This window comes from Salibaculum halophilum (assembly GCF_002094885.1).
In the GTDB taxonomy this organism is placed as follows: Bacteria; Pseudomonadota; Alphaproteobacteria; order Rhodobacterales; family Rhodobacteraceae; genus Salibaculum; species Salibaculum halophilum.
Map to the genome: position 1 here is coordinate 1 of NZ_MSIT01000003.1, position 55749 is coordinate 55749.

General features: G+C 68.2%; 55 protein-coding genes (1 of these 55 only partly in view). 16 read left to right on the plus strand and 39 right to left on the minus strand.

Annotated features, from left to right (window positions below; genetic code table 11):
- On the plus strand, positions 1-2064 hold a 2064-nt coding region (locus BU124_RS02905), incomplete at its 5' end, for a YbcC family protein (RefSeq protein WP_143529866.1).
- A 35-nt stretch (positions 2065-2099) separates the two neighbouring features.
- Here BU124_RS02905 and BU124_RS02910 read toward each other — a convergent pair.
- A complete protein-coding gene (locus BU124_RS02910; protein WP_084860957.1) occupies positions 2100-4598 on the minus strand; it encodes a GcvT family protein in 2499 nt (832 codons plus the stop codon).
- 335 nt (positions 4599-4933) lie between these two features.
- On the opposite strand from BU124_RS02910, the gene panC reads away from it, so the two are divergent.
- Together panC and panB are read left to right on the plus strand one after the other, a co-directional pair.
- Positions 4934-5785 carry a pantoate--beta-alanine ligase gene (gene panC / locus BU124_RS02915; protein ID WP_084860958.1) on the plus strand — a complete coding sequence of 284 codons (852 nt, stop codon included), beginning with the start codon at positions 4934-4936 and terminating at the stop codon, positions 5783-5785.
- Positions 5782-6594, plus strand: a complete 813-nt coding sequence (gene panB / locus BU124_RS02920) for a 3-methyl-2-oxobutanoate hydroxymethyltransferase (protein ID WP_084860959.1) — start codon at positions 5782-5784, stop codon at positions 6592-6594. The genes panC and panB overlap by 4 nt, the downstream gene beginning before the upstream one ends.
- A 43-nt stretch (positions 6595-6637) precedes the next feature.
- On the opposite strand, the gene BU124_RS02925 is transcribed toward panB, so the two are convergent.
- Both BU124_RS02925 and BU124_RS02930 read right to left on the minus strand, forming a co-directional pair.
- Positions 6638-7225, minus strand: a complete 588-nt coding sequence (locus tag BU124_RS02925) for a hypothetical protein (protein WP_084860960.1) — start codon at positions 7223-7225, stop codon at positions 6638-6640.
- Between the two features lie 112 nt (positions 7226-7337).
- Positions 7338-8324 (minus strand): 2-hydroxyacid dehydrogenase, encoded by a 987-nt coding sequence (locus tag BU124_RS02930; RefSeq protein ID WP_084860961.1) that lies wholly within the window; start codon positions 8322-8324, stop codon positions 7338-7340.
- 110 nt (positions 8325-8434) lie between these two features.
- On the opposite strand from BU124_RS02930, the gene BU124_RS02935 reads away from it, so the two are divergent.
- The 3 genes from BU124_RS02935 to BU124_RS02945 are packed head-to-tail and all read left to right on the plus strand — an operon-like array spanning position 8435 to position 10132.
- A complete protein-coding gene (locus tag BU124_RS02935) occupies positions 8435-8962 on the plus strand; it encodes an SH3 domain-containing protein (RefSeq protein WP_084860962.1) in 528 nt (175 codons plus the stop codon).
- A 10-nt stretch (positions 8963-8972) separates the two neighbouring features.
- Positions 8973-9890, plus strand: coding sequence for a cation diffusion facilitator family transporter (locus tag BU124_RS02940; RefSeq protein ID WP_084860963.1), 918 nt, complete (start codon positions 8973-8975; stop codon positions 9888-9890).
- Positions 9887-10132 (plus strand): hypothetical protein, encoded by a 246-nt coding sequence (locus BU124_RS02945; RefSeq protein ID WP_084860964.1) that lies wholly within the window; start codon positions 9887-9889, stop codon positions 10130-10132. The genes BU124_RS02940 and BU124_RS02945 overlap by 4 nt, the downstream gene beginning before the upstream one ends.
- Here the strand turns inward: BU124_RS02945 and BU124_RS02950 are convergent.
- The 6 genes from BU124_RS02950 to BU124_RS02975 form a co-directional block, all read right to left on the minus strand.
- Positions 10106-12124 (minus strand): M3 family metallopeptidase, encoded by a 2019-nt coding sequence (locus tag BU124_RS02950; protein WP_084860965.1) that lies wholly within the window; start codon positions 12122-12124, stop codon positions 10106-10108. The genes BU124_RS02945 and BU124_RS02950 overlap by 27 nt on opposite strands.
- On the minus strand, positions 12121-13182 hold the full coding sequence (locus tag BU124_RS02955) for a HesA/MoeB/ThiF family protein (protein WP_084860966.1): 1062 nt from the start codon (positions 13180-13182) through the stop codon (positions 12121-12123). The genes BU124_RS02950 and BU124_RS02955 overlap by 4 nt, the downstream gene beginning before the upstream one ends.
- Positions 13179-13631, minus strand: a complete 453-nt coding sequence (gene dut / locus BU124_RS02960; RefSeq protein ID WP_084860967.1) for a dUTP diphosphatase — start codon at positions 13629-13631, stop codon at positions 13179-13181. The genes BU124_RS02955 and dut overlap by 4 nt, the downstream gene beginning before the upstream one ends.
- Positions 13632-13683: 52 nt before the next feature.
- Positions 13684-14877, minus strand: a complete 1194-nt coding sequence (gene coaBC / locus BU124_RS02965; protein ID WP_084860968.1) for a bifunctional phosphopantothenoylcysteine decarboxylase/phosphopantothenate--cysteine ligase CoaBC — start codon at positions 14875-14877, stop codon at positions 13684-13686.
- A gap of 69 nt (positions 14878-14946) precedes the next feature.
- Positions 14947-15738, minus strand: coding sequence for a ChaN family lipoprotein (locus BU124_RS02970; RefSeq protein WP_084860969.1), 792 nt, complete (start codon positions 15736-15738; stop codon positions 14947-14949).
- Positions 15735-16613 carry an RNA polymerase factor sigma-32 gene (locus tag BU124_RS02975; RefSeq protein WP_084860970.1) on the minus strand — a complete coding sequence of 293 codons (879 nt, stop codon included), beginning with the start codon at positions 16611-16613 and terminating at the stop codon, positions 15735-15737. Before BU124_RS02975 ends, BU124_RS02970 begins: the two co-directional genes overlap by 4 nt.
- A gap of 199 nt (positions 16614-16812) precedes the next feature.
- On the opposite strand from BU124_RS02975, the gene BU124_RS02980 reads away from it, so the two are divergent.
- Together BU124_RS02980 and BU124_RS02985 are read left to right on the plus strand one after the other, a co-directional pair.
- Positions 16813-17706, plus strand: a complete 894-nt coding sequence (locus BU124_RS02980) for a glutathione S-transferase (RefSeq protein ID WP_084860971.1) — start codon at positions 16813-16815, stop codon at positions 17704-17706.
- A gap of 31 nt (positions 17707-17737) precedes the next feature.
- Complete coding sequence (locus BU124_RS02985) at positions 17738-19249, plus strand: YifB family Mg chelatase-like AAA ATPase (protein ID WP_084860972.1); 1512 nt, start codon at positions 17738-17740, stop codon at positions 19247-19249.
- Here BU124_RS02985 and BU124_RS02990 read toward each other — a convergent pair.
- The 4 genes from BU124_RS02990 to rsmI form a co-directional block, all read right to left on the minus strand.
- A complete protein-coding gene (locus BU124_RS02990; protein ID WP_084860973.1) occupies positions 19219-20118 on the minus strand; it encodes an alpha/beta hydrolase fold domain-containing protein in 900 nt (299 codons plus the stop codon). The two genes, BU124_RS02985 and BU124_RS02990, sit on opposite strands and share 31 nt — an antisense overlap.
- On the minus strand, positions 20115-21053 hold the full coding sequence (gene gshB, locus BU124_RS02995; RefSeq protein ID WP_084860974.1) for a glutathione synthase: 939 nt from the start codon (positions 21051-21053) through the stop codon (positions 20115-20117). The genes BU124_RS02990 and gshB overlap by 4 nt, the downstream gene beginning before the upstream one ends.
- Positions 21054-21142: 89 nt before the next feature.
- On the minus strand, positions 21143-21496 hold the full coding sequence (locus BU124_RS03000) for a YraN family protein (protein ID WP_084861214.1): 354 nt from the start codon (positions 21494-21496) through the stop codon (positions 21143-21145).
- A gap of 11 nt (positions 21497-21507) precedes the next feature.
- Positions 21508-22368, minus strand: coding sequence for a 16S rRNA (cytidine(1402)-2'-O)-methyltransferase (gene rsmI, locus BU124_RS03005; RefSeq protein WP_084860975.1), 861 nt, complete (start codon positions 22366-22368; stop codon positions 21508-21510).
- Positions 22369-22483: 115 nt separating this feature from the next.
- Between rsmI and BU124_RS03010 the strand changes: the two genes are divergently transcribed.
- The 3 genes from BU124_RS03010 to murJ all read left to right on the plus strand — a co-directional run bounded on the left by BU124_RS03010 (position 22484) and on the right by murJ (position 28175).
- On the plus strand, positions 22484-23686 hold the full coding sequence (locus BU124_RS03010; protein WP_084860976.1) for a penicillin-binding protein activator: 1203 nt from the start codon (positions 22484-22486) through the stop codon (positions 23684-23686).
- On the plus strand, positions 23646-26456 hold the full coding sequence (locus BU124_RS03015; protein ID WP_084860977.1) for a [protein-PII] uridylyltransferase: 2811 nt from the start codon (positions 23646-23648) through the stop codon (positions 26454-26456). Before BU124_RS03010 ends, BU124_RS03015 begins: the two co-directional genes overlap by 41 nt.
- Positions 26457-26633: 177 nt before the next feature.
- Positions 26634-28175 carry a murein biosynthesis integral membrane protein MurJ gene (gene murJ / locus BU124_RS03020; protein WP_084860978.1) on the plus strand — a complete coding sequence of 514 codons (1542 nt, stop codon included), beginning with the start codon at positions 26634-26636 and terminating at the stop codon, positions 28173-28175.
- Here murJ and BU124_RS03025 read toward each other — a convergent pair.
- The gene (locus BU124_RS03025) at positions 28172-28849 is read right to left on the minus strand and encodes a rhomboid family intramembrane serine protease (RefSeq protein WP_084860979.1); all 678 of its coding nucleotides are present in this window, start codon (positions 28847-28849) and stop codon (positions 28172-28174) included. The genes murJ and BU124_RS03025 overlap by 4 nt on opposite strands.
- 95 nt (positions 28850-28944) lie before the next feature.
- On the opposite strand from BU124_RS03025, the gene trpS reads away from it, so the two are divergent.
- Positions 28945-29964, plus strand: coding sequence for a tryptophan--tRNA ligase (trpS, locus tag BU124_RS03030; protein WP_084860980.1), 1020 nt, complete (start codon positions 28945-28947; stop codon positions 29962-29964).
- Here the strand turns inward: trpS and BU124_RS03035 are convergent, their stop codons facing one another.
- Both BU124_RS03035 and BU124_RS03040 read right to left on the minus strand, forming a co-directional pair.
- Positions 29965-30429 carry an MmcB family DNA repair protein gene (locus tag BU124_RS03035; RefSeq protein ID WP_084860981.1) on the minus strand — a complete coding sequence of 155 codons (465 nt, stop codon included), beginning with the start codon at positions 30427-30429 and terminating at the stop codon, positions 29965-29967.
- A 608-nt stretch (positions 30430-31037) separates the two neighbouring features.
- On the minus strand, positions 31038-31361 hold the full coding sequence (locus tag BU124_RS03040; RefSeq protein WP_084860982.1) for a hypothetical protein: 324 nt from the start codon (positions 31359-31361) through the stop codon (positions 31038-31040).
- Between the two features lie 134 nt (positions 31362-31495).
- Here BU124_RS03040 and BU124_RS03045 point away from each other — a divergent pair, with 134 nt between their 5' ends.
- On the plus strand, positions 31496-33031 hold the full coding sequence (locus BU124_RS03045; protein ID WP_084860983.1) for an ATP-dependent DNA helicase: 1536 nt from the start codon (positions 31496-31498) through the stop codon (positions 33029-33031).
- 14 nt (positions 33032-33045) lie between these two features.
- Here the strand turns inward: BU124_RS03045 and BU124_RS03050 are convergent, their stop codons facing one another.
- From BU124_RS03050 to BU124_RS03135, 18 genes are all read right to left on the minus strand, one after another.
- Positions 33046-33801 (minus strand): TIGR02186 family protein, encoded by a 756-nt coding sequence (locus BU124_RS03050; protein ID WP_084860984.1) that lies wholly within the window; start codon positions 33799-33801, stop codon positions 33046-33048.
- A complete protein-coding gene (locus BU124_RS03055; RefSeq protein WP_084860985.1) occupies positions 33801-34721 on the minus strand; it encodes a sulfite exporter TauE/SafE family protein in 921 nt (306 codons plus the stop codon). The genes BU124_RS03050 and BU124_RS03055 overlap by 1 nt, the downstream gene beginning before the upstream one ends.
- 58 nt (positions 34722-34779) lie before the next feature.
- Complete coding sequence (locus BU124_RS03060) at positions 34780-35583, minus strand: purine-nucleoside phosphorylase (protein WP_084860986.1); 804 nt, start codon at positions 35581-35583, stop codon at positions 34780-34782.
- Complete coding sequence (locus BU124_RS03065) at positions 35567-36535, minus strand: ABC transporter permease (RefSeq protein ID WP_084860987.1); 969 nt, start codon at positions 36533-36535, stop codon at positions 35567-35569. The genes BU124_RS03060 and BU124_RS03065 overlap by 17 nt, the downstream gene beginning before the upstream one ends.
- Positions 36535-37635, minus strand: coding sequence for an ABC transporter permease (locus BU124_RS03070; RefSeq protein WP_084860988.1), 1101 nt, complete (start codon positions 37633-37635; stop codon positions 36535-36537). The genes BU124_RS03065 and BU124_RS03070 overlap by 1 nt, the downstream gene beginning before the upstream one ends.
- On the minus strand, positions 37632-39242 hold the full coding sequence (locus BU124_RS03075) for an ABC transporter ATP-binding protein (protein WP_084860989.1): 1611 nt from the start codon (positions 39240-39242) through the stop codon (positions 37632-37634). Before BU124_RS03075 ends, BU124_RS03070 begins: the two co-directional genes overlap by 4 nt.
- A 93-nt stretch (positions 39243-39335) precedes the next feature.
- Positions 39336-40334 carry a BMP family lipoprotein gene (locus tag BU124_RS03080; RefSeq protein WP_084860990.1) on the minus strand — a complete coding sequence of 333 codons (999 nt, stop codon included), beginning with the start codon at positions 40332-40334 and terminating at the stop codon, positions 39336-39338.
- Positions 40335-40492: 158 nt separating this feature from the next.
- Complete coding sequence (locus tag BU124_RS03085) at positions 40493-40903, minus strand: GNAT family N-acetyltransferase (RefSeq protein WP_084860991.1); 411 nt, start codon at positions 40901-40903, stop codon at positions 40493-40495.
- Positions 40900-41481 (minus strand): tRNA (adenosine(37)-N6)-threonylcarbamoyltransferase complex dimerization subunit type 1 TsaB, encoded by a 582-nt coding sequence (gene tsaB, locus BU124_RS03090; protein WP_084860992.1) that lies wholly within the window; start codon positions 41479-41481, stop codon positions 40900-40902. The genes BU124_RS03085 and tsaB overlap by 4 nt, the downstream gene beginning before the upstream one ends.
- A gap of 19 nt (positions 41482-41500) precedes the next feature.
- On the minus strand, positions 41501-42061 hold the full coding sequence (locus BU124_RS03095; RefSeq protein WP_084860993.1) for a NifU family protein: 561 nt from the start codon (positions 42059-42061) through the stop codon (positions 41501-41503).
- 150 nt (positions 42062-42211) lie between these two features.
- Complete coding sequence (locus BU124_RS03100; RefSeq protein ID WP_084860994.1) at positions 42212-42559, minus strand: hypothetical protein; 348 nt, start codon at positions 42557-42559, stop codon at positions 42212-42214.
- Between the two features lie 279 nt (positions 42560-42838).
- Positions 42839-43294, minus strand: a complete 456-nt coding sequence (locus BU124_RS03105; protein WP_084860995.1) for a universal stress protein — start codon at positions 43292-43294, stop codon at positions 42839-42841.
- A gap of 57 nt (positions 43295-43351) precedes the next feature.
- Positions 43352-44212 carry a branched-chain amino acid aminotransferase gene (locus BU124_RS03110; protein ID WP_084860996.1) on the minus strand — a complete coding sequence of 287 codons (861 nt, stop codon included), beginning with the start codon at positions 44210-44212 and terminating at the stop codon, positions 43352-43354.
- A 262-nt stretch (positions 44213-44474) separates the two neighbouring features.
- Positions 44475-44942 (minus strand): transcription antitermination factor NusB, encoded by a 468-nt coding sequence (gene nusB / locus BU124_RS03115; RefSeq protein WP_084860997.1) that lies wholly within the window; start codon positions 44940-44942, stop codon positions 44475-44477.
- 1 nt (position 44943) lies between these two features.
- Entirely contained in the window at positions 44944-45483 is a 540-nt protein-coding gene (locus BU124_RS03120) for a 6,7-dimethyl-8-ribityllumazine synthase (RefSeq protein ID WP_084860998.1), read from the minus strand.
- A complete protein-coding gene (gene ribB / locus BU124_RS03125; RefSeq protein WP_084860999.1) occupies positions 45483-46613 on the minus strand; it encodes a 3,4-dihydroxy-2-butanone-4-phosphate synthase in 1131 nt (376 codons plus the stop codon). Before ribB ends, BU124_RS03120 begins: the two co-directional genes overlap by 1 nt.
- A 144-nt stretch (positions 46614-46757) precedes the next feature.
- Positions 46758-48035: a crotonyl-CoA carboxylase/reductase gene (gene ccrA, locus BU124_RS03130; protein ID WP_084861000.1), complete on the minus strand. Its 1278-nt coding sequence runs from the start codon at positions 48033-48035 to the stop codon at positions 46758-46760.
- Positions 48036-48139: 104 nt separating this feature from the next.
- Positions 48140-49543, minus strand: coding sequence for a 1-acyl-sn-glycerol-3-phosphate acyltransferase (locus BU124_RS03135; protein ID WP_084861001.1), 1404 nt, complete (start codon positions 49541-49543; stop codon positions 48140-48142).
- Between the two features lie 139 nt (positions 49544-49682).
- Here BU124_RS03135 and BU124_RS03140 point away from each other — a divergent pair, with 139 nt between their 5' ends.
- Together BU124_RS03140 and BU124_RS03145 are read left to right on the plus strand one after the other, a co-directional pair.
- Positions 49683-51662 (plus strand): protein meaA, encoded by a 1980-nt coding sequence (locus BU124_RS03140; RefSeq protein WP_084861002.1) that lies wholly within the window; start codon positions 49683-49685, stop codon positions 51660-51662.
- A 121-nt stretch (positions 51663-51783) separates the two neighbouring features.
- A complete protein-coding gene (locus tag BU124_RS03145; RefSeq protein ID WP_084861003.1) occupies positions 51784-52122 on the plus strand; it encodes an H-NS histone family protein in 339 nt (112 codons plus the stop codon).
- A gap of 33 nt (positions 52123-52155) precedes the next feature.
- On the opposite strand, the gene BU124_RS03150 is transcribed toward BU124_RS03145, so the two are convergent.
- Positions 52156-52662 carry a DUF4329 domain-containing protein gene (locus BU124_RS03150; RefSeq protein ID WP_179141856.1) on the minus strand — a complete coding sequence of 169 codons (507 nt, stop codon included), beginning with the start codon at positions 52660-52662 and terminating at the stop codon, positions 52156-52158.
- A 96-nt stretch (positions 52663-52758) separates the two neighbouring features.
- Here BU124_RS03150 and deoD point away from each other — a divergent pair, with 96 nt between their 5' ends.
- A complete protein-coding gene (deoD, locus tag BU124_RS03155) occupies positions 52759-53463 on the plus strand; it encodes a purine-nucleoside phosphorylase (RefSeq protein ID WP_084861005.1) in 705 nt (234 codons plus the stop codon).
- Here the strand turns inward: deoD and BU124_RS03160 are convergent.
- The 4 genes from BU124_RS03160 to BU124_RS03175 form a co-directional block, all read right to left on the minus strand.
- Entirely contained in the window at positions 53460-54299 is an 840-nt protein-coding gene (locus BU124_RS03160; RefSeq protein ID WP_084861215.1) for an urea carboxylase-associated family protein, read from the minus strand. The two genes, deoD and BU124_RS03160, sit on opposite strands and share 4 nt — an antisense overlap.
- Positions 54300-54536: 237 nt before the next feature.
- Positions 54537-55316 (minus strand): succinate dehydrogenase iron-sulfur subunit, encoded by a 780-nt coding sequence (locus BU124_RS03165; RefSeq protein WP_084861006.1) that lies wholly within the window; start codon positions 55314-55316, stop codon positions 54537-54539.
- A 21-nt stretch (positions 55317-55337) separates the two neighbouring features.
- Positions 55338-55655, minus strand: coding sequence for a hypothetical protein (locus tag BU124_RS03170; RefSeq protein ID WP_084861007.1), 318 nt, complete (start codon positions 55653-55655; stop codon positions 55338-55340).
- A gap of 18 nt (positions 55656-55673) precedes the next feature.
- Positions 55674-55749, minus strand: the 3' portion of a protein-coding gene (locus BU124_RS03175; protein ID WP_084861008.1) for a hypothetical protein. 206 nt of this gene lie beyond the right edge of the window; the window shows 76 of its 282 coding nt (coding positions 207-282); its start codon lies off the right edge, out of view — the gene reads right to left on this strand; the stop codon is at positions 55674-55676.

A 55749-nucleotide genomic window follows, 5' to 3' on the forward strand; every position in this document is an offset into this window, starting at 1 on the left:
AAGCCGGAGGATGTCGCGGCCCTGCGCGCGCTGGCCGAGGCAGCCGACGCGCCGCCGCCGGGGCCGCTGCCAACCGTGGCCGACCTGGCCGCGCGCCACACCGGCACCGACTGGCCCGCGGTGATCGACCGGACGGTCGGCCTCTGGGCGGCGGGGCATTTCGACCGGGGCCAGGCGCTCTGGTCGCCGCGGCCGGGGCAGGATGCCTTCACCGCCTGGCGCGAATGGGCCACGAATGACCTGACCCCGGAAATCGCCGGGCTGCCGGGCTTCTGCGCCCATGTCCTGGGCGCGCCGAACAGCGCCGACCGCGCCATCCTGCGCGCCGCAACCGCCCTCGGCCTGACGGGTGCGGCCGCCGAGACGGCCTTTCACCGGCTGTTCATGGACCTGAGCGGCTGGGCCCAGCACGCGCGCTGGCTGCACTGGCGGGCCGAGCAGGCCGGCGGCCACGACGCCACGCCCGCCGCGCTGCTGGCGATCCGGCTGATCTGGGAAGAGGCGCTGCTGGTCCACTTTCCCGGCCTGGCCGGGGCCTGGGCCGAAACCGTGGCCGCCCATGCCGACCCCGTCACCCCGTCGGATGACGATATCGGGCGGGCCATCCTGCAGGACGCCGCCGAACGGGCGCACCAGCGCCGGCTGGCGCAGGCCCTGGACGGCGGCGCGGGGGCGACCGAGGCGCGCCCGGCCCTGCAGGCGGCCTTTTGCATCGACGTGCGCTGCGAGGTCTTCCGGCGCGCGCTGGAAAGTCTCGATGCCGGGATCGAAACCATCGGGTTCGCCGGGTTCTTCGGCCTGCCATTGTCGCACCGCGCGCAGGGCTCCGACCTGGCCGAGGCGCACCTGCCGGTCCTGCTTACCCCGGCCGTCGAGACCACGAGCGCCGCCGACACGGACACGGAACAGGCGGTGCGCATTGCCGCCCGGGCGCGGCGGGCCTGGGGCCGGTTCCGGCAAGCGGCGGTGTCGTCCTTCGCCTTCGTCGAGGCGGCGGGGCCGCTTTACGCGGGCAAGCTGCTGCGCGCGGCCCTGGCCCAGCCGGGCCGGCCCGCCAGCCCCGATCCGGCCCCGCGCGTCGTCGGCGGGTTGAGCGCCGAAGCCAAGGCCGATACCGCCGAAACCGTGCTGCGCGCCATGAGCCTGACCGAGGGCCACGCCCCGATCGTCCTGTTGCTGGGGCACGGCGCGCAGGTCACCAACAACCCGCACGCAAGCGCTTATCACTGCGGTGCCTGCGGCGGCCAGACCGGCGAGGTCTCGGCGCGGATGCTGGCGGCACTGCTCAACGACCCGGAAACGCGCACCGGGCTGGCCGCGCGCGGGCTGCCCCTGCCCGCGGACACCCGCTTCATCGCCGGGCTGCACGACACCACGACCGACCGGGTAACGCTGCACGACGTGGACGCCGGTGCCCCCGACCTGGCCCCGGTCACCGACTGGCTGGCGCAGGCGGGCCGCATCGCGCGGGCCGAACGCGCCCGCACCCTGCCCGGCGCGCGTGCGGCGACATTGTCGCAACGGGCGCTGGACTGGGCCGAGGTGCGCCCCGAATGGGGGCTGGCCGGCTGCGCGGCCTTCGTCGCCGCCCCGCGCGCCGCGACCGCCGGGCGCGACCTTGGCGGGCGCGCCTTTCTGCACAGCTACGACTGGCGGGCCGATGCCGGGTTCGCGACGCTGGAACTAATCCTGACCGCCCCCGTGGTGGTGGCCAGCTGGATCAGCCTGCAATATTATGGGTCTTCCGTGGCTCCCGAGGTCTTCGGCGGCGGCAACAAGCTGATCCACAATGTCACCGGCGGCATCGGCGTCGTCCAAGGTAACGGTGGCCGCCTGCGCCCCGGCCTGCCCTGGCAGGCGGTGCACGACGGCGCGGCCCTGCGCCACGAACCGCTGCGCCTGACCGTGCTCATCGAGGCCCCGCAAGAGGCCATCGCGCAGGTGCTGGAGGCCCACCCGGAGGTTCGGGCGCTTTTCGACAACCACTGGCTGCACCTGCTGGCGCTGGAGGACGGGCGCGTCACCGCCCGCTACCGCCCCGGGCTGAGCTGGCAAGGCACCTGAAGGGGAGAGGCGCGCCCTGCCGGCGCGCCCCCGGTTCAGCCGTCCTTGCGGATCGTCTCGTTGCCGGGATCGTAGGGCGAGTCCACGACGACCTCGGCCCCCCAAAGCTGGTCGAACATCCTGATCTTCAGGCGGGTCCCCGGCTCGGCCAGGTCGGGGCGGACATAACCCATGCCGATGGACTTGCCGAAATGCACCGAATATCCGCCCGAGGTCAGCCGACCGACCCTGTCGTCGCCGTGATAGAGCGCCTCGACCCCCCAGGGATCGGCATCCTCGGGCCCGTCGATCAGTAGGGTGCAGCACTTGGTGCGCACGCCGACCTCCTCCATAGCCGCCTTGCCCTGGAACTCCTTGGACAGGTCCACGAACCGCGGCAGGTCGGCCTCCAGCGGGGTGGCGTCGCGGCCCAGTTCGTGCCCGAAGGCGCGATACGACTTTTCCTGGCGCAGCCAGTTCTGCGCCCGTGCGCCGACCAGCTTCATGCCGTGTTTCTCACCGGCCGCCTCCAGCAGGTCGAACAGGTAGTTCTGCATCTCGATCGGGTGATGCAACTCCCAGCCCAACTCGCCTGTATAGGCCACCCGGATCGCGTTGACCGGGCACATCCCCAACTCGATCTGGCGCGCGGAGAGCCACGGGAAGCGCTTGTTCGACAGCGCGGTTTCGGGTTCGGCGTCCTTGATGACCTCCTTGAGAACATCGCGCGACTTCGGCCCGGCGATGGCAAAGACGCCGTATTGCGTGGTCACGTTCTCGACCGCGATGTATCCGAACTCGCCCGCCTTGTCCTCGGCGCATTTGCGCAGGAAATCACCGTCGTAATCGGTCAGCGCGCCGGACGAGACGAGGTAATACTCATCCTCGGCCAGCCGCACGATGGTGTATTCCGTCCGCGTCGTGCCCTGCGGCGTCAGCGCGTAGGTCAGGTTGATCCGGCCCACCTTTGGCAACTTGTTGCAGGTGAACCAGTCAAGGAACGCGGTCGCCCCCGGCCCCGTGACCCGGTGCTTGGTAAAGGCGCTGGCGTCCAGCAGGCCCACGCCCTCGCGCACCGCCTTGGCCTCGTCGACCGCATAGTCCCACCAGCCGCCGCGGCGGAAAGAGCGCGCGTCATGGTCGAAACTGTCGGGCGCGTCCAGCGGGCCGAAGTAATTGGGCCGCTCGAAGCCGTTGACACAGCCGAACTGCGCGCCGCGCGCCTTGAGCCTGTCGTAGGACGGTGCGGTGCGCAGCGGGCGGCACTTCTCGCGCTCTTCATCCGGGTGGTGCAGGATGTAGACGTGCTCGTAGGCCTCTTCGCTCTTGCGGGCGCTGTACTCGGTGGTGATCCAGCCGCCGAACCGCTTGGGGTCGAGGCTCGCCATGTCGATCTCGGCCTCGCCCTCGACCATCATCTGCGCCAGGTAATACCCGGTGCCACCGGCGGCGGTGATCCCGAAAGAGAAACCCTCGGCCAGCCACATGTTGCGCAGCCCGGGCGCCGGGCCGACCAGCGGGTTGCCGTCGGGCGTATAGCAGATCGGGCCGTTGTAGTCGTCCTTCAGACCCACCTCCTCGGTCGAGGGGATGCGGTGGATCATCGACATGTATTCCTCCTCGATCCGCTCCAGGTCCAGCGGAAAGAGGTCGGCGCGGAAGGTGTCCGGCACGCCGTATTCGAAGCGCGCCGGCGCGTTCAGCTCATACGGCCCGAGGATCCAGCCGCCGCGCTCCTCGCGGACGTACCACTTGGCGTCGGCGTCGCGCAGGACGGGGTGCTCGGGGTTGTCCTTGCGATACGCCACCAGGGCCGGGTCGGCATCGGTGACGATGAACTGGTGCTCCACCGGGATCGCCGCGCTCTTGATCCCCAGAAGGCGCGCAGTGCGCTGCGCGTGGTTGCCGCTGGCGGTGACCACGTGCTCGGCGGAAATGACGACCTGCTCGTCTCCGGGCACGAGGTTGCCGCCCTTCTCGACCATCTTGGTGCAGGTCACGTCCCAGTGGTCGCCCTTCCAGTCGAAGGCGTCGGCCTGCCACTTGCGCTCGATCGTCACGCCGCGCTGGCGCGCCCCCTTGGCCATGGCCATCGTCAGGTCGGCCGGATTTATATAACCGTCCTCGGGGTGGTAGATTGCGCCCTTCAGATCCTCGGTGTTGACCAGCGGCCAGCTCTCCTTGATCTGCGCCGGCGTCATCCATTCGTAATGCACGCCCACGGTCTCGGCGGTCGAGGCATAGACCATGTATTCGTCCATCCGATCCTGCGTGCGGGCCATGCGCAGATTGCCCACCACCGAAAACCCGGCGTTCAACCCGGTCTCGTCTTCCAGCGTCTTGTAGAACTTCACCGAGTAATCGTGGATATGGCTGACCGCGTAGGACATGTTGTAAAGCGGCAACAGGCCGGCGGCATGCCAGGTGCTGCCGCTGGTCAGCTCGTCGCGTTCCAGCAGCATGACATCGTCCCAGCCCGCCCGGGCCAGGTGATAGGCGACCGAGGTGCCGATGGCCCCGCCACCGATGACGAGCGCACGGACATTGGTTTTCATCTTGGCGACTCCCGCTTTCCTTGTTGCCGCCACCATGCCCATTCTGGCCCTGAACCTGCGCCCTGCAGCCGACGCCAGAACCCTCAAAACCGACGCCCGGCTTCTTTGGGTCTCAAATACCGCGGGGGAGTCGGTCGCAGACCGACGGGGGCAGCGCCCCCCGCACCCGCTGCAGCCTGCGGGCCGCCCGGACTGAGGCGATCATGACCCGCTGGCCGAATGAAAGCGTGCGGAGGCACACCGCTTGGCAACCGCGCCGCCGACGACATCGGTTGCCCGCCCGGCCCGGCCCGGTGTAAGCCTGCCGGGCACCACGAGGCCGACCGGGACAGCCCATGCAGATCTGCCGCACCGTTTCCGACATCCGCGCCGCCCTGGCCGGGTTCCGCACCGAAGGGGCGGGTGTCGGCCTCGTCCCGACCATGGGCGCGCTGCACGCCGGGCACATGGCCCTGGTCAGCGCGGCGCGCGCGGCCCACGACCGGGTGGTGGCGACGATCTTCGTCAACCCCACCCAGTTCGGCCAGGCCGCCGACCTCGACACCTACCCGCGGACGGAGGCGCGCGACCTCGAACAACTCGACTCGGCCGGCGTCGACGCGGTGCTGATCCCCGAGGTGGCCGAGATCTACCCTGCGGGCGACGAGACCGTGGTCGAGACCACGCGCCTCGCCAATATCCTGCATGGCGCCGTCCGGCCCGGCCATTTCCGCGGCGTGACCACCGTGGTCGCCAAACTGTTCAACATCTGCCAGCCCGACGCCGCCTATTTCGGCGAAAAGGACTACCAGCAACTGCATGTCATCCGCCGCATGGTGTGCGACCTGCACATGCCCGTGACCATCCGCGGCGTGCCGACCGTGCGCGACACCGACGGGCTGGCCCTGTCGAGCCGCAACGCCCGGCTGAGCCGCGCCGATCGCGCCGCCGCGCCCGTCCTGGCGCGGGCGCTGGATGCGGCACAGGCCAGCGGCGCGGCCACCGCCGAGGCCCTGGACCAGGTCATCCGCGATACGCTCGCCACCGAGCCGCGCGCCACGCTCACGGGGCTGGACATCGTCCGCCTGCCCGCTTTCACCCCCGCCACCGGCCCGTTGACCGGGCCGGTCGGCATCATGATATCCGCCGAATTCGGCCGCGGGGACGACACCGTCCTCCTGATCGACCAGAGGGAGGTCCACCCATGAGCGCCCAGCCCGACACCGTCCGCCGCATTACCGTGCCCGACCTGCGCGCCCGCAAGGGGGGCACGCCGATCGTCTCGCTGACCTCCTACCACGCGCATACCGCGGCGCTGGTCGACAAATACGCCGATTTCATCCTGGTGGGCGACTCCCTGGGCATGGTGATGCACGGGATGGACAGCACCCTCGGCGTGCCGCTCGACCTGATGATCATGCACGGCAAGGCCGTGGTGCGCGGCACCCAGCGGGCGCTGGTCGTCGTCGACATGCCATTTGGCAGCTACGAGGAAAGCCCCGACGTGGCCTTTCGCAACGCCGCGCGGGTCATGAAGGAAACCCAGTGCCAGGCGGTCAAACTGGAAGGCGGCGCGCGCATGGCCGAGACCATCCGTTTCCTGTCCGACCGCGGCATCCCGGTGATGGCGCATGTCGGCCTGACCCCGCAATCGGTGAACACCATGGGCGGCTTCAAGGTGCAAGGCCGCGACGAGGCCGCCTGGGCCGTCCATGTCGACGATGCCCGGGCCGTGGCCGAGGCCGGGGCCTTCGCGGTCGTGGTCGAAGGCGTGGTCGAGGAACTGGCCGACCGCATCACCGAGGCGGTCGACATCCCCACCATCGGCATCGGCGCCTCGCGCAAGTGCGACGGCCAGATCCTGGTGCTCGAGGACATGCTGGGCCTGAACCCCCGGCCGCCGAAATTCGTCAAGGTCTACGGTCGGCTCGGCCCGATGATCGAAGAGGCGGTCAAGTCCTACGCCGACGACGTGACCGCCCGCGCCTTCCCCGGCCCCGACGAGGTCTACAAGTAGCGGCCCCAGGCCGCCGCGCCGACAAAATGCCCGCGCGGGTCGCTTACTCGGACACCATGCGGCCGACTTGGCGCGCCGTGCGCTCGCCGGGCAGGTAGGCCCCCAGCACCGCTTCGCGCGTGTCGCGCGCAAAACGGTCCAGCAGGTCGCGGTAATAGCCCCCGGCGCTGTTGACGGCGGCCCCGGCCAGCGCGCCGCCCCGGGTTTCGCGCGGACTTCCGGCGACGGCCAGAACGGGGTAGCTGGCCAGCAATGCCCCGTCCGTGTCGATGATCCGCACTGTCCCCTGCAACCGGGACTGGTCGCGCCCGAAGGCCGTGGCGGTGCCCGAAGCGACGTTCAGCCGGCTCACCTCGGCCTGCAGGGTCACCCCCTCGGGCGCCAGCCGCTCGGAGAATTCGCGGCGCAGGTATTGCCGCAGATCGGGGCCCAGCGTGCTGGCCCGGTCGGCCGCGCGAGTGTTCTGGAAGGACGCACCCTCGGTGATGACGGTGATGTCGGCCAGCCGCAGCGACCGGCGCAGATCACGCGGCAGCGGGTTGGGCGCACCAAGGGGCGCGCAGGCGACAAGCGTCGCACTCATGCCGGTGGCGATCAGGCTGCGGCGGGTCATCAGGGTGTCGTTTTTCATGTCGCGATCTTTCTTCTTGGCGAACCTTGCAGGCGCAAACCTCTAGCACCCGGCAATCGGCCGGGGAACCAAGGCCGGTTCACGGTTTGCGACAGGGTTGAAACGAAGCCTGCTACAGCATCGCGGGCACGACCTGGTCCGGCGGGCGGTGGCCGTCGTGATAGGTCTTGATGTTCAGCAGCACCTTCTCGCCCATCTCGATGCGGCCCTCGCGGGTGGCCGACCCCATGTGCGGCAACAGCACCACGTTCTTGAGCTCGCGCAGGCGCGGGTTGATCTGGTTGCCGTGCTCGAACACATCCAGCCCCGCCCCGGCCAGCTCGCCCGCGCGCAGCATCCGGGTGAGCGCGTTCTCGTCGATGACCTCGCCGCGCGAGGTGTTCACGATGACGGCGTCCTCTTTCATCAGCTTGAGCCGCCGCGCGTTCATCAGGTGAAATGTCGAGGGCGTGTGCGGGCAGTTGACCGAGATCACGTCCATCCGCGCCACCATCTGGTCCAGGCTTTCCCAGAAGGTCGCGCCCAAGTCGTCCTCGGTCTCAGGGCGCAGGCGGCGGCGATTGTGATAGTGTACCTGCATGCCGAAGGCCGCCGCACGCCGCGCCACGGCCTGGCCGATCCGGCCCATCCCGAGGATTCCCAGCCGCCGCCCGGCGATGCGCCCGCCCAGCATGGCGTTGGGGGCCCAGCCGCTCCATTCGCCCGACTGCATCCGCGCCAGCCCCTCGGGGATGCGGCGCGTCACCGCCAGCATCAGCGCCATGGTCATGTCGGCGGTGTCCTCGGTGGCCACGTCGGGGGTGTTGGAAACAAGGATGCCGCGTTCGCGCGCCGTGCCCACGTCGATATGGTCCACCCCGGCGCCGTAGTTGGCGATCAGCTTGAGCCGCTCGCCCGCCCGGCCGAGCAGACCGGCGTTGATCGTGTCGGTCAGCGTCGGCACCAGCACGTCGCAGCCCCCAACCGCCTCGGCCAGCTCTTCGGGGCGCATGGGGCTGTCGTCGTCGCGCAATTGCACGTCGAAAAGCTCCTTCATCCGGGTCTCGACGACCTCGGGCAACCGTCGCGTGACGACAACACTCAGGCGTTTGCGTGGCATGCGGCATCCTCCGTCGCTTTCCAGCCATCATCCTGTGTGGCAACCTGAACGCTACCGTCGCGGGGCACAAGAACCCCGCGCGGAAGAGGCGCAGATCGGCGGATGGATCCATGACAATCTTGCGGCAGGTTCTGGCCTGTGTCTTCGCTATCTGGGCCGGGTGCGTCCCGGCACAAGACACGGGGCGCGCCGCGGCCACGCCCGCAGAGGCCCGCGGCCCGGTGACCAACCTGCCGCTGCCGCGCTTTGTCTCGCTCAAGGCGAGCGAGGCCAATGTGCGCCGCGGCCCCAGCCTGTCGCACCGGATCGACTGGGTCTTCAAGCGCCGCGACATGCCGCTGCAGGTCACCGCCGAATACGGCCACTGGCGCCGCGTCACCGACCACGAGGGCATGGGCGGCTGGGTGCATTACGCGCTGTTGTCGGGCAACCGCACGGTGATGGTGCAGCGCGACAGGCTGGCGTTGCTGGCCCGCCCGGTCGAGGCGGCCCCGCAGATCGCCATCCTCGAACGCGGCGTCATCGCCGAGCTGGACGAATGCGGCCGCGACTGGTGCCGCCTGATCGCGGGCGGGCATCGCGGCTGGGCGCCCAAGCCGGTGCTCTGGGGTGTGTTCCCGCACGAGATTCGCGAGTAACCTTGCGCCCATGGCGGCACGGCATCACAGACTGAACCTGTCGGCCGGGCTGGCCTCGGTGTCGGTGGCGCTGGTGCTGGTGGCGGCCAAGCTCTGGGCGCTGGCGCAGACGGGCTCGCTGGCCGTGGCCGCGGCGCTGACTGACAGCGCGCTGGACCTGATGATGTCGCTGGGCGGGCTGGCGGCCATCGCCTATGCGGCCAAGCCCGCCGACGCCGACCACGCCTTCGGCCACACCGCGGCCGAGGACCTCGCCGCGCTGGCGCAATCGCTGATCATCATCGCCTCGGCCGGGGTGATCGGCGGCGCGGCAATCCTGCGCCTGGCATCCGGTGACAGCCCCCTGCCCGCGCAGGAAAGCAAGGGGATCGCGGTGATGGGCTTGTCCATCGGGCTGACCGGGGCGCTCGTCTGGTGGCAGCGGCGCGTGGCGCGGCGCACCGGCAACAAGGTCGTGTCCGCCGACAGCCTGCACTACATCGGCGACCTCGTGCCGAACCTGGGCGCGCTGATCGCGCTGGTCGCCTCGGCCCGGTTCGGGCTGGGCCAGGTGGACAGCGTCGTCGCCCTCGGCGCGGCCCTCATGCTGATCGTCGGTGCGCTGCGCATCGCGCGCGGGGCCTGGAACGCGCTGATGGACCGGCAGGCCGATCCGGCGACCCTGGCCCGGATCGAGCGGATCGTCGCGGAGTTTCCCGGCGTTCTGGGCTATCATGACCTCAAGACCCGGCAATCGGGCAGCCGCCTCTTCGTCAACCTGCACATTGAACTGGACGGCACCCAGACGCTGGGCGAGGCTCATGCCATCGGCGCGGCGCTGCGCCGGGCCATCCTGGCCGATTACCCGCAGGCTGACGTGCTGATCCACAAGGACCCGCACGGCGTGACGCCGCACCCCGAGGACCCCCAGAAGGAGGACCCAACGTGACCCCGGACATCCTCGAAGCCCGCCTGATCGCCCAGCGCAAGCTGCTCGCCCGGATCGTCGCCGCCCTGCAGGACCCGGCCATCGACGGCTATTTGGCCGAGCGCAACCACCTCGACCTCGGGGCCGAGGACCCGGGCGCGGTCCCCGACGAGGCGCTGGCCTTTGCCGGGGCCGTGGCCGACGAGCTGCGCGAGATCGAGACGCTGGCCGACCGTCTACGCGGCAAGCCCCCGGCCCCGTAGCAGCGCCGCCGCGTCGGGCAACGCGCCGCGGAAGCGCGTGTAAAGCGTCGCCGCCTCGGCGGCCCCGCCCTGCGAGAGGATATGCGCCTCCAGCGCGCGGGCCATCTCGGCGTCGAACGCCCCGCCAGCCTGCTCGAAGGCCTCGAAGGCGTCGGCATCCATGACCTCGGACCACATGTAACTGTAATAGCCCGAGGAATAGCCGTCACCGGCAAAGACATGGGCGAAATGCGGCGTGGCGTGGCGCATGCGGATCGCGGCCGGCATGCCGATCCCTTCCAGCACCTCGGCCTGTTTCTGCATCGGGTCCGCCGGGGCCGGGCCGTCGTGAAAGGCCAGGTCCACCAGCGCCGAGGCGAGGTATTCCACCGTCTGGAACCCTGCGTCATGCGTGGAGGCGGCCAGCAGCCGCTCAAGCAGGTCGCGCGGCATGGGATCGCCCGTTTCCGCATGGGTGGCGAAGGTCTCCAGCACCTCGGGCACCTCCAGCCAGTGCTCGAACAGCTGGCTGGGCAGTTCCACGAAATCGCGCGCTACCGAGGTGCCGCTGATCGAGGGATGGGTCACGTCCGACAGAATGTGGTGCAAGGCGTGGCCGAACTCGTGAAACAGCGTGCGCGCGTCATCATAGGACAGCAACGCCGGCCGACCCTCGGGCGGTTTGGCAAAATTGCACACGTTGACGACATGGGGCCGTATATCGCCGGCCAGTTTTTGCTGGCTGCGGATGGCACTGCACCAGGCGCCCGAGCGTTTCGATCCGCGCGCGAAGTAATCCCCGATGAAAACGGCCATGTGCTGCCCGTCGCGCGTGACCTCCCAGGCGCCGACGTCCGGGTGATAAAGCGGCGCGTCGATTTCCGCGAAGTCCAGCCCGAACAGGCGGTTGGCGCAGTCGAAGGCCGCCGCGATCATCCGGTCGAGCTGCAGGTAGGGCTTGATCTCTTCTTCATTGAGGGCGTGTTCAGTGGCGCGGCGGCGCTCGCTGTAATAGTGCCAGTCCCAGGGCTGCAGCGGCCCCGCGACCCCGTCGGCCTGCAGCATGTCCTGCAGCACCTGCGCGTCGGCCTCGGCTGCGCGCCTGGCAGGCGCCCAGACCTGCATCAGCAGGTCGCGAACCGCGTCGGGGCTGCCCGCCATCTCGGTTTCCAGCTTGTAGGCGGCAAAGGTGTCATACCCCAGCAGGGCGGCACGGTCTTCGCGCAATTTCAGCACCTCGGCGGCGATGGCGCGGTTGTCGGTCTCGCCGCCCCGTGCCCCGCGCGATGTCCAGGCTTCAAAGGCGCGCTGCCGCAGCGCCCGGTCGGGGCAGAACTGCAGGAAGGGCACGATCAGCGAGCGCGAGGCCGTCACCACCGGCCCGCGGTCGCGCTCAGCCCCCGCCGCGCGGGCGGCCTCCTGCACGAATCCCGGCAGGGCCTGCAGGTCCGCCTCGGACAGGTCCATGCACCAGTCCCGCTCATCAGCCAGCAGGTTCTGGGTGAAGCGCGTGCCCAGTTCAGCCAGCCGCTGTTTGATCTCCTTGAGCCGCTCGGCCTCCGCCCCCTGCAACCGCGCCCCCGCGCGCACGAAGCCGCGCCGGGTCAGCATCAGCACGCGGGCCTGCTCATCGGTCAGCTCCAGCGCGTTGCGGTCCTGCCAGAGCGCCTCGATCCGCGCGAAAAGCGCCGCGTTCGACGTGACCTCGGAGCCGTAGGCGGCCAGTTTCGGCGAAAACGCCCGCATCAGCGCCTGGCGCGCCTCATTATTGTCGGCCCCGGCCTGCGCGTAGAAGGTGCCCAGCACCCGGGCGAGGGTTTCATCGGCCAGCTCCAGCGCCTGAATCGTGTTGGCAAAGCTCGGCGGGTCGGGGTTCTCGGCGATCGCGGCGATATTGGCGCGCGCCGCGTCGAGTGCGGCGTCGACCGCCGGGGCGTAGTCGGCATCCCTGATCCGGTCATAGGGCGGCAGGCCGAAGGGCGTGTCCCAGTCGGCCAGCAATGGGTTGGTCATGGCGTCGGTCCTTCCTGTGCGGTTCCGCAAACGGGGCAATCGGCCCGCGGTGTCATCGCCATCACGCGGGTCTCGGCATAAAGCGCGTCATGGATCAACAAGCGCCCGCGCAGCCCCTCGCCGGCGTCGGTGATCGCCTTGACCGCCTCCAGCGCCATCATCGACCCGATGACGCCCGGCAGCGGCCCGGCGATCCCCGCCTCGGCACAATTGGGAACAAGCCCCGGCGCGGGGCGCTCGGGGAAGATACATTGATAGCAGGGCGTGCCATTGGCCGGGTCATAGAGGCTGATCTGCCCTTCCCACTGCGTCAGGGCGGCAGCAATCAGCGGGATGCCCCGCCGCGCACAGGTGCGGTTGACAAGGTAGCGCGTGTCGAAATTGTCCGACCCGTCGAGCACGAGGTCGTAGTCGTCGAACAGGTCCTCGGCGATGGCCTCGGTCAGGCGGCGCTGGTACGGGCGCACGGTAATGAAGGGGTTGAGCGCGGCCATCGCCTCGGCCGCGGAATGGACCTTGGGCAGGCCGATGCGCGCGTCGGTGTGGATGACCTGGCGTTGCAGGTTGGCGTTGTCGACCACGTCGTCGTCGATCACGCCGATGGTGCCCACCCCGCCCGCGGCGAGGTATTGCAAAACGGGCGCCCCCAGCCCGCCGGCCCCGATCACCAGCACGCGGGCCTCTTTCAGGGCCTTCTGGCCGGGCCCGCCGATCTCGCGCAGGACGATATGGCGGGCGTAGCGGTCCAGCTCGGTTTGCGAGAAACCGCCCGCGGCCGGGGGGGCCTCGGCCCGTTGCCCGCGCTCCGCACGCGCCTTCACGCGACGAAATCCCAGGCTGTAGGCCCAGACCACCAGCCCCAGCCCGATCACCAAGCCCCAGAGGCGCGGATCGCTGCCCGTCGCCTCGCGCAGGGGATGGCCATCGGGCAGGACCAGCTGCACCAGCAGCACCCCGCCCAGCAGAACGCCGATCATCGTGAACCGCGCCGACCGGGGCGCCTTCATCACCGCGCCGATGCCCCAGAGCGTCGCGGCCATGGCAAGGACGACTGTCATGCCGCCCCCGTCGAGCCGAAGCCGCCCGCGCCGCGGTCGGTGTCCTCCAGCGGGCCGACCTCGAAGGTGGCCTGCACCACCGGGGCCACGACCATCTGCGCGATGCGGCTGCCATGGGCCACGGTGAAATCTGCATTACCGGTGTTTTGCAGGATCACGCCCAGCGGGCCACGGTAGTCGCTGTCGATGGTGCCGGGGCTGTTGGGCAGGGTAATCCCGTGAGTCAGCGCCAGCCCCGACCGCGGCCGGACCTGCACCTCGTAGCCCGCCGGGATCGCCAGCCGCAGGCCCGTGGGGATCAGCGCCCGCGCGCCGGGAGCCAGCACCACCTGCCCGCGATCCTCGAAATTCGCGCGCAGGTCGGCCCCCGCCGCCCCGGCGCTTGCGTACTGCGGCAGGCCCAGCGCCCGATCCGCGCCCGCGTCCCATTCGACCCGGATCATAACCATGCCCGCCCTCGCTGCGTTTTCATCTGCGCACGTAAACTCGTTGCCGCCGGTCTCAACCCAGCGCTTCGGCGATCCGCCGGGCCAGCCGGTCGGCAACCGCCTGTTTGCTCATGCGCGGCCAGTCCTCGGCGCCCGTTTCGGTGATCAGGACCACCCGGTTTTCCGTGCCGCCCATGATGCCGGTCTCGGGGCTCACGTCATTGGCCAGCAGCCAGTCACAGCCCTTGCGGGCGCGCTTGGCGGTGGCGGTCTCGACCACGGACTCGGTCTCGGCGGCAAAGCCCACCACCAGGCGCGGCCGCCCGGTGGCGCGCTGGCTGACCGTGGCCAGGATGTCGGGGTTTTCAGCCAGGGCCAGCTCGGGCAGCCCGCCGGCACCCTTCTTGATCTTCTGTTCGCTGGCCGCCCTGACGTGCCAGTCGGCCACGGCGGCGGCGAAGACGGCCGCATCGGCGGGCTCGGCGGCCTCGACCGCCGCCAGCATCTGCCGCGCGGTCTCGACGGGCACCACGTCCACCCCGGTCGGGGCGGGAACGGAGGCCGGCCCTGTGACCAAGGTCACCCGCGCGCCCAGGTCGCGCAGCGCCGCGGCGATGGCCGCGCCCTGCGTGCCCGAGGACCGGTTGGCGATATAGCGCACCGGGTCGACGGGCTCATGCGTCGGCCCCGAGGTGACCAGCACATGCCGGCCCTGCAGCGGCCCCCCGCCCAGCGCCGCCGCGATGGCCGCGCGGATCTCGGCCGGCTCGGCCATGCGCCCCGGCCCGTATTCGCCGCAGGCCATGTCGCCCTCGGTCGGGCCGACGAAGAGGATGCCGTCCTCCCGCAGCGCGTTGGCGTTGCGCCGCGTGGCGGGGTGCTCCCACATGCGCACATTCATCGCCGGGGCGATCAGCACGCGCTTGTCCGTGGCCAGCAGCAGGGTCGTGGCCAGGTCATCGGCCAGCCCGCCGACCATTCTGCCCATAAGGTCGGCCGTTGCCGGGGCCACGACCACCAGGTCGGCGGCGCGGCTCAGCTCGATATGGCCCATCTCCGCCTCGGCTGTCAGGTCGAAAAGCTCGCGATGCACCGTCTCGCCCGCCAGCGCCGCGAGGCTCAGCGGCGTGACAAATTGCGCGCCCCCCTCGGTCAGAACGGGCGTCACCGAAGCCCCCTGCGCGCGCAGCAGGCGGACAAGCTCCAGCGTCTTGAAGGCGGCGATGCCGCCCCCGACGATCAGCAGGATGGATTTGCCCGTCAACATGGCGCGGCCCCTCATGGTATCGGCCGAGCCTATCCCGCGGGCGCCGGCGGGGCAATGCGGCCCGCGCCGCTACTGGAAGGCGGCGCAGGGGTCGGCGCGGTCCACCGGGGGCGACGACACGACAAGGTCGAAATTGCCGGCCGGGGCAGCGCCGCCTTCTGCCTGGCCCAGCGCGAAGATGTCCACCCCGGTTCGGGCGCGCATCAGCATGGCGGGCACGCCCCGGTCCTTGCGGGCATGGCCGTTGCCAGTGATCACCACGACGGGTGACCCGGCTGAGTCGAGCGCGGCCAGCGTGGCGCGGGCCAGTTCGGCGTCGCGCAGCCGCTGCACCGCGACCATTTGCGGCAGCATTTCCTCGGGCAGGGCATCGCAATGCGCCTCGGCCTGCATGGCCTGCCGCTGCGCCTGTTCGGCCGCGGGCAGGGGCACGTCCAGGCCGAAGCGCCCGGCATCGCCGCTGAACTCTGCCACCATGCCGCGCTGCATGGCCGCGCGCGCCCGGGGCCGAGGCACCCGCGCGCCCCAAACACGCGCCTCGGGCGCCGCGGCAAAGATCGGGTAGTACATGGAAAAGTCTGGCAGGCCGCTTGCCTCATCCCAGCCGAGTGCCGCTTTCAGGTCCTGTTCCGTTACGCCCGGCCGATGACGCTTGGCCTGCGCCGGTGTCAGGAATTCGAAAACGAGCGCGGCAGGGTCGAGGGCCGCGACGATCTCGGCCTGACGGGCGTGATGATGCGGGTTGTCATGCGTCTCGCCCAAGATCACCACGTCGGCATCAGCTTGGCCGATGGCGTCTACCGCAGGATCGGCCGCCGCGGGCCCCGCCACGACGGCCAGAATCGCACAAACGCCCCTCATGCGAGGAAGTTGAGCACTTCCCGCGACCGGCCTTCCAGAGATTTGCGCATCTTGCCGAAAGCAGCCGATTCCAGCTGGCGGATACGCTCCTTGGACAGGCCCAACTCGTCGCCCAGGCTTTCCAGCGTGCGGGGATCGTCGCGCAGCTTGCGTTCGCGCACGATGAACTGTTCGCGGTCATTGAGCGCGGACAGCGCTGTCAGCAGCCACTGGCGCAGCGTCTCGTTGTCGTGGTCGGCCTCGACCGTCTCGGCGGCCTGCTCGCCCTCGTCCTCCAGCGCCTCGATCCATTCGCGGCCCTCGTCCTCGGCCGATTGCGTGGCGTTGAGCGAGAAATCCGACCCGGACAGCCGCCCTTCCATCATCTCGACGTCGTGCTCGGGCACGCCAAGTTCCTTGGCGACGGCCGTGCGCAGGTTGTGCGGGTCCAGCGTCTCGCCGCGTGCGCTCGCCTCGCGCTCGAGCCGGGCCTGGATGCGGCGCATGTTGAAGAACAGCGATTTCTGGCTGCTGGTGGAGCCCGTGCGCACCATGGACCAGTTGCGCATCACGTAATCTTGGATGCTGGCCTTGATCCACCAGACCGCGTAGGTTGAGAACCGCACGCCGCGGTCCGGGTCGAACTTGTCGGCGGCCTTCATCAGGCCCAGCGAGGCCTCCTGGATCAGGTCGTTCATGGGCGCGCCATAGCGGCGGAACTTGGACGCCATGGAGATCGCGAGCCTCATGTAGGCGGTGATGAGGCGATGCAGCGCCTCTTCGTCGCGCTGGTCGCGCCAGGCGTAGGCCAGTTTCAGCTCGGTCTCTGCATCCAGAAGCTCGGCCTTCATGGCCGAGCGCGTCATGCTCTGGTCGTCGGCGGTATCAAGTGCCATGGGAACCCCCTGTCTGTGTGCCATCCTGTGCAGACTTGTAAAGATTACGCAAAGGCTTCGCGCATGGATCACCGCAACAGCGGGAATCCGCGTGACGTCGCAGCCGGCGCGCGGCCGCATCTCGTGCATGACCCCCGTTGATGACCGGCCGCACGAATGATCGCTTTGACCGGGCAGCGGACCAGGCCATGCTGCAGCCATGACCTATGACGTTTTCCTCGGCGATCGCAGCTATTCCAGTTGGTCCCTGCGCGGCTGGCTGATGTTTCGCAAGTTCGACCTGCCCGTGCGCACCTCGATGGTCGGGCTCTATACCGGCACATTGCGCGACGACCTGTCGCACCTCGCGCCGGCGCGGCAGGTTCCGGTAATGCGCGCGCCCGATGGCGTGGTCGTCGGCGACAGCCTGGCGATGGCGGAGACCTTGCATGAAAGCCACCCCGGGGCCGGTCTTTACCCGGACGACCGCGCGGCGCGGGCGCTTTGCCGCTGGATCGTGGCCGAGATGCATTCAAGCTACGCCAGCCTGCGCGCAGCGTGCCCGATGAACCTGGTCCATGGCTGGGCCGAGTTCGCGCTCGGCGACGACGTGCGCGCCGATCTGGCACGGATCGAGTCGCTCTGGACCATGGCGCGCAACCGCTTCGGGGCCGGGGGGCCATGGCTGTTCGGGCGCTACAGCCTTGCCGACGTGTTCCACGCCCCGGTGGCGGCCCGGATCGCCGGCTATGACCTGCCCGTTGGTGCGGCGGCCCGCGCCTATGTCGACCAGCATCTTGCCGATCAGGATTTCCGGCAATGGCGTGCGATGGGCGAAACCGTGCGCGTCACCCCCGCCCCCTACCGGATCGATGCGCAGGAGCGGCCATGGCCCGGCCCGACCTCGCCGCCCGGCCGGGCCGTCGCAACCGGGCCCGCGGTCAACGCGACCTGCCCCTTTTCCGGCGAACCGGTCAGCCATTTCATGTCGCTGGACGGCCATGTCTTCGGCTTCTGCAACGCCTTTTGCCGCGACAAGACCGCGGCCGACCCGGGGGCCTGGCCGGAATTCCGGGCGATTCATTCACCGTTCGTTAACCCTGGAGATGATTAACGTTAACCGATCTTAACTCAGGGGTCGGTCGATGGTTTCAGTCGCCTACACGGTGGCCTTCGAGGGGGTCGAGGCCCGCATGGTCGAGGTTCAATGCGCCGTATCGCCCGGTCTACCGGCCTTTTCCATCGTCGGTCTGCCCGACAAGGCAGTATCTGAGGCGCGCGACCGCGTGCGCGCGGCGCTGTCGGCGATGTCGATCGCGCTGCCCTCCAAGCGCATCACGGTGAATCTCTCGCCGGCCGACCTTCCCAAGGAGGGGAGCCATTTCGACCTGCCCATCGCGCTCGCACTTCTCGCGGCGCTCGAAGTCCTGCCCGACGACAAGGTCTCCGAGACGGTGGCCCTCGGCGAATTGTCGCTGGACGGCGGGCTGGTGCCGGTGATCGGCGCGCTTCCGGCGGCGATGGCCGCGGCCGAGGACAGCCGCAGCCTGCTCTGCCCCGCCGCCTGCGGGGCCGAGGCCGCCTGGGTCGAGGCGGCGACGGTGATCGGCGCGGCCTCGCTGGGCGAGGCGGCGCGGCATTACACCGGCCAGACGACCCTCTTGCCGGCCGAGCCGGGCGAGGTCACGTCCGGCCCGGGCGGGCGCGACCTGTCGGACGTCAAGGGCCAGGAGCGGGCCAAGCGCGCGCTGGAGATCACCGCCGCCGGGCGCCATCACATGCTGATGATCGGTGCGCCGGGGTCGGGCAAGTCCATGCTGGCCGCGCGCCTGCCCGGTATCCTGCCACCCCTCAGCGCCGCCGAGGCGCTGGAAACCTCAATGATCCACTCGCTGGCCGGAATCCTCGACGAGGGCGGCATATCGCGCGCGCGGCCCTTTCGCGAACCCCACCACACGGCCTCGATGGCGGCCATCGTCGGCGGCGGGCGCGGGGCGAAACCGGGCGAGATCAGCCTGGCGCACAACGGCGTTCTCTTCATGGACGAGTTTCCCGAGTTCCCGCGCACGGTGCTGGAAACCCTGCGCCAGCCCATCGAGACCGGCGAGGTCATGGTCGCCCGCGCCAACGCCCATATCAAGTATCCCAGCCGCTTCATGCTGGTGGCCGCGGCCAACCCCTGCAAATGCGGCTACCTGTCCGAACCGGCTCGCGCCTGCGCCCGCGTGCCCCAATGTGGCGAGGATTACCTGGGCCGGATCAGCGGTCCGCTGATGGACCGGTTTGATCTGCGCGTGGATGTCCCGCCGGTGGCCTTTGCCGATCTCGACCTGCCGGACCCGGCGGAAAGCTCGGCCGAGGTGGCCCGGCGGGTCATTTCAGCGCGCGACATCCAGGCGGGGCGCTACGACGGCGGCCCGACGCGGGTGAACGCCGATCTCGAGGGCGGCGCACTGGAAGAGGTCGCCACGCCGGACGCCGAGGGAAAGGCGCTGTTGCTCAAGATCGCCGAACGGTTCGGCCTGTCGGCGCGCGGCTATCACCGGGTCATGCGCGTTGCACGCACCATCGCGGATCTCGACGGGGCGGAGGACGTGCGCCGCCCGCACGTGGCCGAGGCCGTGGGTTACCGGCTGGCGCTGTCCAGCGAGGTCTGAACGGCGCGCGCGACCTCGTCGAGCGTGGAGGCCGATTCGGGCAGTTGCCAGGCGGGAAATATCGGCCAGACATGGGGCAGGTCGCGTTCCTCGGTCAGGCTGGCCCGCACCCCCTGCCCGCGCAGGTGGTCGGCCATACGCCGGGCGTCGTCGCGCAGGATCTCGGTATCGCCGACCCAGAGGTGAACGGGCGACGCGCCGGTGAAATCGGCAAACAGCGGCGAGGCCCGCGGATCGGCCGGATCGGCGCCGCCGATGTAGGTGTCGCGCGCCTCGGCGATGCGCCGGGGCGGTAGCAGGACGTCGGTGCCGGCATTGGCCGCCATGCTGGCCCCCCTTAGCGTCAGGTCTGTCCAGGGCGACAGGGCGAAGGTCATCAGCGGTTGCGGCAGGCCCAATCGGCAGACCTCGGCCAGCAGGGCCAGCGCGAGCCCGCCGCCCGCACTGTCGCCGCCAAGGATCACCGGGCCTGCCGCGGCCATGTCGCGATAGGCGGCCAGCGCCGCCTCGGGCGCGGCCGGAAATGGGTGTTCGGGGGCCAGCGGGTAGTCGAGCAGCACCGCGCGGGCGTCGCAGCGCGCCACCAGCCGCGCCAGCAGCCCCGCGTGGGTCCGCGGGCTGCCGAAGACATAGGCGCCGCCGTGCAGATACAGGATCGGCGTCGCCTGCGGGCGGCCGATCTCGAGCGCGGGCAAGCCCGCAACCGAGATCGGCGCGACGCGCGTGCCGCGCGGGGGCCGGAAGAACAGCCGCGCCTGGGTCTCGAACCGGTCGCGGATTTTCGGCGGGGGATGTGCGGGCATCCGCGCCAGCGCGGGCCGCTCGACCCGGGCCAGCCAGGCGTTGAGCGCCCGCGCCCGCAGGCTCACCGTTTCGCCTCGACCGCGTCCCAGATAAGCCCGGCCACGTTGGTGCCGTCGAAGCGCTCCAGTTCCTGGATGCCGGTGGGCGAGGTCACGTTGATCTCGGTCAGCCAGTCGCCGATCACGTCGATACCGACGAAGACCTGCCCCTTCTCGCGCAGCAGCGGGCCGATGCGGGCGCAGATCTCGTGGTCGCGCGCGGTCATGGCCACCTTCTCGGGGCGGCCGCCGACGTGCATGTTCGAGCGTGTCTCGCCCGCGGCCGGGACGCGGTTGATCGCGCCCACGGGTTCGCCATCGACGAGGATCACCCGCTTGTCACCCTTGGACACGGCCGGCAGGAACTTCTGCACGATCAGCGGCTCGCGGTTGATGCCGGAAAACAGCTCGTGCAGAGACACAAGGTTGCGGTCGCCCGCGGGCAGGCGGAACACCCCGGCGCCGCCGTTGCCGTAGAGCGGCTTGAGAATGATGTCGCCGTGACGATCGCGGAAGTCCTTGAGCGTTTGCAGATCGCGCGCGATGGCCGTGGGCGGCGTGAGGTCGGGAAAGTCCAGCACCAGCAGTTTCTCGGGGTAGTTGCGCACCCAGAAGGGATCGTTGACCACCAGCGTGTCGGGGTGGATGCGCGCGAGCAGATGGGTGTTGGTGATGTAGCTCATGTCGAAGGGCGGGTCCTGGCGCAGCCAGACCACGTCCATGTCCGACAGGTCGACCTCGCGTTCCTCGCCCAGCGTGAAATGATCCCCCGAGATCGCGCGCAGCTCCAGATCCCAGCCGCGGGCCATGACGCGGCCCTCCTGGTAGGACAGTCGGTCGGGGGTGTAGAAGAACAGCGCGTGGCCGCGCGCCTGCGCCTCGAGCCCGAGGCGGAAAGTGCTGTCGGCGGTGATGTCGACGGGGCCGATCGGGTCCATCTGCAGGGCGACGGAAAGGGGCATACGGGGGCATCCGGGGCAATTGTGATGCGCCCTACATGGCGCATCGGCCCGGATTGGGCAACGCCTTGCCCCGCGCAGGGCGTGTGCGGTCAGGTCATGAAGGCGTTTTCCAGCACCTCGACCCGGCCGGTGCCATCCACCAGGGCCATGTCGAAGCGCATGTCGCTGTCTGCACCCTGCCCGGCCGCGTCGAGGTATTCGAGCGCCGCGGCCATGATGCGCCGGGCCTGTGCCGGGGCGATTCGCGCGGCGGCCCGGGCGTGGTCGCGCGCCTGTTTCACCTCGACGAAGACGGTCTGCGCGCCCTGCCGGGCGATCAGGTCGACCTCGCCCGCGGCCGACCGCCAGCGGCGCGCCAGCACGTCACAGCCCCGGCGTTCATAGTGCCGTTCGACGCAATGTTCGGCGGCCAGGCCCGAATGAAAGGCCGTCAGGCCGCGCATCCTGCCGTGCGTCATGTCGTGTCCTTCAGGGCCAGGGCGATCTGGTAGACCTCGCGCCGGGGGCGGCCCATGGCCCCGGCAACGGCGGTGGCCGCATCTTTCACGCGCATCGTTTCCATCGCGTTAACAAGCGCGGCTCGCACGGCCTCATCGCCCGCCACGTCCTCGGGTCCGGGCGCGATCAGCACGACGCATTCCCCCTTGACCGGGTGGTCCGCAAGACGGCGGGCCAGGTCCTCGGCCGTGCCCGACAGGCGCTCCTCGAACCGCTTGGTCAATTCGCGGCAGACGACGACCTCGCGCTCCGCGCCCAGCGTCGCGGCAATGTCGGCGACCAGCGCCGCCAGCCGCCGGGGCGATTCGTAAAGCACCACCGTCCCGTTCTGGTCGCGCAGGCCGGACAAGGCCGCGCGCCGGGCCGCCTGCGCATTTGGCAGGAACCCGGCGAAATGGAACCGGTCGGTGGGCAGGCCCGACACCGCGAGGGCGGCCAGAAGCGCCGACGCCCCCGGCACGGCAACGACGGGATGGCCCGCCGCGCGCACCGCGCGGGCCAGCTGGAACCCCGGATCGGCCAGAAGCGGCGTGCCTGCCTCGGCCACGTAGGCGACAGCCTGCCCGGCCGCGATCGCCGCGATGATCCGGTCGCGCACGCCCGGCCCGGAATGGTCGTGATAGGCCAGCATCGCCCGGCCGCCGGTTTCAAGCCCGTGCAGGTCCATCAGTTTGCGCGCCGTGCGCGTGTCCTCGGCCGCGATCAGCCCGGCACTGGCCAACACATCGAGCGCCCGCAGCGTGATGTCGCGCGCGTTCCCGATGGGTGTGGCGACAAGGTAAAGCCCCGCGTCGAGGGGCGTTTCGGGGTGATTCATGACTCGAAACTTCCGGCATGGTCCGTATGATGCAAGCCTGAAAGTGCCGGGCCCGGCGGGCGCGGCCGATCCGTGACCGCCCGCGCGGCGCCCAACGCATATAGAGAGACCGTTCATGTCCGCTAGTACCATGCGCTTGCTCATCGTTCCACGTCGTCTTGCCGCGCGGCTGATCGCACTGCTGTCGCTGGCCTGGCTGGCCGCCTGCGACGTGCCGCCCGTTCAGACCGGCCCCGGTGGGGGCCAGCGGATCGACCCCGGTGCGCCGGTCCAGGTCGGCCTGCTGGTGCCAGGCAGTGGCAGCCCCGAGATGGCGCGCATCTCGTCCAGCCTGGAAAATGCCGCGCGCATGGCTGCCGCCGAGCTTGACGGCGCGCGCGTCGACCTGCGGGTCTATACCACCAACCGCGACCCGCAAACGGCCGCCGCCATGGCCAACCGGGCCGTCCGCGACGGCGCCGGGATCATCCTCGGACCGCTGGACGCCCAGAGCGCGATTGCCGCCGGCAACGCGGTGGCCGGGGCCAACGTCAACTTGCTCGCCTTTTCCAACAACCCGGTGGTGACCGACACCACCGGGGCCAATACCTTCATCCTCGGGCGCACCTTCGAGAATACCGCCCAGCGGCTGGTCAGCCACACGATGCGCGAGGGCATCAGCAGCTACGCGGTCGTCCATCAGGACGACGTCGCCGGCCAAGCCGGGCGCGATGCCATAACCGGCACCGTGCGCGGCAGTGGCGGCACGGTCAGCACTGTGCAGGCCTATCCCTTCTCTCAGGCCGGCATATTCGAGGCGGCCCCCGGGATCACAGAGGCCGTGCGCGCCTCGGGCGCAGGGGCGATCTTCGTGACCGATACCGTCCAGGGCGGGCTGTCGCTCATGGCGACCGCCATGGTGGACCGCGGCGTAGACCCGGTTCAGACCCCGTTCATCGGCCTGACCGACTGGGGCGTGACAGGCCAGGCCGCGACCCTGCCGCCGCTTCAGAACGGCTATTTTGCACGGCCCGATGCCAACCTCGCGCAGCAGTTCGAGCAACGCTACACCGACACCTACGGCACGCCGCCGCACCGCCTCGCGTCGCTCGCGCATGACGGGATCGCTGCGATCGGATCGCTCGTGGCCAGCGGCGATCCGGCGGCCCTGACGACGGACAGCCTGACGCGGCGATCGGGCTTTGTCGGCGCGACGGGCATCTTCCGGCTGAACCCCGACGGCACGAATGACCGCGCCCTGGCCGTGGCGCGCATCCAGGACAATCAGGTGATGGTCGTTGACCCAGCTCCAAACCGTTTCGGCCTCGGCGGCTCCTGAGGGCGGCACCGACGCGGCAGCGGCCGACCCCCTCGTCTGCCAGGCCGCGGAGATCCTCGACCCGGCGGCCCTGCGCCGTGACATTCGGGGCGCGGCGGCCACCGCGGGGTCCGATGCCGTGGACCGGCGCAAGGCCGTCGTCGAGGTGCTGCGCGCCGCCCAGTCCGACGGGCGCGCGGCCATCGCCGAGGCGTTCCGGGCCAATCCCTTCGCCGCCCGCGCCACGACCCGGGCCTATGCCTGGTTGACCGACCAACTGGTCGGGGCCACCTTCGACCTCGCGCGCGAGGTCTTTCACCCCTCCCCCACGCCAACAGCGCAGGAACGGCTTTGCCTGATCGCCGTGGGCGGCTACGGGCGTGGCGAGATGGCCCCCTATTCGGACGTCGACCTGCTGTTCCTGGCCCCCTACAAGCTGACGCCCTGGGCCGAAACGGTGATCGAGTCCATGCTCTACGTGCTGTGGGACCTCAAGATGAAGGTCGGCCACGCCAGCCGTACGGTCAAGGACTGCCTGCGCCTGGCGCGGGAGGATTTCACCATCCGCACCTCGCTAGTCGAGCGCCGCTACATCGCGGGCGACGCCGACCTGTCCGAGGAGCTCTCCCAAAGGCTGCAGGACGAGCTTTTCGCGAACACCGTGCCCGAGTTCATCGAGGCCAAGCTGGCCGAACGCGGCGCCCGCCACCGCAAGCAAGGCGGCCAGCGCTACATGGTCGAACCCAACGTCAAGGAAGGCAAGGGCGGCCTGCGCGACCTGCAATCGCTCTACTGGATCGGCAAGTATATCCACCGCGTCCACGACGCCTCGGAGCTCGTCCGCCATGGGGTCTTCACCCAGGAGGAATACGACAGTTTCCGCGCGGCGCACGACTTTCTCTGGGCGGTGCGCTGTCACGTCCACCTGCTGTCGGGGCGGGCCACGGATCAGCTGACCTTCGATCTGCAGGTCGAAGTGGCCGCGGCCATGGGCTATCGCGACCGGTCCGGCCGGCGCGCGGTCGAGGTCTTCATGCAGGACTATTTCCGCCATGCCACCGAGGTGGGAGAACTTACCCGCATCTTTCTGACCGCGCAGGAGGCCGCACACCTCAAGACCGAGCCGATGCTGCAGCGGCTGCTCAAGCGCCGCCGCCGCGCCCGGCCGCCCTATGCGATCAAGCAGAACCGGCTGACCGTGGCCGACCCCGAGGCCTTTCTGGCCGACAAGCTGAACCTGCTGCGCATCTTCGAGGAGGCCCTGCGCACGGGCACCCTGCTGCACCCGGACGCGATGCGCCTGATCAAGGCCAATCTGGACCGCATCGACGACGGGATGCGTGCGGACCCCGAGGCCCGGCGCATCTTCCTCGATCTGCTGCTCAAACACGGCAATCCCGAACGCGCCCTGCGCCGGATGAACGAGATCGGCCTGCTGGGCGCCTTCATCCCCGAGTTCGAGCCCATCGTGGCGATGATGCAGTTCAACATGTATCACCATTACACCGTGGACGAACACACCATCCAGTGCATCAGCCACCTGGCCCGCATCGAGCGCGAGGAACTGGACGAGGAACTGCCGGTCTCGACCGACATCATCCGCGGCGGCATCAACCGCCGGGTGCTTTTCGTCGCGCTGCTGCTGCATGACATCGGCAAGGGCCGCGACGAGGATCACTCGGTCCTCGGCGCCCGGATCGCCCGCAAGGTGGCCCCACGGCTGGGGCTGTCGCGCAAGGAAAGCGCCACCGTCGAATGGCTGGTGCGCTATCACCTGCTGATGTCCGACATGGCCCAGAAACGCGACATCGCCGACCCGCGCACGGTGCGCGACTTTGCCAAGGCGGTGAAGACGCAGGAACGGCTGGACCTGCTCTGCGTGCTGACGGTCTGCGACATCCGCGGCGTCGGCCCGGGCACCTGGAACAACTGGAAGGCGGCGCTGCTGCGGGCGCTCTACCGCCAGACCCGGACGGCCCTGCAGGACGGCATGGAGGCGCTCAACCGCGAGGAGCGCGGCTCGGAGGCGCGCAAGAACCTGCGCGCGGCGCTCACCGGCTGGTCGGACAAGGCGATCCGGCGCGAACTGGCCCGGCATTACCCGCCCTACTGGCAGGGGCTGCATGTCACCGCGCATGTCGACTTCGCCGAACTTCTGCACGACATCGAAACCGATCAGATCCGCATCCGTCTGACCCCGGACGCCGACCGCGACGCCACCCGGGCCTGTTTCGCCATGGCCGATCACCCTGGCATCTTCAGCCGCATGTGCGGCGCGCTGTCGCTGGTGGGCGCGAACGTGGTGGACGCGCGCACCTTCACCACCAAGGACGGCTTCGCCACCGCCGCCTTCTGGATACAGGACGCCGAGGGCCATCCCTATGACGAGGACCGCCTGCCGCGCCTGCGCTCGATGATCGAGCGCACCCTGCAGGGCGAGGTCGTCCCCAGCGAGGCCCTGGCCGACCGCGACAAGATGAAAAAGCGCGAGCGGGCCTTCCGGGTGCCGACCTCGATCACCTTCGACAACGAAGGCTCGGAAATCTACACGATCATCGAGGTCGACACACGCGACCGGCCCGGCCTGCTTTATGACCTGACGCGCACGCTGGCCGCGCAGAACGTCTATATCTCCAGCGCCGTCATCGCGACCTACGGGGAACAGGTGGTCGATGCCTTCTACGTAAAGGACATGTTCGGCCTGAAATTCCACTCGGACACCAAGCGGCGCGCCCTGGAGAAGAAGCTGCGCGAGGCCATCGCCAAAGGGTCGGCGCGGGCGCGGTCCTGAGCCGACCCCCGGCAGTTGAAAAACCCGGGTGCGGGATCAAAATTCTGGAATTTCGATCCCCGTTGCACCGGGGCCGTGCGGTAACGGCGGCCGCAAAAAGACCGCGGCGGCGCTTGCGCCCGCCCGCGCGCGCATGGGAAGGCACATCCAGCCGTTGCCGCCGAAGGACCGCGCCCCGTGAAACCCATCCGCCTTGTTGCCGGCTTTCTGACCGTCGGGGTCTGGACCCTGCTCAGCCGCGTGCTGGGCTTCGTGCGCGACATCCTGATCGCTGCCTTCCTCGGCGCGGGGCCGGTGGCCGAGGCCTTCCTGATCGCTTTCGCCCTGCCCAACATGTTCCGCCGCTTCTTCGCCGAGGGCGCCTTCAACATGGCCTTCGTGCCGATGTTTTCCAAGAAGGTCGAGGGCGGTGACGACGCGCTGGGCTTTGCCCGGGATGCCTTCGCGGGGCTGGCCACCGTGCTTATCGTCTTCAGCGTGCTGGCCGTTCTGACGATGCCCTGGCTGGTAGCGGCCATGGCCGGCGGTTTCATCGGGGACTCGCGCTTTGACCTGGCCGTGCTCTATGGCCGGATCGCCTTTCCCTACATCCTGTTCATCTCGCTGGCCGCGCTGCTGTCGGGCGTGCTCAACGCCGTCGGCCGTTTCGCGGCCGCCGCCGCGGCGCCTGTGCTGCTCAACGTGCTGTTCATCGGGGCGATGACCTGCGCGGTATTGCGGGGCTGGGACGTGGGCGACGCGCTGGCCTGGACCGTGCCCGTCGCGGGTCTTGCGCAGCTGGCGCTGGTCTGGGGGGCGGCCCGGCGCGCGGGCTATGCCCTGGTGCCGCGCCGCCCGCGCCTGACACCGGACTTGAGGCGCCTTGCCGTGATCGCCGCCCCGGCCGCATTGGCGGGCGGCGTGATGCAGGTGAACCTGCTGATCGGGCGGCAGGTGGCCAGCTTCTTCGAGGGAGCGATCGCCTGGCTGTCCTACGCGGACCGGCTCTATCAACTCCCCCTCGGCGTGGTCGGCATCGCGGTGGGCGTTGTGCTGCTGCCCGACCTGTCGCGCCGGTTGCGCGCCGGCGACACCGAGGGCGGCGCCCACGCCTTCAACCGCGCGGCCGAGTTTTCGCTGGCGCTGACCATCCCGGCGGCGGTGGCCCTCGTGGTGATCCCGGTGCCGCTGGTCAGCGTGCTGTTCGAGCGCGGGGCCTTCGCCGCCGATGACACCGCCGCCACGGCGCTGGCGGCGGCGGTTTACGGGCTGGGCCTGCCCGCCTTCGTCATGCAGAAGACGCTGCAACCGCTCTATTTCGCGCGCGAGGACACGCGGCGACCCTTCCATTATGCCGCGGTGTCCATGGTCGTGAATGCCGTTGTGGCCATCGGGCTGGCCCCCGTGATCGGCTATATCGCCGCCGCCTTCGGCACCACGCTGGCAGGCTGGGCCATGGTCTGGCTGCTCTGGCGCGGCAGCCGCCGAATGGGCGATGCCGCGGGTCTGGACGCCCGGTTCAAACGGCGGCTGTGGCGGATCGTGCTCGCTGCGCTGCTGATGGGCGGGCTGCTCTGGGCGGCGGTGCTGCTGGTGGGGCCATGGCTGGGCGTGCCGCTGCTGCGCTACGCGGCCCTCGCCCTGATCGTCGGGATCGGCATCGCGAGCTATTTCGCGATCGGCCACCTGCTCGGCGCCTTCCGGCTGGGCGAGTTCCGGGCGGCGATGCGGCGCGGCTAACGCTGGCGCACCCGGTCGAGGAACCGCTGCCAGCCGCCGGGCGCGACGAGCGGGGCCAGCACCAGCCCGGTGACGAAGCCCGACAGTTCCGCGATCCACCAGGGCGTGGCCCCGAACAGCATGGACCAGACCAGCATCAGCCCCATCAGGACCCCGATCAGGGTGAAGGCGCGGTACTGGTTCTCGCCCAGGCGGCCCAGGGTCAGCCACATCATGTAGGTATAGGCCCCGATCAGCCCGTAGATCCCCGGATAGGCCCCGATCAGCCCCATGTTGCGGGGGCTGGCCAGCCCGTAGACCAACGCGCCGAGGATGGCCGAGCCGAAGAACAACAGCGCGAAGGGCACCGGGCGATAGGCCTCGCCCACGAACTTGCCCAGCGCCAGAAGCAGCACGCAGGTCCAGAGCGTGTGCGTGAAGGACCCGTGCAGGAAGATATAGCTGAGCGGCCGCATCAGCATGTCGGCCCCGTAATTGCCCTGCACCAGCACCTGGTCCAGCACCGCCGGGGCGAAGGCGTAGTCCTGCATCGCACCCGCGCGCCAGCCGATGGCGCCCGGCCCGCCGACAAAACCGGCCGCGCCAGCCGACAGGATCAGTTCGACCCCGGCGATGACGAGCACCAGCGCCAGCGGCACCGGGGGGATGGCGTTGAAGGGGCTCTGGTTGTCCACTGCTCGGCTGTCCTTCGGTTGACGGGACTTGCCCCCATGGGTAAGCGAGTACGACCCGCTTTTCCAGCCCCCGCAGACCAGATGGCGACCGCTCCATGACCGATGTCCAGTTCACCCCGCGCGTGTTTTCCGGGATCAAGCCCTCGGGCGGGCTGACGCTCGGCAATTACCTCGGTGCGATCAAGCGCTGGGTCGCGATGCAGGACGAGGCGACCGAGAACATATATTGCGCCGTGGACATGCACGCTGTGACCGTCTGGCAGGACCCCGCCGCGCTGCGCCAGGGCACGCGCGAGATCGCCGCCGGGCTGCTGGCCGCCGGCATCGACCCGGGCAGGTCGATCCTATTCAACCAGTCCCGGGTGCACCAGCACGCCGAGCTTGCCTGGGTGTTCAACTGCGTCGCCCGCGTCGGCTGGATGACCCGGATGACCCAGTTCAAGGACAAGGCCGGGGCCAATTCGGAAAAGGCCTCGCTGGGGCTTTATGCCTACCCGTCGCTCATGGCCGCCGACATCCTGCTCTACCACGGCACCCATGTGCCCGTTGGCGAGGATCAGAAGCAGCACGTCGAGCTGACCCGCGACATCGCCGCCAAGTTCAACCACGACTACGGTGTCGACTTCTTCCCCCTGACCCAGCCGGTGATCGAGGGGCCGGGCACCCGCGTGATGAACCTGCGCGACGGGTCCAAGAAAATGTCCAAGTCCGGCGACAGCGACATGGAGCGGATCAACATGCTCGATGACGCCGACACGATCGCCAAGAAATTCAAGAAGGCCAAGACCGACCCCGCGCCGCTGCCAGAAACCGTGGACGGGCTGACCGACCGCGCCGAGGCGAAGAACCTCGTCGATATCTATGCAGGGCTGACCGACCAGACCGCCGAGGCGGTGATCGCCGACTACGCCGGCGCGGGCTGGGGCACGTTCAAGCCGGCGCTGGCCGATCTGGCGGTGTCGAAACTGGCACCCGTCTCGGACGAGATGAAGCGCCTGTTGAACGATCCCGCCGAGATCGACCGGACCCTGGAACAGGGCGCCGACAAGGCCCGGGACATCGCCGCGCCGATCCTGGACCGCACTTACGAAATTGTCGGGTTTCTCAGCTCCTGACTACCCCGGCCGATCCTGACCGCCGGGGTCGCGCAGGCCCTGCAGGCGCAGCGCGGCGTGGCGCGCGAACGTCCGGGTGACGACCTTGCGGCGGGCCCCGGCCAGCGGCGCCTCGGGCCCCATGCGGACGATCTCGGCATCGTAAGGGTCGGCGATGATCAACCCCGTGCCGTCGGGCAAAAGATCAACGGGGAAATCGGCATCGACCGCCCAGAAGAACCTGTCGCACCAGTCCAGGTAGCCCTCCCATTTGTGGTCCGACAGGAAATCGGCGCGCGAGGACTTGCATTCGACCACCCAGACCTCGCCCGCCGCGCCCAGCGCCATCACGTCGACGCGCAGGCCCCGGGTGGGCGCCAGTTCCTCGAGACAGGCAAAGCCATGGGCCTGCCGCAATTGGCGGGAGACCCCGCGGGCCAGCAATTGGCCCGGTGTCATGGCGCTGACGGGGCGATCCTCGGGCATGTGAAGAAGATGAACAATCCGTGAACATCATGCAAGCCCCCGCTGTCGCCGATATGCAAAGGCGTTCTTTACCTTGCGGCACGGGGTTTGCCTCTTGTCGGCCCGGGTGTCGCGGCTTACTTCCTAAAGCGGCGGGTTACTGCGCTTCGCGTTACACGGGTTCGTTCCAGTGACCTTACGCAAATCCGAGGGAGCTGGCTCTGTTCAGGCCGTGGTCTGATTACCCGGCGCCCACCTGTTCACACAGGTCCTCGGGAATCGCACACCCATACGGTCGTTGTGGTGCCCGCCACTTTTGCCCAGCACACCTTTGAACTGGCCTAGCACGCGCGTGCCAGACCGTTGCCCGGTGTGCAGGCTGGTGGGAACTGGATGCGACGGCTCACCGCCATTTGCGACCGCGCATGACGGTCTAGCCTGACTCGCACTATCCCGCGACCTGAATTCTGCGCGGCGGGTGTAACCATCCCCGACGTGCGTGAGGACTTGGCCGGCATGCTTCGCTGTTAAATGAGCCTGTCCCGACGGTCGCACAGGGGCCCGATACCGCTTACGAGAGGCGGAGTGCCGACAGTGTCCCGCCCACTGGCGCTGGCTCGTGACCGCGCTCAGCCCCGGTGGTCCGTGCTGCGCACCGGAATCGGTTCGGCCAGCGTGACCGGGCTGCGCGTGCCGCCCTCGTCGTCATCGTCGTCATCCTCGGACATCGCCATGATCGCGATCCCGAACTGGACCCCTGCGAAGACGATCCCGTTGAAGACCCACATCATCACCACGGCCACGATGCCCGCCGACGACCCGGCTACGAGCCCCCGAAGGCCGACCACGTCGAAGGTCAGCAACAGGCCGACGAACACGGCCGCGGCGGCGAAACCGATGGCGCAACTCTTGATGTAGAGCTTGATGAGGTCTGGCGTCCGTTGGTTCTGCATGGCGGGCCTCCTTTGGGACTCAACGTAACAACAGCCGCCCGCCTGTCCAGCACCGGCCCCGGCCCCGGCGACGATTTGCCATGGGCCCCCGCCTTCGGCTTGGCATTCCCCGGCGCGCTGCCTAATGTCGCGCCATGCTGCGCAGTGCCCCTGTCTTCTCCGACGATCAGGCCGAGGCCTGGGACGCGATTGCCGCGTCCCTGGGCACCGCCGGCGTCGACCTTGTGCAGGCCACGACGACGCCGCCGGCCGAGTGTGACACGGGGCGCGTGCTGGCCGTCCTTGGCAAGGCGGGCAGCGGCAAGACCATGCTTCTGGCCAGCCTGCACGAGACCTTGAAAGAGGCCGGCGTGCGCGTCGTCTCGGGCGATTGGGAGGGCCGCCGCCGCAAGGACCAGCGGACGCTGGCTATCCTCGCGCCCACCAACAAGGCCGCCAGCGTGCTGCGCGCCCGAGGCGTGCCCGCGACGACGATCCACCGCATCCTTTATACCCCCGTCTACGACCCGGAATACGAGAAGGTCGCCGAATGGCTGGCCGGCGAGGGTGATCGCCCCGCGATCGAGGGGCTGTCGGACACCGCGCTGGATCGCGCCTGGGCGTCCTATCAGGCGCACAATTCCGTGCCCGCCGCGCTGGCCGCCGCCGGGCTGCGCGGATCGGACTTCATCACAGGCTGGAAGCGGCGTGACGATCCGCTGGATATCGGCTTTGTCGACGAAAGCTCGATGCTGGACGCGCGCCAGCTTGAGGACCTGCAGGAGATTTTTCCCACGCTGGTCCTCTTCGGGGACCCGGCCCAGCTGCCCCCGGTGAAATCCGAGGGCGGCGGCATGGTCTTCGACGGGTTGCCGCAGGCCCGCAAGCGCGATTTGCACCGCATCCACCGGCAGACGGCGGACAACCCGATCCTCGACCTCGCCCATGCGCTGGCCGACCCGATGCTGGATTTCTACGGATTCGAGCGCATGGTCGAGGAAATCGCGGCGCGCGATGACCGCGTCGTCATGGCCCAGCGCGTCGAATCCGACCTGATGGCGCGCTCGCCGGTGCTGGTCTGGCGCAACGCGACGCGCATCCGCCTGATCCACGCCTTTCGCGCGGCCCATGGCGCCCCCGGGGATTCGCTGCTGCCCGGCGAACCGCTGATCTGCGACGGCATCGAACTGCCCCTGAAACACCGCAAGAAACGGCTCGACCTCGAGGCCCGCGGCCTGATCAAGGGCGCGCAGGTGATCTACAAGGGGCCGGGGCGCAAGCCGGGGTTCAGCCGCCTGCACGTCATCGGCGCCGAGGACCCGCAGGTCAGCGCCGCCTCGATCGTCAAGATCGAAAGCCAGGTCGCCGACGAGGAACCCTTCATCCCCTTCGCCGCGCGCATGGGGGCCACGTTCCTGCACGGGGCGGCGGTGACCATCCACAAGGCGCAGGGCTCGCAGTGGCCCGCCGTGCAGGTCTTTGCGCCCGATATCGAAGTGGCCAGCCGCATGGGCCGTGTCGAGGCCGGCCAGCCGCTGTGGAAACGGCTCGCCTATGTCGCCATCACCCGCGCCGAGGAGCGCCTGCACTGGGTGGTGCGCAACCGGCTGGCCCGCCCCGAGGCGCCCCTGACAACCGACGACCTGGAGGCCCCATCGACGCCGCTCGAGCTGGACGGCGAAACGCTGTGACCGGGGGCTGACCGCTACCGCTGCAACAACCGAAAGGCGGTCGAGGCGCTCCAGCCCGCAGCGATAGCGATGGCCAGCGACATCAACCCGTAAAGCAGCGGCCGGTTGCGCGACAACTCGTAGAGCCAGCGTTCCAGCCCCACCTTGTTGACCGCGATCTCGGTCTCGTAGACGTCCACGACACTGCCGTCCCGGGTCAGGAATATCCGGGTGCTATACGGCCCCTCGGTCAGGTTCGCGGGCAGGCTGACGCGGCCGCGAAAGAGCGTGTCCTCTTCCAGGTCCACCGCGTTTTCCAGCACCTGGTAAAGCCCCGCGCGTTCGCGGATGCGGATCAGCGCCTCGGTAAAGGCCTCGGCATCCTGCACGGTCATCGGTGCGCCGACCGAGCGGATGGCCCGCGGGATGGTGATGTCGTAGCGCAGGTCCGCGACCGCGTTCAGCGCCGTGTCGAGCGGCGCCGAGCTGAGCACCGCGTAAAAGGACGGGGCCGCGTCCACCTCGACGGCGTCGACATTGGCCCAGATGCCCGCCACGCGGGCCTTGCGGCGCACGGTGACGCGTTCCGACGGCCCGGCCAACGTGATGATGACGTCCAGGTCGGTCTCGTCGGGGATCGGCGCTTCGCGTTTGACCGCGCCGAAGACCAGGATTTCCGAGCCGTCGAAGGTGGCGGTGATCGCCACCTCGTCGCGCGACAGGCCCAGCACGACCTCTTCGGCGCGCAGCGGCGCGGCCAGAACCAGCAACAGGACCAGCCAGCGTCCCATCAGTGCCCCCCCGTGCCCAGCGAGTAGATCTCGGACGGGGTCAGCAGCAGATCGAGCGCCAGCTTGCCGCAGACCACAAGCACCATGGCCGCCAGCAGGATGCGCAACTGCTCGGCCTTCATGCGGGTGCCGATCCGGGTGCCGATCTGGGCACCGATCACGCCGCCGACCAGCAGCAGCACCGCGAGCACCACATCCACGGTGAAATTCGTGGTCGCGTGCAGCAACGTGGTGAAGGCGGTCACGAAGATGATCTGGAACAGCGAGGTCCCGACGACCACCTTGGTCGGCATCCCCAGCAGGTAGATCATCGCCGGCACCATGATGAAGCCGCCGCCCACGCCCATAATGGCCGCGAGGATGCCCACGAAGACCCCGACGATCAGCGGCGGGATCACCGAGATGTAAAGCCCGGAGACCCGGAACTTCATCTTGAAGGGCAGGTTGTGGATCCAGGTGTGGCGCCGCCGGTCGCGCGCTGGCGCCCCTCCGGCGCTGCGGGTGCGCAGCAGCGCGCGCAGGCTTTCAAGGAACATCAGCCCGCCGACCACGCCCAGGAAGATCACGTAGGACAGCCGCACAAGCAGATCGACCTGGCCCTGCGCCTTGAGGTAGTTGAACAGCACCACCCCCAGAGCAGCCCCCACGAGACCGCCCACCAGAAGCACGGTGCCCATCTTCAGATCGACGGTCTTGCGCCGCAGATGCGCCAGCACACCGGAAAACGACGAGGCGACGATCTGGTTGGCCTCGGTGGCGACGGCGACGGCCGGTGGAATACCGATGAAAAACAGCAGCGGCGTCATCAGGAACCCGCCGCCCACGCCGAACATGCCCGAGAGCACACCCACTAGTCCGCCCAGCCCCAGCAGCAGGACCGCGTTCACCGAAACCTCGGCTATCGGCAAGTAGATCAACATGACCCAAATAGCCATGTCACGGGGGCGAGTGCAACTCGAAGGTCGTGATTACGGGGCCTTACAGCGCCCTGAGAAAACCCCGCAGCACCTTTTCCAGCTTGGCCGCGCCCAGCGGGGCCATTGCCTTGGTATGGGCATGGCTGATGGCCTCGTCGCTCAGCCCGGCGGCCATGTTGGTGATGGTCGAGATCGCCGCGCAACGCAGGCCCAGGAACCGGCCCAGGATCACCTCGGGCACGGTGGACATGCCCACCGCATCGGCCCCCATGGCACGAATCGCGCGAATCTCGGCCGGGGTCTCGAAGGACGGGCCGGAATACCAGGCATAGATCCCGTCGTGCAGGGTAATCCCGGCGCCCCCTGCCGCGCCGTGCAGCGCAGCGCGCAGGTCCGGGTCGTAGGCCTGCATCATGGGCACGAAGCGCGCCTCGGACGGCTCGCCGATCAGGGGGTTGAGCCCCGAGAAATTGATGTGATCGGACAGGCACATGATTTCGCCCGTGGGCATCTCCGGGTCCAGCGAGCCGGCGGCATTGGTGGCGATCATCGCCTCGGCGCCCAGTGCGGCGAGCACTTCCAGCGGCAGGCGCATGATGTCGCCGCGCCCGGTTTCGTAGTAATGGGCGCGCCCACCGAAGACGGCCACGCGCTGCCCTTCCAGTTGACCGATCACCAGCTGCGGGACATGGCCCGACACGCCGGCCGGGGGAAAGCCCTCGAGCTCGTCATAGGGGATCGAAACGCCATCGACCGCGCCCGACAAATGCCCCAGCCCCGACCCGAGGATCAGCCCCAACCGCACCGGCGCATCGCCCGCGACCTCGCGGACGGTCGCCGCCAGGTCCTCAGCGTTCCTTGACATAGGGCTGTCCGATCGAGGCGGGCGGCATGGCGCGGCCGATGAAACCGCCCAGGATGATAACGGTCAGGATATAGGGCAGCGTCTGGGTGAACTGCACCGGGATCGTGAACAGGCCAAAGACGTCAATATTGGGGTAAAGATTGGCAATCGCCTCCAGCAGGCCGAACAGAAGGCAGGCCCCCATGGCATGGATCGGGCGCCACTTGGCAAAGATCAGCGCGGCCAGGGCGATGTAGCCGCGCCCGGCGGTCATCTCCTTGCCGAAGCCCGCCGCCTGCGACGTGGACAGGTAGGCCCCCGCGATCCCGCAGAGCAGCCCGGTGATCATAAGCGCCTTGAAGCGCATGCCCACCACCGAGACGCCCGCGGTGTCCACAGAGGACGGGTTCTCGCCCACAGCGCGCAGACGCAACCCGAACCGGGTGCGAAACAGCACCCACCAGACCAGCGGCACCGCGAGGAAGGCGACGTAGACCAGCGGCTTGTGCCCCGAGATCAGCTCGGAATAGATCGGACCCAGCAGCGGCACGCCGCTGAGCGTCTCGGCGAAGGGCAGCGTGATCTCGTTGAAGCGGGCGCCACCGGCCAGGACGGGCGTTTGCCCGCCCTGCCCGTAGACCGCGTCGCCCACCACGACTGTCAGCCCCGAGGCGAAGAAATTCAACGCGACGCCGGAAATGATCTGGTCCCCGCGATAGAGGATCGAGGCCACTCCGTGGATCATGGCAAAGACAAGCGAGGCGGCCATGCCCGCGGCCAACCCCACCCAGACCGAACCGGATTCATAGGCGATGGCGGCGGCCACGAAGGCGGAGATCAGCATCTTGCCCTCCAGCCCGATGTCGACGATGCCCGAGCGTTCGGAAAACAACCCCGCCAGGCAGGCCAGCAACAGCACGGTCGACAGCCGCAGGGTGGAGTCGAGCGTCAGCAGGAATTGCAGGAAATCCATCACGCGGCCCTCTTTTTGTGCAGGCGCAGGAAGATGCGTTCGATCGGATCACGCGTCATGTTCACCAGCGCACCAGTGAAGATGATGATCAGCGCCTGGATCACCAGCACCATCTCGCGGCTGATCTCGGGCATTTCCCACATCAGTTCGAACCCGCCCTGGTTCAGCATCCCGAAGAGGAAGGCCGCCAGGACGATACCGAAGGGATGGTTGCGCCCCATCAGCGACACGGCGATGCCGATGAAGCCCGCGCCCTCGACGAAGTCCTTGATCAGGCGTTCCTGCTGACCCATGACCGAGTTGATCGCCATCATGCCGGCCAGCGCGCCCGAGATCAGCATGGCGATGATCGTCACCCGCACCGAGGATATCCCGGCGTAGAGCGTCGCCCCGGGCGAATTGCCGAAGGCGCGGATCTCGTAGCCGATGCGCGAGCGCCAGATCAGCAGCCAGACAAGCACCGCCGCCGCGATGGCCAGCAGGAAACTGACGTTGGCCGGGGCCGACTTGTTGAAGGCGATGCCGAAGGGCTCAAGCATCTCGTGAAATGTCGGCAGGCTCGCCCCGTCGCTGAAGCTGCGCGATTCCGGCACCTGCTGGCCCGGTTTCTTGAGCGCCCCGTTGAGCAGGTAGCCGATGACCGCGGCGCCAATGAAGTTGAACATGATCGTGGTGATCACGATGTGGCTGCCGCGCTTGGCCTGCAGATAGGCCGGGATCGCGGCCCAGCCCGCGCCGAAGACCGCGGCGCCGATCACCGCGACCGGAAGGGCCAGCGTCCAGTGCGGCCAGTCCACGGCCAGCAGCACCAGCGCAGCGCCCAGACCGCCCAGCGCCGCCTGCCCCTCGCCGCCGATGTTGAACAGCTTGGCGTTCATGGCCACGGCGAAGGCCAGCCCGGTAAAGATGAAATTGGTCGTGTAATACAGCGTGTAGCCGATGCCGCTGCTGGATCCCAGCGCGCCCTTGACCATGAAATACATCATGTCGAAGGGGTTCTGCCCGATCGCCAGCACCACCAGTCCCGCGACGATGAAGGCCAGCGCGATGTTGATCAGCGGCACAAGGACAACATCCGCCCAACGGGGAAGTTCGGTCATGCTCGGCCCTCCTTGCGTGCCGCACCGCCGGCCTCGGCCAGCTGCGCCTCGACCTCGGCGACGGAATGATCCGCCTCGGTATCGGTGATGCCGGCCATCAGCAGGCCCAGCTCCTTTTCGTCCGTCTCGTGGGGCAGTCGCTCGCCCATGATGCGGCCGTCGAACATGACGGCGATGCGGTCCGACAGGCCCAAAATCTCGTCCAGCTCGACCGATACCAGCAGGATCGCCTTGCCCGCATCGCGCAGCGCGATGATTTGCTGGTGGATGAACTCGATGGCGCCGATATCGACGCCACGGGTGGGCTGGCCGACCAGCAGCAGGTCGGGGTTGCGCTCGATCTCGCGCGCCAGCACCAGTTTCTGCTGGTTGCCGCCCGAAAAGCTCTTGGCGGCCAGGTCGGGATCGGGCGGGCGCACGTCGAAGCGCTCCATCTTGGCCCGGGTGTCCGCGCGGATCGTCGTGTTGTCCATCAGCAGACGATTCCTCTGGTAGGCCGGGTCGTGGTGATATCCGAAGGCCATGTTTTCCCAGGCCTGGAAATTCATGATCAGCCCTTCGTGCTGGCGGTCCTCGGGGACATGGGCGATGCTGCGGGCGCGGCGGCTCTGGCCATCGGAATGGGCGCCGGTCAAGTCGATCGGGCTGCCGTTCACCAGCACCTCGCCGGTGGCCGCCTCGTAACCGCCGAGCACCTCCAGAAGTTCTGATTGACCGTTCCCCGCGACCCCGGCAAGCCCCAGGATTTCGCCGCCCCGTATCTCGAAGCTGACGTCTTTCACGCGATGGACACCCGCGCTGTCGGTGACGTTCAGGTTGCGCACCTGCACGATGGTCTCGCGCGGCTTCGCAGGGGTCTTGTCCACGCGCAGCAGCACCTTGCGGCCGACCATGCGTTCGGCCAGATCGGTCGGGTTTGTGTCGGCGGTTTTGACCGTCGCGGTCATCTCGCCGCGGCGCATGACGCTGACGGTGTCGGTGATCTCCATGATCTCGCGCAGCTTGTGCGTGATCAGGATGATCGTCTTGCCCTCGTCCTTGAGCCGGGCAAGGATGCGGAACAGCTGATCGGCCTCGGCTGGGGTCAGAACGCCGGTGGGTTCGTCCAGGATCAGGATATCGGCCTGGCGGTAGAGCGCCTTGAGGATTTCCACCCGCTGCTGCATGCCCACGCCGATCTCCTCGATCAGGGCGTCGGGGTCCACGTTAAGGCCGTAGTCGCGGGCCAGGCTGGTCAGTTCGTCCCGGGCCTTGACCAGCGAGGGCGTCAGCATCTCGCCGTCCTCGGCGCCGAGAACCACGTTTTCCAGCACGCTGAAAACCTTCACCAGCTTGAAGTGCTGGAACACCATGCCGATCCCGGCGCGGATTGCGGCCTGGCTGTCGGGTATCTCGGTCTTGCGGCCATTGATGAAGATCTCGCCCGAATCGGCCCTGTAAAAGCCGTAGAGGATCGACATCAGCGTGGATTTCCCTGCGCCGTTCTCGCCGATGATGCCGTGGATCGTGCCGGGCATGACCCGGATCGAGATGTCCTTGTTCGCCTGAACCGGACCGAAGGATTTCGAGATCCCCTTCAGTTCGATTGCCGGTGCGGTCTCGGTCATGGCGCGTCTCCCCCGGGCGCTGCAGTGCCCCAGCGCGCGGGGCCGCACCGATCCCTCGGCGCGGCCCCGGCGATCCCTGCCCGTGGCCTGGCTTCAGAAGTTCAGGACCGGGCAGCTTTCGTTGCTGTTGTAGTTGTGAACCTCTATCTCGCCGGCGGCGATCTTGTCGGCGGCCTCGTCCACCGCCGCCTTCATCTCGTCGGTGACCAGGTCGGCGTTGTTCTCGTCCAGCGCGTAGCCCACGCCACCGTTGTCCAGCGTCATCACCTTGACCCCGCCGGTCTCGATGTCGTCGCCGGCCATGAAGCTCTGGTAGACGACGTTGTCGACGCGCTTCATCATCGAGGTCAGGACCTGACCGGGGTGCAGGTAGTTCTGGTTGCTGTCGACCCCGATGGACAGGATATCCTCGTCCGCGGCCGTCTGCAGCACACCGACACCGGTGCCACCGGCGGCAGCATAGACCACGTCGGCGCCCTGGCTGATCTGCGCCAGCGTCAGTTCCGACCCCTTCACCGGGTCATTCCAGGCGGCCGGTGTGGTGCCGGTCATGTTGGCGATGACCTCGGCGTCCTCGTCCACCGCCTTGACGCCCTGGGCATAGCCGCAGGCGAAGTTGCGGATCAGCGGGATGTCCATGCCGCCGATGAAACCGACGGTGTCGCTGTCCGAGGCCATGGCCGCCATCATGCCGACGAGGTAGGAGCCCTGTTCCTCGGCAAAGAGGACAGATTGCACGTTCTCGGCCTCGACCACGCCGTCGATGATCACGAAATCGGTGTCGGGATACTCGGGCGCGATCTCGGACAGCGGCGTCGCCCAGGAAAAGCCGGGCATGACGATGGGGTTGTTGCCGTTCTCGGCGAAGCGGCGGATCGCCTGTTCGCGCTGCGCGTCCGAGGTGATCTCGAATTCGTTGTAGGACCCGCCGGTTTCCTCGGCCCAGCGCTGCGCGCCGTTGTGAGCGGACTCGTTGAAGGACTTGTCGAATTTCCCGCCGAGGTCGAAGATCAGCGCGGGATCGGCCAGCGCGGCGCCGGCGGACAGGGCCAGCGCGGCGCTCGCGCCAAGGAATTTCGTCATGATGGTCATGTGTGTCTCCCAGTTTATCGTTGTCCGGCGCGGCCCCGGAGGCCTGCGCCGCAGTGAAGCGAGCCAATCGCTGTCATGCGCAATTTAGGCAACGCGCACGGGCGGGGGTCAACCGGTTTTTGCGCCGCAGCGCGCCAGGGCGTGCGTCCGACGCCGGGTCAAAGGTGCTTTTCGAGCATGACCGCGTCCACCGGCAGTCCCATTGGGCGGGGGTAATAGCCCGGCCGCTTGGCAAACGGCTGATACCCCAGCGCCGCGTAGAGCCCGCGGGCCGCGGTATTGTCGGCAGCGACTTCCAGCAGGACGCGATGCGCTCCGGCCTGCCCGGCCGCCGCCTCGAACGCGGCCAATCGGGCGCGCGCCAGACCGCGGCGGCGCTGCCCCGGGTCCGTCAGGACCAGCAGGATTTCCGCCTCGTCGGCGACGACATGCCCGAAGACGCAGCACCGCGCATCGCCGATCACGCAGGCGCCGGGGCGCGCGGCAAGTGCGGCGAACTCCGCCTCGGACCAGGGGCGTGCGCCCGGCATGGCCCGGGCCATCAGGCCGGCCATCTGATCGGGTGTCATGGCAGAATCACCGGCCCCGGGTCACGCGGCGGCGCGGCATCGGCGGGCCGCGCATAGCACGGGGCCGGGCGGGCGATTGCGCCGCCGCGCGCAAGGCGGCGGGCCGCGATCCGCGCCATCGCTGCAAGCGTGGCCGGCCAGTCGGGCGCGCCCGCCGCGCCGGACTCCAGCCGGACGGCCTGCGGCCCGGCGACCGCGAAGTGCTGGCGGTAGACACGGTCGCGCGGGGCGGGCAGCGCCACCTCGACTGGGCGGGGCGTGCCATGGGCCAGCGCCTCGAGCGTGGTCACCCCGATGGCCGGAACGGCCAAGCCCAGGGCAAGCCCGCGCGCCGCGCTCACGGAAATGCGGATGCCGGTGAAATTGCCGGGGCCCGTTCCCACCCCGAGGGCCGACAGGTCGCGCCAGCCCAGACCGGCGCCCGCGAGGACCTCTTCGAGCAGGCCCATGATCCGTTCCCCCTGCCCGCGTGCCATTTTCTCGACGCGCAGAGCGACGATATCGTCGCCGCACAGCAAAGCGGCGGCGCAATGCGCCGCCGATGTATCGAAGACAAGGATACGGGTGTCGTGGTCCATTCTTGGGTCGCGCGCCCGCTCAGGCCGCGATGGGCCGCACCTCGATCACCTCGGGGATGTAATGGCGCAGCAGGTTCTCGATGCCCATCTTCAGCGTCAGCGTCGAGGACGGGCAGCCGGCACAGGCCCCCTGCATGTGCAGGTAGACAATGCCGCGATCAAACCCGTGGAAAGTTATGTCGCCGCCGTCCTGCGCCACCGCGGGGCGCACGCGCGTGTCCAGAAGGTCCTTGATCTGGTCGACGATCTGGCCGTCCTCGCCCTCGTGTTCGGCATGGGCCGAGGCGGCGCGGTCGCCCTCGATCACCGGGGCCCCGGACTGATAGTGTTCCATGATCGCGCCCAGAATTGCAGGCTTGACGTGGTCCCACTCGACGCCGTCCTGCTTGGTGACGGTGACGAAGTCTGTGCCGAAGAACACGCCGGTCACACCCTCGACCGCGAAGATGCGCTGGGCCAGCGGACTGGTGCCCGCGGCGTCGGGGCTGGGGAAGTCGGCGGTCCCGCTGTCGAGCACGGCCTGACCCGGCAGGAATTTCAGGGTGGCGGGATTGGGGGTGGATTCGGTCTGTATGAACATCGGGTCTAATCCTTATCGCACTTGTCAGATATGCGCGCGCACCGCGCCGAAGTCAAGCCGATTTAGAACCATTCCAGCCTGCAAGGCGCCCGCAAATGACAGGGCCGGCCCCGAAGGACCGGCCCCGATGTCTTGAACGGCCGGGCCGCCTTACATCTCTTCCATCTCTTCCAACTCGATTTCGGTCATCGCGGCGGGCTCGCCATCGATCACGATCACGGCCATTACGTCACCGCGGGGCTGCTCGCCCAGGTCGACGCGGACGTCCGCATTCGCGCCGGCCGCGAGTTGCTCGGTGGCCAGCAGGTCGCCCCGCTCGCCGGTGTGGTAGTCATAGACTTCCAGCACCCCGGCGCTGTCGGTGGTCACCGTGTCGATCATGAGCGTGGAACTCTCGTCCATCTCTCCGGTGAAGCCGAAATAGGACTGGGCCGTTGCCATGCCGGCGGTGGTCAGAAGTGCGGCGGCGGAGGCATACATCCATTTCTTGGCGAACATGCGTGGTTCCTTTCTGCCCGTTTCGGGCGGTTTGAAGATTTTTGACACCGCAGCCCATCGCCGCGGCTTGGGACAGACGTGGGGCGGCAGGGCGGCACGAAAAAGGGGCCGCCCGGTCACGAAGTCATTATCCGGTTTTATCCGGTAAATTGTTGAAAAGACGAAGGATAATGACGACGCGGGCCGCGCGAAAAGCGGCGCGTTACCTGTCACTCAGGCAGGATTGGCGGCACGACAGGGCCGCGTCCCTCAGGGCTGTGGATGGCCGGGCGCCGGCACTCAGGTGATCGCTTCGAGGCGTTCCTTGGACATGTCCCCGGGCACAATGGTGATGGGAATCGGCAGTGACCCAGCGTTCCTTGTCAATTGCGCGACAAGCGGGCCCGGGCCCTTCTTGTCGGTGCCCGCGCCCAGGACCAGCACGCCGACCTCGGGGTCTTCCTTCACCTGGGCCAGGATCTCGGCGACCGCCTCGCCCTCGCGGATCACCAGCTCGGGGTCGATGTTCTGTTTGTCGCGCATCCACTTGGCAAAGACTTCGTAATGCACCTCGATCCGTTCGCGGGCCTCGGCGCGCATGACCTCGCCGACGCCGATCCAGTGGTTGAACTCGTCCGGCGGGATGATCGACAGGATCTGCACCCCACCCTCCGACCGGGCAGCGCGCATGGCCGCGAAGCGCATCGCGTTGAGGCATTCGCGGCTGTCGTCGAGGATCACGAGAAACTTGCGCATCGGTGCCCTCCCTTGGCCGGGCGAGTTTGGCCGAGGCCGCGGGGCGGCGCAAGGTATTCAGGCACTGGCGGCCCGGTCCCAGTAAAGCTGCCGCGCGCGCCGGGTGACAGGGCCGACCGGGTAGGTGGTGTCATCGAACGCCGTGACCGGCGTCACCTTGGACATGTTGCCCGACAGGAAAACCTCGTCGGCCTGCCGCGCATCCGCGAAGGTCAGAACCGTCTCGTGCACCGTGAGGCCGTCGGCACGAAGGTTCGAAATATGCCGGGCACGGGTGATCCCGGCCAGGAAGGTGCCGTTGGCGATGGGGGTGAAGACCTCGCCATCCTTGACCAGAAAGACATTGGCCGTCGCGCTTTCGGCGAGGTTGCCCATGGCATCGGCCACCAGCGCGTTCTGGAAACCGCGGCTGCGCGCCTCGGCCAGCATCCGGGCGTTGTTGGGATAGAGGCAGGCCGCCTTGGCGTTGACGACCGCATCCTCAAGCACAGGGCGGCGAAAGCGCGTGGTCGTCACGCCGATGGCGTGGTCGGCGGGCGGCATGGGCACTTCTTCCAGAACCACCGCAAAGCCCGGCGGGCCCGCGCCGGGCACGATGGCGGCCATGCCGCACTCAAGTCCCCAGTACATGGGCCGGATGTAGACGGCCGCGCCCGGCGGATAGGACGCGAGGCCCTCGTGAATGATCTCCACCATGTCCTGCGTCGCCACGGTCGGGTCGAGCATCAGCGCCTCGGCCGAACGGTTGACCCGCTCGCAGTGCTTGTCGAGATCCGGGGCGAGGCCGTCGACGAAACGCGCGCCGTCAAAGACGTTCGACCCCAGCCAGGCCCCGTGATCGGCCCCCTTGATGATGGGGATATCGCCCTCGTGCCAGGCCCCGTCGAAAAAGGTTCTGATGTTGGTTCCGGTCGCCATCTGCGTTCCCTTGTCGTGCCGTCCCAAGGGACGTTAGGCGGCGCCTTCGGCAAGGTCCAACGAAAACGCGCCCGGGCCTTGTGACCCGGGCGCTCTCAGGGGGTGCCGGTGGGGGCCGGCAAAGGCCAGGCGAGGATGGACAGGTGCCGCCGGCCAATGATCGCCGCGGGACAAGCCGACGATCATGGAACAAACCATGGGGTGAGTCGGATTCAGTTTTGTGACGGCGCGCCGGCCCCGGCCGGCCGCGGGCCGCGATCCGTCAGAACGCCTCCGGGCGGGCCGCGCGGGCCATGTGGTCGAGGACGGCATTGACGAACTTGGGCTCTTCTCCCTCGGGAAAGAAGGCGCGGGCCACGTCCACATATTCTGTGATGACGACCCGGGGCGGCGCGGCCTCGCCATCCAGCTCGGCACCCGCCGCCCGGAACAGCGCGCGCAGGGTCGGGTCGATGCGTGCGATGGGCCACTTGGCGACAAGCGCGCGGTCGGTGGCCTGGTCGATCCGGGCCTGGTGGTTGACCGCCCCGTCCAGGATGGCCCGGAAGACGTCAAGGTCGCCCTCGGCCATCTCTACCCCGTCGTAGGTCGCGCCGAAGCGATGCGCCTCGAACTCGCGGGTGATCCCGCCGACGGTCTGGCCGCTGTGTTCCATCTGGAACAGCGCCTGCACGGCATAAAGCCGCGCGGCCGAGCGCATCCGGCGTTTCTGGTTGTTGGACAGGGTCATGTCAGCCCGTGCTGCTTGTATCCGCGGAACCGGCCAGGAGGATGTCGCGGGTAAAGCCCACCCCCGTCTCGGCGCGGCCCCACTTACGGGCCAGCGCGATAAGGTGCAAGGCCGCCCCCGCGGCCCCGCCGCCCTTGTTCTGATCCGCGGGATCGGCGCGCACCGCGGCTTGGCCATGGTTTTCGACCGTCAGGATGCCGTTGCCGATGCACAGCCCCTGCAGCCCCAGCAGTTGCAGCGCGCGGGAACTGTCGTTGCAGACCGTTTCGTAATGCGTGGTCTCGCCGCGGATGACGCAGCCCAGCGCCACGAAGCCGTCGAAATCGCCCATGCGTCCGGCGATGCCCACGGCGGGCGCGATTTCCAGCGCTCCGGGGACCTCGACGGTTTCGTAAGTGCCGCCCACGGCCTCGATCTCGGCTTGGGCACCGGCCAGCAGGTTGTCGGCGATGTCCTTGTAATAGGGCGCGATGACGATCAGCAGCTTGGGCGGCTCGTCAAAGGCGGGACGGTCGAGGGTGTGATGCGTTGCGCCAGCCATCAGCCAAGCTCCGATATCTTGCGGGTTCCGACGATTTCCAGCCCGTAGGCCTCCAGCCCGACGACCTTGGGCTTGGGCGAATTGGTCAGCAGGACAATGTCCGACAGCCCCAGCGAGGACAGGATCTGCGCGCCCAGCCCGTATTGCCGCAGCGTCTTGGGGCTGACCTCGTCGCCCGCGTCCATCTTCATCGAGGTGTCGCGCAGCAGGACGACGACGCCGCGCCCCTCTTGCGCGACCAGCCGCATGGCATCGCCGAATTCATCGGCGCGCCCCCTCGGGCCGGTGCCGACCACGTCGAGCATGGGGTCCATGGCGTGCATCCGCACCAGGACGGGCGCATCGCCCGGGATATCGCCCTTGGTCAGCACGATGTGTTCATCCCCGTGGGTCTCGTCGGTGTAGACGCGCATCTGCCACTGCCCGCCGAACTCGCTCTCGATGGTCTCTTCCTTGCAGACCTTGACGAGGTTGTCGTTTCGGCGGCGGTAAGCGATCAGGTCGGAAATGGTGCCGATCTTGAGGCCGTGCCGCTGGGCGAAGGCCACAAGGTCGGGCAGCCGCGCCATCGAGCCGTCCTCGTTCATGATCTCGCAGATCACGCCGCTGGCGTTCAGCCCCGCCAGACGGGCGATGTCCACGGCCGCCTCGGTATGGCCGGCCCGGACCAGCACGCCACCGTCGCGGGCGCGCAGTGGAAAGACGTGGCCGGGGGTGGCGATGTCCTGCGCCCCCTTCGCGGGGTCGATGGCCACCGCGACGGTGCGCGCCCGGTCGGCGGCGGAGATGCCGGTGGTCACGCCCTCGCGGGCCTCGATGGAAATGGTGAAGGCGGTCTCGTGGCGGCTACTGTTGTTGGTCGACATCAGTTCCAGCCCCAGCGAATCGATCCTTTCGCCGGGCAGCGACAGGCAGATCAGCCCGCGCCCGTAGGTGGCCATGAAGTTGATCGCGTCGGGCGTTGCCATCTGCGCCGGGATCACCAGGTCGCCCTCGTTCTCGCGGTCCTCGTGATCGACGAGGACGAACATGCGCCCGTTGCGGGCGTCGTCGATCACCTCCTCGATCGGGGAGATGGCATCGCCCCAGTCGGTTTCGACCGGGCCGGGGGCTTCGAAGCTTTGTGTCATGGCTGCGGTCCTTTCGGGCGTCCCGGGGCCAGATAGCCAGTCGGGGCGCGTTTGGAAAGGCCAGATAGGGCGGCTCGGGCCTGCGACCCGAGCAACAGTCCGGCGCGGGCGGGAGACCGCCTCGCCCGTCATGCCTCGGCCGGATCAGCCCTCCAGCACGTCCTCGAAGGTGCGCAGGCCTGTGCGCGGGGCCTGCACCAGCACCGCCATGTTGCCCGGCTTGTGGTCGTTGCGCAGCATTTTCATGTGTGCCTGGGGCAGTTCGTCCCAGGCGAAGACCTCGGACATGCAGGGATCGAGGCGGCGTTCCAGCATCAGCTTGTTGGCCGCGCTGGCCTGCTTGAGATGCGCGAAATGCGAGCCCTGCAGGCGCTTCTGATGCGACCACATGTGGCGCACGTCGAAGGTGCAGTTGTAGCCCGAGGTGCCGGCGCAGATCACCACCATGCCGCCGCGCTTGACCACGAAGGTCGAGACCGGGAAGGTCGCCTCGCCGGGGTGTTCGAAGACCATGTCGACGTTGTTGCCCTTGCCGGTGAAGTCCCAGATCGCCTTGCCGAAGCGGCGCACCTCGGCGAACCATGTCTTGTACTCCTCTGTGCCGACCTCGGGCAGGCGGCCCCAGCAATCGAAATCCTTGCGGTTGATGACGCCCTTGGCGCCGAGGTCGAGGACAAACTGGCGCTTGTCCTCGTCCGAGATGACCCCGATGGCGTTGGCGCCGGCGGTATTGATCAGCTGTATCGCGAAAGAGCCCAGCCCCCCCGAGGCCCCCCAGACCAGCACGTTCTGGCCGGGCTTGAGGTCATGCGGTTCGTGCCCGAAGAGCATCCGGTAGGCGGTGGCCAGGGTCAGTGTATAACAGGCGCTTTCCTCCCAGGTCAGGTGCCGCGGCCGCGGCATGAGCTGCTGGGCCTGCACGCAGGTGAACTGCCCGAAAGAGCCGTCTGGCGTCTCGTAGCCCCAGATCCGCTGGCTGGGCGAGAGCATCGGGTCGCCGCCGTTGCAGTTCTCGTCGTCGCCGTCGTCCTGGTTGCAGTGGATGACGACCTCGTCGCCCACCTTCCAGCGGGTGACCTTGTCGCCCACCGCCCAGACGATCCCGGCGGCATCGGACCCGATGATGGCATAGGGCGCCTTGTGGCCCAGAAAGACGCTGGCGGGCGTGCCCAGGCAGGCCCAGACGCCATTGTAGTTGACCCCGGCGGCCATCACCATGACCAGCACGTCGTGGCTGTCGAGCGTCGGGGTATCCACCACCTCGACTTCCAGCGCCTTGTCCGGGTCGCCGTGGCGTTCCTGCCGCAGGACCCAGGCGTGCATCCTGGCCGGCACATGGCCCAGGGGGGGCACCTCGCCCATCGCGTAGAGGTCCTTTTCAGGGGCGTCGTAGCTGACCGGGGGCGGCTGATCGAGGGCCATGGAAGTCTCCGTCGGCAGGAAGTGCAAAAGGGGCGCCGCGCTGCAGAATCAGCGCATTACAGCAGGGATACCGGCCAGTGCGAAACATTGCAACTAAGGATGAGCTATTTTTGTAATTTTATGTCTGCCGCGTCGCGGCAATCATCCACGCGGCGCAGATCAGCGGGAAGATGGTGCGCGATCGAACGTGCATAATATTCCAGGACGTCGGCCCGGTTTCCGGCCATCGTCAGCGTGCCGTCGGCCCCTGCCGTGACCAGCCCGCGCCGGGTCAGGATGTCGATCCCGTCACTGACCACCGCCTGCGACGATCGGCGCGGCAGGACCGCGCCACCCTCTTTCAGGCCGGCCGTGACGGCATCGACATGCGCGCGCACCTCGGCCCGCGATCCGGCCCCCGCCAGCAGCGCGTGCGCCACCAGCGGCACCGGCAGCAGCGGCACGACCTCGGCGATGCGCTGCATCAGGGTCTCGGCCAGCGCCGGGATATCGGTCGGATCGGCCATCTCGCGCAGCGACAGGGGCGCGCCGAAACTGACCGTGGCCGTGCCGAACTTGCGGAACCGCCCGGTGATCCGCTGGCCGAGATGGCGCAGCACCCGCCCCGCGGCGGGCAAGAGCGGCGGCCGGAACCGCCGATTGCCGGCCTTTCCGGCGTCCAGCAGGATCTGATCCTCTAGCACCCGGTCGTAATTCAGCCCCACCGGCACGAAGACGATGTCGCGCGCATTGGGATCGTAGGTCGCGGCGATATAGGACAGGATACCGAGGCGCGGCTGGCCCAACCCCCCGGTCAAGCTCAGGCCGCCCTCGGGGAACACCGCCTGGGTCACGCCGCCCCGCGTGGCCAGCTGGACATAACGCGCCAGCACCCGGCGGTAGAGATCCCCCCGCGACCGGCGGCGGATGAAATAGGCCCCCATCATGCGGATCAGCCCCGAGAGCGGCCAGATCCGTGCCCATTCCCCCACGGCATAGGACAGGGCCGAAGTCTGGCTGACCAGATGCGTGACCAGCACGTAATCCATGTTCGAGCGGTGGTTCATCACGAAGACCACGGTCGCCTGGGCATCGATCCCGTCGTAAAGCTCGCGCTCGAACCGGCCCACCCGCACGTGATAAAGCGATTGCGACAGCCATTTCGCCAGCCGCGCGCCCACCGTGAAGTAAAGCGTCGCCGAAAACGACGGGACGATTTCGCGCGCATGGCGCCGGGCGCGCTCGAAGGCGACGTTTTCCGGCACCCCGTTGCGGCGGGCGTGATCGTTGATCGCCTCGGCCACCTGCGGATCATAGACCAGCCGCTGGATCATGTCGTAGCGCCGCGCCAGCTTGAAGGGCTCGATCGGCTTTTCAAGCCGCGCGTTCAGCCGCGCCACCACCTTTTCCGCGCGCCGGCGAAAGAACCACCGCACCGAGGGAAACAGGAAATGCGACGCGAAAGTCACCGCCGCGAAAAACACGATCAGACCGAAAAGCCACAGCGGCAGGGTGATTGTCTGGAACATGGCCGCCAAGGTGGCAGGAAACCGCAGGGGGGTAAATGCGCACATGCCGCGATGCAGCGAATTGACAGCGCCATAAAATTTCCGGTAAACCCGGCCTCAAAGTAAGAAAATTACCCTACCCGAGTCACGAGGCCGCCCCATGCCGCAAACCCCGCAAGATACCCCAAAGGACCGCCCCTGGCTCTTTCGGACCTACGCCGGGCATTCCACCGCCGAGGCCTCCAATGCGCTTTACCGCTCGAACCTGGCCAAGGGCCAGACGGGGCTGTCGGTGGCCTTCGACCTGCCAACCCAGACGGGCTATGACAGCGACCACGAACTGGCCCGCGGCGAGGTTGGCAAGGTCGGCGTGCCGATCTGCCATCTGGGCGACATGGCAAAGCTCTTCGCCGAGATCCCGCTGGAGCAGATGAACACCTCGATGACCATCAATGCTACGGCACCCTGGCTGCTGGCGCTCTATATCGCGGTGGCCGAACAGCAGGGCGCGGATGTGTCGAAACTGCAGGGCACGGTGCAGAACGACCTGATCAAGGAATACCTCAGCCGGGGCACCTATATCTGCCCGCCCGAACCCAGCCTGCGGATGATCACGGATGTCGCGGCCTATACCCGCGAACACCTGCCCAAATGGAACCCGATGAATGTCTGTTCCTACCACCTGCAAGAGGCCGGGGCGACACCGGAACAGGAATTGTCCTTCGCGCTGGCCACAGCAACGGCGGTGCTGGACGATCTGAAAGGCAAGGTCAGCGAAGAGGATTTCCCGGCCATGGTCGGGCGGATCAGCTTTTTCGTGAACGCGGGCATCCGCTTTGTCACCGAGATGTGCAAGATGCGCGCTTTTGTCGAATTGTGGGATGAAATCTGCCGCGAGCGCTATGGCGTCGAGGATCCGAAATTCCGCCGCTTCCGCTATGGCGTGCAGGTCAATTCGCTGGGGCTGACCGAACAGCAGCCCGAAAACAACGTCTATCGCATCCTGGTCGAGATGCTGGCCGTGACCCTGTCAAAAAAGGCCCGGGCGCGCGCCGTGCAATTGCCCGCCTGGAACGAGGCGCTGGGCCTGCCGCGCCCCTGGGACCAGCAATGGTCGCTGCGGATGCAGCAGATCCTGGCCTTCGAGACGGACCTTCTGGAATACGACGATCTGTTCGAGGGCAACCCTGCGGTCGAAGCGAAAGTCGCCGCACTGAAAGAGGGCGCGCGGGCCGAATTGGCCCAGATCGACTCCATGGGCGGGGCCGTGGGGGCGATCGGCTACATGAAATCGCGGCTGGTCGAGGCCAATGCCGAGCGCATCGCCGGGATCGAGGGCGGCGAAACAGTGGTCGTCGGCGTCAACAAGTATCAGGCCGGCGAACCCTCGCCCCTGACCAGCGGCGAAGACTCAATCATGACCGTCGACCCGCAGGTCGAGGCCGACCAGATCGACCGCCTCAATGCCTGGCGCGCGGCCCGCGACGCGGCCGCCGTCACGCAGGCGCTGGCCGACCTGAAAGAGGCCGCCGTCACCGGCGCCAATGTCATGCCCGCCTCGATCGCATGCGCCCGGGCCGGTGTCACCACCGGCGAATGGGCCGACGTCGTGCGCGATGCCTTTGGCCAGTATCGCGGCCCGACGGGCGTCTCGCCCAACCCGTCGAACCGCACCGAAGGTCTGGACGAGTTGCGCGCCATGGTCGACGCGGTCTCCGACAAACTGGGCCGGCGGCTCAAGTTCATCATGGGCAAGCCGGGCCTGGACGGCCACTCGAACGGGGCGGAACAGATCGCCGCCCGCGCCCGCGATTGCGGCATGGACATCACCTACGAGGGCATCCGGCTGACCCCGGACGAGATCATCGCGGCGGTCGACCGTGATGAGGCGCATGTCATCGGCCTGTCCATCCTGAGCGGATCACATGTGCCACTGGTCGCGGATTTCATGGAAAAATTGCGCGCGAACGGCCTCGAGCATGTTCCAGTCGTGGCCGGCGGGATCATTCCCGAAGATGACGCCGACCGTCTTCGCGCCATGGGAATTGCACGGGTCTACACCCCCAAGGATTTCGAGTTGAATACGATCATGCGCGCGATCATCGAATTGGCCGATCCCGGATCGCTCGCCGCCGAGTAGTCCGCCATTCCGATCCGCAATAATTGTGGCCTTTTGTACAGGCTTACTGTAAAACCTCTTCACAGTGGGTGAAGCGGTTCTTAATTGGTAGGTGTAGGAATGGGACATACGGGACAAGAAAATGTCAATCGACTTGAAAACCATGACCCGCAAGGAGCTTGAGAAGCTCCGCGGTGATATAGACAAACAGATCCAGTGGCTCGAGCAGCAGGATATCAAAAAGGCACGCGAGGCGGCCGAAAAGGCCGTCGCCTCGATGGGATTTTCGCTGGATGACGTCCTCGGCGCATCAGGCAGGAAGAAAACGCGCGGAACCGGCGGCAAGACGAAATCTGCCGGAACGCCAAAATATGCAAATCCTGACAATCCGTCCCAGACTTGGACGGGCAAGGGCCGCCAGCCGAAATGGTTCAAGGATGCCATCGCGGCCGGAAAGTCGCCCGAAAGCATGGAAATCTGAAAACACGGGGTCCTTCGGGGCCCCGTTTCGCGATCACTCACCGCGTGTTCGGGCGGACAATTCCTCCAGTGAATAACGTTTGGCGATCCGGCCATTCAGGCCCTTGTCGAACTCCGGTGAAACCGGCAGACAGCCGACGCCGCAGATCAGGCGCGTCTCTCCTGCCCCCGCATCGTTGAACCAGAGCCGCCCGCCGGGTGTGGCCACCCAACCATCTATGCCAAGCGAGATGTCGCCGCGCAGGTCGATGTCCGACGGGACCTCGTTGACATAGCCCAGATCAAAGGCGCCGTGGGTGTGATACGAGGCGACGACCCGCATCTCGCCTGCGCGCGGCCAGACCGGGCGGCAGGACGCCATCGTGCCCGGCACCGCCTGCGTCGCGACCATGGCCCCGCCGGCGTCTCGGCCGATATACCCGCAGTATTCACGGCGCTTGGCGACGGACAGGGGCTGGATCTCGGCCAGCACTGAAACGGCGAAATCGATCTCGTCCCAGCTCGGGTCCGGCACATGCTGGGCCTGGGCCAGACCCGCCATGCAGGTGGCCGCCAAGATCGAGAAAGCTCTCATTGGCAATTGATCCGCTTGCCGCTACGGTCGCGACCCTACCGCAAAGCACCAAAGGGGCAAAGGATGACGACACACATCGGCGCGGCCAGAGAGCAGATCGCGGAAACGGTGCTCATGCCCGGCGATCCCTACCGCGCGAAATGGGCGGCCGAGACCTTTTTGTCGGACGTGGCCTGCATCAACGAAACGCGCGGCATGCTCGGCTTCACCGGCACATGGCAGGGCCACTGCGTGACGATCCAGGGCTCGGGCATGGGCATGCCCTCGATGTCGATCTACGCCAACGAACTGATCCGCGATTTCGAGGTCCAGACCCTGATCCGCGTCGGCTCCTGCGGCGGGATGCAGCCGCAGGTCAAGCTGCGCGACGTGATCCTGGCCATGACCGCCTCATCGGTCGCCACCCCCTCGTCCACGATCCTGCGCGAATTCAACTTCGCCCCCTGCGCCGATTACGGGCTTCTGGCCGCCGCCGAACGGGCCGCCCACGACCGTGCCGTCGACACCCACGTCGGGGGCATCTACTCTTCCGACACCTTCTATGACGAACGCCCCGACCTGGACGAACAGATGCGCCGCCACGGCATCCTGGGCGTCGAGATGGAGGCGGCCGAGCTTTACACCCTCGCCGCCCGCCACGGCCGGCGCGCGCTGGCCGTCCTGACCGTCAGCGACCACCTCGAGACCGGCGCGGCGCTGCCCGCCGAGGACCGCGAGCGCAGCTTTTCCGACATGATCGAGATCGCGCTTCAGGCCGCTTTCTCCTAAGCCCCGTGGCTGCCGTCATAGCCATTGACAGGCGGTGGCGCCCAGCCCGCCAATGCGCCCCGTCGGGGCTGGCGATGGTCCATGCGCAGGGTATGGCAGGGCGCGGCATCGCTTGAATGCTCCGCCCCGCAATCGCCGCCCGGGCAGGCGCTCAGCACTGCCAGCAGGTCGATCTCGGCAAGAAATTCGATATGGTCACCGGGGCGAACGGGGCTGGCCTTCATGAAATACTGCCCGGTATCGCGGGTGAAGCCGGTGCACATGAAGACATTCAGAACGTCGTGCACATGCCGTTCGGCCTCCCGCAGCGTCAGCCCCCGCGCCGCGGCCAGCGCGCGGGTCAGATTGGAATGGCAACAGTGGTGGTACTGGCGGCCTGACAACAGATTGCCGGTATAGGGATCGCAGCGCGTTCCGATCACGTCGTGCACCGCGCCGCCGTGGGGGTCGATCCCGTACCAGTCCAGCGTGTCTCCGACCACGGTCGCCATGGGCCGCAGTTTCGGAAAGGACGACCACAGCCTGTCGCCGGTCGTCACATGCGTGCCGTGCAGCGCGCGGGTCTTGCCCGAATAGAACCGCTCGGACAGGTCATGCGCGTTGAACAGGTTGAGGTCCCCGACCTGCGGCCCCTCGGTGCAGGTGATCCGCAAGAACGATCCGGCCGGTACCTCGATCGCCGCCGCGTCGCGCGGGGGCACCACGACGCGCGCGACAGTTTCGGCCCCGGTGCTCGCCGCCTGGTAGAGCGCCAGGTCGGGCCGCGGCAGATCGTCGGTCGGATAGCAGATCACCGGGGCCACGGCCCTGCGCGCGTCGGCATCATCAGGTTCCATGGCCGAACCAAACACCAACGCTCGGGAATTGGCAATCGGGCGTCTTCGGGTCCGAAATACCGCCGCCGGAGGCCCGGGGCAAAGGCAGCTCCTGACCCGGAATCAGGGCGTCATCTTGCCGGTATCCGATCAAAAGCGCGCAGCGGCGCCTGTTTCAGGTGCGCCATCGCTTCGCTGCTTGAGCGCCGGTTGGTTGCGCGACCGTCTCGCGGCCTCGCCGCGCGTTGGTCGCGCCGCTCAGACCTGGCGCTCGACCATCAGTTTCTTGGTCTGCGCGATCGCCTTGGCCGGGTTCAGGCCCTTGGGGCAGGTCTTGGCGCAATTCATGATCGTATGGCAGCGGTAGAGCTTGAAGGGGTCCTCCAGCTGATCGAGCCGTTCGCCCGTGGCCTCGTCTCGGCTGTCGATGATCCAGCGATAGGCATGCAGCAGCGCCGCCGGCCCCAGGTAGCGATCCCCGTTCCACCAGTACGACGGGCAAGCGGTCGAACAGCAGGCGCACATCACGCATTCGTAAAGCCCGTCGAGCTTCTCGCGGTCCTCGATGGACTGCTTCCATTCCTTGGCCGGCGTGTTCGTCTCGGTCTCCAGCCAGGGCATGATGCTGGCGTGCTGGGCGTAGAAATGCGTCAGGTCGGGGATCAGGTCCTTGACCACCGGCATGTGCGGCAGCGGGTAGATCTTGATATCGCCCTTGACCTCGTCGGCGCCGTAGATGCAGGCCAGCGTGTTGATCCCGTCGATGTTCATCGCGCAGGACCCGCAGATGCCCTCGCGGCAGGACCGGCGGAAGGTCAGGGTCGGGTCGATCTCGTTCTTGATCTTGATGAGAACGTCCAGGACCATCGGCCCGCAATCGTCCATGTCCACCCAGTAGGTGTCCAGGCGCGGGTTCTTGTCGTCATCGGGGCTCCAGCGATAGATCTGCACCTTGCGCAGGTTCGTGGCGCCCTCGGGCTTGGGCCATGTCTTGCCGGTGGTCATCCGGCTGTTCTTGGGAAGGGTCAGCTGGACCATGGCGGTCAGGCTCCTTTCAGGTCAGGCGGTCAGGGCTTCGGTGGCGCAGCTCACGGCCTCGGGCCGGGCCAGCACCGTGCTGGTGATCGCGTTGCGCGCGGCGTCATCCTCGGCGGCGACGATCCGGGCCAGTTCGGCCTCGGTGGCATGCTCGACGACGCATTCGGCCAGCGGGCGGGCGATGCGGTCAGTCACGACGATGCCGCCGGACAGTTCGGCGCCGACCATCGCATCGGTCACCAGGTCGGTGGCGGTCGTGGCCGGATCGGCGCGCATGTCGAGCATGTCACATCCGGCCATGGCCATGGCGGCGAACAGGGTCAGCAGGATCTTTTTCATCTTCGCACTCCTTGGTCTTCAGCGCAGGCGCGGCGGCCGGATCGGGGCCGCCCCGGTGCGGGAATAGACGCATTCCCTATAGACTTCGACCGGA

Excerpts from the sequence above, each read along its gene's own strand:
- BU124_RS02925 (WP_084860960.1), bottom strand. The coding sequence starts at position 7,225 with ATGAAAAACGACACCCTGATGACCCGCCGCAGCCTGATCGCCACCGGC.
- panB (WP_084860959.1), top strand. The coding sequence starts at position 5,782 with ATGAGCGCCCAGCCCGACACCGTCCGCCGCATTACCGTGCCCGACCTG.
- BU124_RS02980 (WP_084860971.1), top strand. The coding sequence starts at position 16,813 with ATGACCTATGACGTTTTCCTCGGCGATCGCAGCTATTCCAGTTGGTCC.
- nusB (WP_084860997.1), bottom strand. The coding sequence starts at position 44,942 with ATGACCCTGTCCAACAACCAGAAACGCCGGATGCGCTCGGCCGCGCGG.
- BU124_RS02970 (WP_084860969.1), bottom strand. The coding sequence starts at position 15,738 with ATGAGGGGCGTTTGTGCGATTCTGGCCGTCGTGGCGGGGCCCGCGGCG.
- BU124_RS03060 (WP_084860986.1), bottom strand. The coding sequence starts at position 35,583 with ATGTCAAGGAACGCTGAGGACCTGGCGGCGACCGTCCGCGAGGTCGCG.
- trpS (WP_084860980.1), top strand. The coding sequence starts at position 28,945 with ATGACCGATGTCCAGTTCACCCCGCGCGTGTTTTCCGGGATCAAGCCC.
- panC (WP_084860958.1), top strand. The coding sequence starts at position 4,934 with ATGCAGATCTGCCGCACCGTTTCCGACATCCGCGCCGCCCTGGCCGGG.
- BU124_RS02950 (WP_084860965.1), bottom strand. The coding sequence starts at position 12,124 with ATGACCAACCCATTGCTGGCCGACTGGGACACGCCCTTCGGCCTGCCG.
- BU124_RS03000 (WP_084861214.1), bottom strand. The coding sequence starts at position 21,496 with ATGCGCGGCCTGACGGCCTTTCATTCGGGCCTGGCCGCCGAACATTGC.
- BU124_RS02955 (WP_084860966.1), bottom strand. The coding sequence starts at position 13,182 with ATGACAGTCGTCCTTGCCATGGCCGCGACGCTCTGGGGCATCGGCGCG.
- BU124_RS03100 (WP_084860994.1), bottom strand. The coding sequence starts at position 42,559 with ATGTTCGCCAAGAAATGGATGTATGCCTCCGCCGCCGCACTTCTGACC.
- BU124_RS02985 (WP_084860972.1), top strand. The coding sequence starts at position 17,738 with ATGGTTTCAGTCGCCTACACGGTGGCCTTCGAGGGGGTCGAGGCCCGC.
- BU124_RS03105 (WP_084860995.1), bottom strand. The coding sequence starts at position 43,294 with ATGCGCAAGTTTCTCGTGATCCTCGACGACAGCCGCGAATGCCTCAAC.
- deoD (WP_084861005.1), top strand. The coding sequence starts at position 52,759 with ATGACGACACACATCGGCGCGGCCAGAGAGCAGATCGCGGAAACGGTG.
- BU124_RS03080 (WP_084860990.1), bottom strand. The coding sequence starts at position 40,334 with ATGACCATCATGACGAAATTCCTTGGCGCGAGCGCCGCGCTGGCCCTG.
- BU124_RS03150 (WP_179141856.1), bottom strand. The coding sequence starts at position 52,662 with ATGGCGGGTCTGGCCCAGGCCCAGCATGTGCCGGACCCGAGCTGGGAC.
- BU124_RS03110 (WP_084860996.1), bottom strand. The coding sequence starts at position 44,212 with ATGGCGACCGGAACCAACATCAGAACCTTTTTCGACGGGGCCTGGCAC.
- BU124_RS03145 (WP_084861003.1), top strand. The coding sequence starts at position 51,784 with ATGTCAATCGACTTGAAAACCATGACCCGCAAGGAGCTTGAGAAGCTC.
- BU124_RS02935 (WP_084860962.1), top strand. The coding sequence starts at position 8,435 with ATGACAATCTTGCGGCAGGTTCTGGCCTGTGTCTTCGCTATCTGGGCC.
- BU124_RS03050 (WP_084860984.1), bottom strand. The coding sequence starts at position 33,801 with ATGGGACGCTGGCTGGTCCTGTTGCTGGTTCTGGCCGCGCCGCTGCGC.
- ccrA (WP_084861000.1), bottom strand. The coding sequence starts at position 48,035 with ATGGCCCTCGATCAGCCGCCCCCGGTCAGCTACGACGCCCCTGAAAAG.
- BU124_RS02930 (WP_084860961.1), bottom strand. The coding sequence starts at position 8,324 with ATGCCACGCAAACGCCTGAGTGTTGTCGTCACGCGACGGTTGCCCGAG.
- BU124_RS03140 (WP_084861002.1), top strand. The coding sequence starts at position 49,683 with ATGCCGCAAACCCCGCAAGATACCCCAAAGGACCGCCCCTGGCTCTTT.
- BU124_RS03165 (WP_084861006.1), bottom strand. The coding sequence starts at position 55,316 with ATGGTCCAGCTGACCCTTCCCAAGAACAGCCGGATGACCACCGGCAAG.
- rsmI (WP_084860975.1), bottom strand. The coding sequence starts at position 22,368 with ATGAATCACCCCGAAACGCCCCTCGACGCGGGGCTTTACCTTGTCGCC.
- BU124_RS03010 (WP_084860976.1), top strand. The coding sequence starts at position 22,484 with ATGTCCGCTAGTACCATGCGCTTGCTCATCGTTCCACGTCGTCTTGCC.
- BU124_RS03135 (WP_084861001.1), bottom strand. The coding sequence starts at position 49,543 with ATGTTCCAGACAATCACCCTGCCGCTGTGGCTTTTCGGTCTGATCGTG.
- BU124_RS03120 (WP_084860998.1), bottom strand. The coding sequence starts at position 45,483 with ATGGCTGGCGCAACGCATCACACCCTCGACCGTCCCGCCTTTGACGAG.
- BU124_RS03055 (WP_084860985.1), bottom strand. The coding sequence starts at position 34,721 with ATGTTGATCTACTTGCCGATAGCCGAGGTTTCGGTGAACGCGGTCCTG.
- BU124_RS03095 (WP_084860993.1), bottom strand. The coding sequence starts at position 42,061 with ATGTTCATACAGACCGAATCCACCCCCAATCCCGCCACCCTGAAATTC.
- BU124_RS03170 (WP_084861007.1), bottom strand. The coding sequence starts at position 55,655 with ATGAAAAAGATCCTGCTGACCCTGTTCGCCGCCATGGCCATGGCCGGA.
- BU124_RS03065 (WP_084860987.1), bottom strand. The coding sequence starts at position 36,535 with ATGGATTTCCTGCAATTCCTGCTGACGCTCGACTCCACCCTGCGGCTG.
- tsaB (WP_084860992.1), bottom strand. The coding sequence starts at position 41,481 with ATGGACCACGACACCCGTATCCTTGTCTTCGATACATCGGCGGCGCAT.
- BU124_RS02910 (WP_084860957.1), bottom strand. The coding sequence starts at position 4,598 with ATGAAAACCAATGTCCGTGCGCTCGTCATCGGTGGCGGGGCCATCGGC.
- BU124_RS02940 (WP_084860963.1), top strand. The coding sequence starts at position 8,973 with ATGGCGGCACGGCATCACAGACTGAACCTGTCGGCCGGGCTGGCCTCG.
- BU124_RS03085 (WP_084860991.1), bottom strand. The coding sequence starts at position 40,903 with ATGACACCCGATCAGATGGCCGGCCTGATGGCCCGGGCCATGCCGGGC.
- BU124_RS03160 (WP_084861215.1), bottom strand. The coding sequence starts at position 54,299 with ATGGAACCTGATGATGCCGACGCGCGCAGGGCCGTGGCCCCGGTGATC.
- BU124_RS03075 (WP_084860989.1), bottom strand. The coding sequence starts at position 39,242 with ATGACCGAGACCGCACCGGCAATCGAACTGAAGGGGATCTCGAAATCC.
- BU124_RS03070 (WP_084860988.1), bottom strand. The coding sequence starts at position 37,635 with ATGACCGAACTTCCCCGTTGGGCGGATGTTGTCCTTGTGCCGCTGATC.
- coaBC (WP_084860968.1), bottom strand. The coding sequence starts at position 14,877 with ATGTTGACGGGCAAATCCATCCTGCTGATCGTCGGGGGCGGCATCGCC.
- BU124_RS02975 (WP_084860970.1), bottom strand. The coding sequence starts at position 16,613 with ATGGCACTTGATACCGCCGACGACCAGAGCATGACGCGCTCGGCCATG.
- gshB (WP_084860974.1), bottom strand. The coding sequence starts at position 21,053 with ATGCCCCTTTCCGTCGCCCTGCAGATGGACCCGATCGGCCCCGTCGAC.
- BU124_RS03035 (WP_084860981.1), bottom strand. The coding sequence starts at position 30,429 with ATGCCCGAGGATCGCCCCGTCAGCGCCATGACACCGGGCCAATTGCTG.
- ribB (WP_084860999.1), bottom strand. The coding sequence starts at position 46,613 with ATGACACAAAGCTTCGAAGCCCCCGGCCCGGTCGAAACCGACTGGGGC.
- dut (WP_084860967.1), bottom strand. The coding sequence starts at position 13,631 with ATGGTTATGATCCGGGTCGAATGGGACGCGGGCGCGGATCGGGCGCTG.
- BU124_RS03045 (WP_084860983.1), top strand. The coding sequence starts at position 31,496 with ATGCTGCGCAGTGCCCCTGTCTTCTCCGACGATCAGGCCGAGGCCTGG.
- BU124_RS03040 (WP_084860982.1), bottom strand. The coding sequence starts at position 31,361 with ATGCAGAACCAACGGACGCCAGACCTCATCAAGCTCTACATCAAGAGT.